Origin of the sequence: Mycobacterium sp. E735 (assembly GCF_001666955.1) — a bacterium.
Classification (GTDB): Bacteria; Actinomycetota; Actinomycetes; order Mycobacteriales; family Mycobacteriaceae; genus Mycobacterium.
In genome coordinates, this window is the sequence record NZ_LZIX01000101.1 from 1 (window position 1) to 57415 (window position 57415).

56 protein-coding genes and 1 pseudogene are annotated in these 57415 nt (G+C 67.2%); 46 read left to right on the forward strand and 11 right to left on the reverse strand.

Features of this window, described 5'->3' with window-relative positions:
- Positions 1–220 precede the first annotated feature (220 nt).
- Positions 221–1588 carry a type VII secretion protein EccB gene (eccB, locus tag A5704_RS08375; RefSeq protein ID WP_067888431.1) on the forward strand — a complete coding sequence of 456 codons (1368 nt, stop codon included), beginning with the start codon at positions 221–223 and terminating at the stop codon, positions 1586–1588.
- Here eccB and mycP read toward each other — a convergent pair.
- Positions 1556–2833, reverse strand: coding sequence for a type VII secretion-associated serine protease mycosin (gene mycP, locus A5704_RS08380; RefSeq protein ID WP_156737061.1), 1278 nt, complete (start codon positions 2831–2833; stop codon positions 1556–1558). The two genes, eccB and mycP, sit on opposite strands and share 33 nt — an antisense overlap.
- A gap of 11 nt (positions 2834–2844) precedes the next feature.
- Positions 2845–4269, reverse strand: a complete 1425-nt coding sequence (gene eccD / locus A5704_RS08385) for a type VII secretion integral membrane protein EccD (protein WP_067888487.1) — start codon at positions 4267–4269, stop codon at positions 2845–2847.
- A gap of 92 nt (positions 4270–4361) precedes the next feature.
- Between eccD and eccCa the strand changes: the two genes are divergently transcribed.
- The 9 genes from eccCa (at position 4362) to A5704_RS08430 (ending at position 14285) form a co-directional block, all read left to right on the forward strand.
- Positions 4362–8063 carry a type VII secretion protein EccCa gene (gene eccCa, locus A5704_RS08390; protein WP_067888434.1) on the forward strand — a complete coding sequence of 1234 codons (3702 nt, stop codon included), beginning with the start codon at positions 4362–4364 and terminating at the stop codon, positions 8061–8063.
- Positions 8060–9283, forward strand: coding sequence for a type VII secretion-associated protein (locus A5704_RS08395; RefSeq protein ID WP_067888437.1), 1224 nt, complete (start codon positions 8060–8062; stop codon positions 9281–9283). Before eccCa ends, A5704_RS08395 begins: the two co-directional genes overlap by 4 nt.
- 51 nt (positions 9284–9334) lie before the next feature.
- Positions 9335–9652 carry a WXG100 family type VII secretion target gene (locus tag A5704_RS08400; protein ID WP_067888440.1) on the forward strand — a complete coding sequence of 106 codons (318 nt, stop codon included), beginning with the start codon at positions 9335–9337 and terminating at the stop codon, positions 9650–9652.
- Between the two features lie 14 nt (positions 9653–9666).
- Positions 9667–9963 carry a WXG100 family type VII secretion target gene (locus A5704_RS08405; RefSeq protein WP_067754454.1) on the forward strand — a complete coding sequence of 99 codons (297 nt, stop codon included), beginning with the start codon at positions 9667–9669 and terminating at the stop codon, positions 9961–9963.
- Between the two features lie 220 nt (positions 9964–10183).
- Positions 10184–10627, forward strand: coding sequence for a 50S ribosomal protein L13 (rplM, locus tag A5704_RS08410; protein WP_007172542.1), 444 nt, complete (start codon positions 10184–10186; stop codon positions 10625–10627).
- Between the two features lie 17 nt (positions 10628–10644).
- Positions 10645–11115 carry a 30S ribosomal protein S9 gene (gene rpsI, locus A5704_RS08415; RefSeq protein WP_082954810.1) on the forward strand — a complete coding sequence of 157 codons (471 nt, stop codon included), beginning with the start codon at positions 10645–10647 and terminating at the stop codon, positions 11113–11115.
- Positions 11116–11264: 149 nt separating this feature from the next.
- Positions 11265–12602 (forward strand): phosphoglucosamine mutase, encoded by a 1338-nt coding sequence (gene glmM / locus A5704_RS08420; RefSeq protein WP_067888443.1) that lies wholly within the window; start codon positions 11265–11267, stop codon positions 12600–12602.
- Between the two features lie 43 nt (positions 12603–12645).
- Complete coding sequence (locus tag A5704_RS08425) at positions 12646–12975, forward strand: type VII secretion target (protein WP_067888446.1); 330 nt, start codon at positions 12646–12648, stop codon at positions 12973–12975.
- A gap of 2 nt (positions 12976–12977) precedes the next feature.
- Positions 12978–14285, forward strand: a complete 1308-nt coding sequence (locus tag A5704_RS08430) for a hypothetical protein (RefSeq protein ID WP_067888449.1) — start codon at positions 12978–12980, stop codon at positions 14283–14285.
- A gap of 4 nt (positions 14286–14289) precedes the next feature.
- On the opposite strand, the gene A5704_RS08435 is transcribed toward A5704_RS08430, so the two are convergent.
- From A5704_RS08435 to A5704_RS08455, 5 genes are all read right to left on the reverse strand, one after another.
- Entirely contained in the window at positions 14290–15333 is a 1044-nt protein-coding gene (locus A5704_RS08435) for an LLM class F420-dependent oxidoreductase (RefSeq protein ID WP_067888490.1), read from the reverse strand.
- Between the two features lie 48 nt (positions 15334–15381).
- The gene (locus A5704_RS08440; RefSeq protein WP_082954806.1) at positions 15382–15648 is read right to left on the reverse strand and encodes a polyketide cyclase; all 267 of its coding nucleotides are present in this window, start codon (positions 15646–15648) and stop codon (positions 15382–15384) included.
- Between the two features lie 25 nt (positions 15649–15673).
- Positions 15674–16513 (reverse strand): dienelactone hydrolase family protein, encoded by an 840-nt coding sequence (locus A5704_RS08445; RefSeq protein ID WP_067888451.1) that lies wholly within the window; start codon positions 16511–16513, stop codon positions 15674–15676.
- A gap of 23 nt (positions 16514–16536) precedes the next feature.
- Positions 16537–16758, reverse strand: a complete 222-nt coding sequence (locus A5704_RS08450; RefSeq protein WP_067754469.1) for an Rv1535 family protein — start codon at positions 16756–16758, stop codon at positions 16537–16539.
- 421 nt (positions 16759–17179) lie between these two features.
- On the reverse strand, positions 17180–17617 hold the full coding sequence (locus A5704_RS08455; protein ID WP_067754472.1) for a DUF2510 domain-containing protein: 438 nt from the start codon (positions 17615–17617) through the stop codon (positions 17180–17182).
- A gap of 48 nt (positions 17618–17665) precedes the next feature.
- Between A5704_RS08455 and glmS the strand changes: the two genes are divergently transcribed.
- The 24 genes and pseudogenes from glmS to A5704_RS08560 all read left to right on the forward strand — a co-directional run bounded on the left by glmS (position 17666) and on the right by A5704_RS08560 (position 40320).
- Positions 17666–19531 carry a glutamine--fructose-6-phosphate transaminase (isomerizing) gene (gene glmS, locus A5704_RS08460; protein ID WP_067754475.1) on the forward strand — a complete coding sequence of 622 codons (1866 nt, stop codon included), beginning with the start codon at positions 17666–17668 and terminating at the stop codon, positions 19529–19531.
- 7 nt (positions 19532–19538) lie between these two features.
- Entirely contained in the window at positions 19539–20375 is an 837-nt protein-coding gene (locus A5704_RS08465) for a DUF4436 domain-containing protein (protein WP_067754614.1), read from the forward strand.
- Between the two features lie 132 nt (positions 20376–20507).
- The gene (locus A5704_RS08470) at positions 20508–21404 is read left to right on the forward strand and encodes a DUF4436 domain-containing protein (RefSeq protein ID WP_067778560.1); all 897 of its coding nucleotides are present in this window, start codon (positions 20508–20510) and stop codon (positions 21402–21404) included.
- 45 nt (positions 21405–21449) lie between these two features.
- Positions 21450–22289 carry a DUF4436 domain-containing protein gene (locus A5704_RS08475; protein ID WP_067754481.1) on the forward strand — a complete coding sequence of 280 codons (840 nt, stop codon included), beginning with the start codon at positions 21450–21452 and terminating at the stop codon, positions 22287–22289.
- Positions 22286–23134 carry a DUF4436 domain-containing protein gene (locus A5704_RS08480; protein WP_067778563.1) on the forward strand — a complete coding sequence of 283 codons (849 nt, stop codon included), beginning with the start codon at positions 22286–22288 and terminating at the stop codon, positions 23132–23134. The genes A5704_RS08475 and A5704_RS08480 overlap by 4 nt, the downstream gene beginning before the upstream one ends.
- A 74-nt stretch (positions 23135–23208) precedes the next feature.
- On the forward strand, positions 23209–23886 hold the full coding sequence (locus A5704_RS08485; protein WP_067778591.1) for a rhomboid-like protein: 678 nt from the start codon (positions 23209–23211) through the stop codon (positions 23884–23886).
- A gap of 33 nt (positions 23887–23919) precedes the next feature.
- Positions 23920–25341, forward strand: a complete 1422-nt coding sequence (locus A5704_RS08490) for an NAD(P)H-hydrate dehydratase (RefSeq protein WP_067778592.1) — start codon at positions 23920–23922, stop codon at positions 25339–25341.
- A gap of 15 nt (positions 25342–25356) precedes the next feature.
- On the forward strand, positions 25357–26739 hold the full coding sequence (locus A5704_RS08495; RefSeq protein ID WP_067754490.1) for a glutamate decarboxylase: 1383 nt from the start codon (positions 25357–25359) through the stop codon (positions 26737–26739).
- 260 nt (positions 26740–26999) lie between these two features.
- Positions 27000–28175: an alanine racemase gene (gene alr, locus A5704_RS08500; protein ID WP_369807420.1), complete on the forward strand. Its 1176-nt coding sequence runs from the start codon at positions 27000–27002 to the stop codon at positions 28173–28175.
- A gap of 52 nt (positions 28176–28227) precedes the next feature.
- Positions 28228–29280 carry an alpha/beta fold hydrolase gene (locus tag A5704_RS08505; RefSeq protein ID WP_197498860.1) on the forward strand — a complete coding sequence of 351 codons (1053 nt, stop codon included), beginning with the start codon at positions 28228–28230 and terminating at the stop codon, positions 29278–29280.
- A complete protein-coding gene (tsaE, locus tag A5704_RS08510) occupies positions 29240–29746 on the forward strand; it encodes a tRNA (adenosine(37)-N6)-threonylcarbamoyltransferase complex ATPase subunit type 1 TsaE (protein WP_156736180.1) in 507 nt (168 codons plus the stop codon). Before A5704_RS08505 ends, tsaE begins: the two co-directional genes overlap by 41 nt.
- Positions 29743–30366 carry a tRNA (adenosine(37)-N6)-threonylcarbamoyltransferase complex dimerization subunit type 1 TsaB gene (tsaB, locus tag A5704_RS08515; RefSeq protein ID WP_067778595.1) on the forward strand — a complete coding sequence of 208 codons (624 nt, stop codon included), beginning with the start codon at positions 29743–29745 and terminating at the stop codon, positions 30364–30366. Before tsaE ends, tsaB begins: the two co-directional genes overlap by 4 nt.
- The gene (gene rimI / locus A5704_RS08520) at positions 30363–30830 is read left to right on the forward strand and encodes a ribosomal protein S18-alanine N-acetyltransferase (protein WP_067778576.1); all 468 of its coding nucleotides are present in this window, start codon (positions 30363–30365) and stop codon (positions 30828–30830) included. The genes tsaB and rimI overlap by 4 nt, the downstream gene beginning before the upstream one ends.
- Entirely contained in the window at positions 30830–31855 is a 1026-nt protein-coding gene (tsaD, locus tag A5704_RS08525; protein ID WP_067778580.1) for a tRNA (adenosine(37)-N6)-threonylcarbamoyltransferase complex transferase subunit TsaD, read from the forward strand. The genes rimI and tsaD overlap by 1 nt, the downstream gene beginning before the upstream one ends.
- A gap of 201 nt (positions 31856–32056) precedes the next feature.
- On the forward strand, positions 32057–32359 hold the full coding sequence (groES, locus tag A5704_RS08530; RefSeq protein ID WP_007167930.1) for a co-chaperone GroES: 303 nt from the start codon (positions 32057–32059) through the stop codon (positions 32357–32359).
- 72 nt (positions 32360–32431) lie between these two features.
- Positions 32432–32542 (forward strand): annotated as a pseudogene (locus A5704_RS29125) (2-isopropylmalate synthase); the annotation flags it as partial.
- Between the two features lie 10 nt (positions 32543–32552).
- The gene (groL, locus tag A5704_RS08535; RefSeq protein WP_067888454.1) at positions 32553–34175 is read left to right on the forward strand and encodes a chaperonin GroEL; all 1623 of its coding nucleotides are present in this window, start codon (positions 32553–32555) and stop codon (positions 34173–34175) included.
- A gap of 279 nt (positions 34176–34454) precedes the next feature.
- Complete coding sequence (locus A5704_RS08540) at positions 34455–34997, forward strand: sigma-70 family RNA polymerase sigma factor (protein ID WP_067888457.1); 543 nt, start codon at positions 34455–34457, stop codon at positions 34995–34997.
- Entirely contained in the window at positions 34990–35655 is a 666-nt protein-coding gene (locus A5704_RS28270; RefSeq protein WP_067888460.1) for a hypothetical protein, read from the forward strand. The genes A5704_RS08540 and A5704_RS28270 overlap by 8 nt, the downstream gene beginning before the upstream one ends.
- A gap of 8 nt (positions 35656–35663) precedes the next feature.
- Positions 35664–36680, forward strand: coding sequence for an ImmA/IrrE family metallo-endopeptidase (locus A5704_RS27530; RefSeq protein WP_197508467.1), 1017 nt, complete (start codon positions 35664–35666; stop codon positions 36678–36680).
- A gap of 87 nt (positions 36681–36767) precedes the next feature.
- On the forward strand, positions 36768–36923 hold the full coding sequence (locus tag A5704_RS28790; protein ID WP_197508468.1) for a hypothetical protein: 156 nt from the start codon (positions 36768–36770) through the stop codon (positions 36921–36923).
- Positions 36924–37020: 97 nt separating this feature from the next.
- Positions 37021–37290, forward strand: a complete 270-nt coding sequence (locus A5704_RS08550; protein ID WP_067888463.1) for a hypothetical protein — start codon at positions 37021–37023, stop codon at positions 37288–37290.
- A gap of 411 nt (positions 37291–37701) precedes the next feature.
- Positions 37702–38763, forward strand: coding sequence for a hypothetical protein (locus tag A5704_RS08555; RefSeq protein WP_231968939.1), 1062 nt, complete (start codon positions 37702–37704; stop codon positions 38761–38763).
- A gap of 180 nt (positions 38764–38943) precedes the next feature.
- Positions 38944–40320, forward strand: coding sequence for a hypothetical protein (locus tag A5704_RS08560; RefSeq protein ID WP_067888469.1), 1377 nt, complete (start codon positions 38944–38946; stop codon positions 40318–40320).
- Positions 40321–40635: 315 nt separating this feature from the next.
- On the opposite strand, the gene A5704_RS08565 is transcribed toward A5704_RS08560, so the two are convergent.
- Entirely contained in the window at positions 40636–41838 is a 1203-nt protein-coding gene (locus A5704_RS08565; protein ID WP_067888472.1) for a hypothetical protein, read from the reverse strand.
- Between the two features lie 397 nt (positions 41839–42235).
- Here A5704_RS08565 and A5704_RS08570 point away from each other — a divergent pair, with 397 nt between their 5' ends.
- The 4 genes from A5704_RS08570 (at position 42236) to A5704_RS08585 (ending at position 49044) form a co-directional block, all read left to right on the forward strand.
- Positions 42236–42784 carry a recombinase family protein gene (locus A5704_RS08570; protein WP_067888475.1) on the forward strand — a complete coding sequence of 183 codons (549 nt, stop codon included), beginning with the start codon at positions 42236–42238 and terminating at the stop codon, positions 42782–42784.
- A 220-nt stretch (positions 42785–43004) separates the two neighbouring features.
- The gene (locus A5704_RS08575; protein ID WP_067888478.1) at positions 43005–44462 is read left to right on the forward strand and encodes a class I SAM-dependent DNA methyltransferase; all 1458 of its coding nucleotides are present in this window, start codon (positions 43005–43007) and stop codon (positions 44460–44462) included.
- Complete coding sequence (locus A5704_RS08580) at positions 44459–45619, forward strand: restriction endonuclease subunit S (protein ID WP_067888481.1); 1161 nt, start codon at positions 44459–44461, stop codon at positions 45617–45619. The genes A5704_RS08575 and A5704_RS08580 overlap by 4 nt, the downstream gene beginning before the upstream one ends.
- 14 nt (positions 45620–45633) lie before the next feature.
- On the forward strand, positions 45634–49044 hold the full coding sequence (locus A5704_RS08585; protein WP_067888484.1) for a DEAD/DEAH box helicase family protein: 3411 nt from the start codon (positions 45634–45636) through the stop codon (positions 49042–49044).
- A gap of 143 nt (positions 49045–49187) precedes the next feature.
- Here the strand turns inward: A5704_RS08585 and A5704_RS08590 are convergent, their stop codons facing one another.
- On the reverse strand, positions 49188–50873 hold the full coding sequence (locus A5704_RS08590) for a recombinase family protein (RefSeq protein ID WP_082954808.1): 1686 nt from the start codon (positions 50871–50873) through the stop codon (positions 49188–49190).
- Between the two features lie 248 nt (positions 50874–51121).
- On the opposite strand from A5704_RS08590, the gene A5704_RS08595 reads away from it, so the two are divergent.
- The 5 genes from A5704_RS08595 (at position 51122) to A5704_RS08615 (ending at position 54817) form a co-directional block, all read left to right on the forward strand.
- On the forward strand, positions 51122–51850 hold the full coding sequence (locus A5704_RS08595) for a nitroreductase (RefSeq protein WP_082954809.1): 729 nt from the start codon (positions 51122–51124) through the stop codon (positions 51848–51850).
- Positions 51851–51864: 14 nt separating this feature from the next.
- Entirely contained in the window at positions 51865–52344 is a 480-nt protein-coding gene (locus A5704_RS08600; RefSeq protein WP_067778597.1) for a MarR family winged helix-turn-helix transcriptional regulator, read from the forward strand.
- Positions 52345–52364: 20 nt separating this feature from the next.
- Complete coding sequence (locus A5704_RS08605; protein ID WP_067754625.1) at positions 52365–52787, forward strand: Rid family hydrolase; 423 nt, start codon at positions 52365–52367, stop codon at positions 52785–52787.
- A gap of 117 nt (positions 52788–52904) precedes the next feature.
- On the forward strand, positions 52905–53219 hold the full coding sequence (locus tag A5704_RS08610; protein ID WP_067754511.1) for a hypothetical protein: 315 nt from the start codon (positions 52905–52907) through the stop codon (positions 53217–53219).
- Between the two features lie 71 nt (positions 53220–53290).
- Complete coding sequence (locus A5704_RS08615; protein WP_067778584.1) at positions 53291–54817, forward strand: adenylate/guanylate cyclase domain-containing protein; 1527 nt, start codon at positions 53291–53293, stop codon at positions 54815–54817.
- Positions 54818–54874: 57 nt separating this feature from the next.
- On the opposite strand, the gene A5704_RS28275 is transcribed toward A5704_RS08615, so the two are convergent.
- On the reverse strand, positions 54875–55453 hold the full coding sequence (locus A5704_RS28275; RefSeq protein ID WP_156675713.1) for a hypothetical protein: 579 nt from the start codon (positions 55451–55453) through the stop codon (positions 54875–54877).
- Positions 55454–55561: 108 nt separating this feature from the next.
- Here A5704_RS28275 and A5704_RS28280 point away from each other — a divergent pair, with 108 nt between their 5' ends.
- The 3 genes from A5704_RS28280 to A5704_RS08625 all read left to right on the forward strand — a co-directional run bounded on the left by A5704_RS28280 (position 55562) and on the right by A5704_RS08625 (position 56952).
- Complete coding sequence (locus tag A5704_RS28280; protein ID WP_156675714.1) at positions 55562–55765, forward strand: hypothetical protein; 204 nt, start codon at positions 55562–55564, stop codon at positions 55763–55765.
- 118 nt (positions 55766–55883) lie between these two features.
- Positions 55884–56504: a hypothetical protein gene (locus A5704_RS08620; RefSeq protein ID WP_231968940.1), complete on the forward strand. Its 621-nt coding sequence runs from the start codon at positions 55884–55886 to the stop codon at positions 56502–56504.
- A 55-nt stretch (positions 56505–56559) separates the two neighbouring features.
- Positions 56560–56952, forward strand: coding sequence for an ester cyclase (locus A5704_RS08625; protein ID WP_197498861.1), 393 nt, complete (start codon positions 56560–56562; stop codon positions 56950–56952).
- 36 nt (positions 56953–56988) lie between these two features.
- On the opposite strand, the gene A5704_RS08630 is transcribed toward A5704_RS08625, so the two are convergent.
- The gene (locus A5704_RS08630; RefSeq protein ID WP_067778589.1) at positions 56989–57396 is read right to left on the reverse strand and encodes a hydrogenase; all 408 of its coding nucleotides are present in this window, start codon (positions 57394–57396) and stop codon (positions 56989–56991) included.
- Between the last annotated feature and the right edge of the window lie 19 nt (positions 57397–57415).

The window sequence follows — 57415 nt, forward strand, 5'->3', positions numbered from 1 at the left end:
CGCAGCAGGAATAGGTAGCCGCTGACCTGCAGCCCGGTGGTCGGCTGACGCGGCACTGGTCCCCCTACCCTGCGCAGTTGTTGCACACACGCTAAAGCGGGCATAGGTCGGGCCGCTTAATTGATCCACAGGCCAGCGAACTTTCGAACCGTGCTTAGGGTAGGTAAAGTTACGGCGTGTTTTCTCACCGGATAGGTCGCTGCGCAGGGTAGGGGGACCAGTGCCGCGTCAGCCGACCACCGGGCTGCAGGTCAGCGGCTACCTATTCCTGCTGCGTCGCCTCGAATGCGCGTTGCTGGGCGGGGATGTCCACACCCTCAGCGATCGCACGCGGGCGCGAACGCCGGCGCTGACGATCGGGTGCATCCTGGCCGCGATCGCCGTCGCGGCGGCCGCGGCCCTTGCTTTGCTGCGGCCCCGGGTGGCGCTGGATGGCGCGCAACTGGTGATGGGACAAGAGTCCGGGGCTCTCTATGTGCGGGTGGGCGACACCTGGCATCCGGTGCTGAACCTAGCGTCGGCGCGGTTGATCGCGGCGACGGCGGCCAAACCCCAGCCTGTGCCGGAAGCGGACCTGGCCCGCGCCAAACGCGGACCGCCGCTGGGTATCCCGGGCGCGCCGCAGCTGATCGGGGAGCCGTTGAAGGCGGACGAGTCGGCCTGGGCGATCTGCGATACGGACCACGCCGGCACCACGACCGTCCTCGTGGGCCGCACGGACGACGCGGCGGCCCGCCGCTTGAGCGCCGGCGAGGCCGTCCTGGTCGCGTCCGGCCCGGGTTCGCCCGCCTACCTGCTCTATAACGGGCAGCGGGCCGTGCTGGACCTCGCCGACTCCGCGGTGACGCGCGCTTTCCGGCTTGAGCGCCGCGCGCCGCGACCCGTTTCGCCGGCGTTGCTGGGCGCCATCCCCGAGGCGCCACCGATGAGCGCGCCGCGGATCCGGGGCGCGGGCGAGAAGGCGGCGGGATTGCCGGGGTTCACGATCGGCACCGTGGTGCGCATCACGCGGGCCGGCGGTGACGAGTATTACGCAGTGCTCGCCGCCGGGATTCAGCGCATCGGACAACTGGCTGCCGATCTCCTGCGCTTCAGCAACCCGCAGCGCACCAGCAACGCCGTGACGGTCGCACCCGACGCGATCCGCGCCGCTCCGATCGTCGACGCGCTGCCGGTGGGTAGCTTCCCCGACCGGGCGCCGACACTGCCGGACGGCAACGGCACGTTGTGCGTCTCATGGCAGGCGGCGCCATCCGGTCAGGCCGGTGCCGCGCTTCTCACCGGCAACCGAGTGCCGTTGCCGCCCGGTCAGGCGCCGGTGACCTTGTCACGGGCCGACGGGCCCGGCCCCGCGCTGGACGCCGTGTACGTGCCGCCAGGCCGGAGCGCCTACGTGCGAGTCGGCACGCGGTACCTGGTCACCGACACCGGAGCGCGGTTCCCGATCCACGACGACGACGCCGCGCGGGACCTTGGGCTGCCGGCGGCGATCCCGGCGCCGTGGCCGATCCTGCAGACCCTTCCCGCCGGCCCCGAGCTCAGCAGACAACAGGCGTCAACCGCCCGCGACTTCGTCCCGGCCCCTTAGTCGGCCCCTCGCCACACCGACGGCCAGCGCGATGCCCAATCCCGCGAGGCAGGCGACGACGCCGCGCAGTGCGGTGTGCCGGGCGCGCGCGTTCGGCGGCGCGGCCGCCGGGGGCGCGGCCATAGGCGCCGGGTCCGGCGTCGGCGTGGACTCCGGCGCAACGACATCGGTGCTCACCGCCGCCAGGGCGTCGATCGTGCCGTGACCGACGAGCGGATCCCACCCGGCCGGCGGGTGATGCGCCGTCGACTCGATGCGCTGCATCACCTGCCGGGCGGTCAGCACCGGAAACCGGGCCCGGATCAGGGCGGCCAGCCCACTGACGACCGGCGCGGAATAACTGGTGCCGGACACCGGCGCCGAGCCCAGCGGCGTGACCGCCTCGCCGGGGGCGGCGACGTCGACCCAGGGCCCGGCGAGGGTGAATGCCGACGGCGCCCCCTCGTCGTTCACCGAACCGACGGTGAGCACGTAGTCGTCGTACCACGCCGGACTGACCGCGACCGTGACGGTTTCCCAAGTGGCGTCCAAGCGCTGCGGAGGGCACTGCGCGGCGCTGCCCGTGTTGCCGGCCGCGGCGACGACGACCACGTTCTTGATGTCCACTGCGTAGGCCAGCGCGGCGCCGAGCGCGCGGTCATCGAGCGTCGCGGCAGCCGGAACGCAGGCGACCGAGGAGATGTTGATCACCGAGGCACCCAGATCCGCGGCGGTGCGGACGGCCTTGGCCATGGTCTCGACGTCGCCGACGCCGGTGCGGGACCGATCGCTGGCGGGGGAGAACTTCGCGCTGGACTGGCGAATGCTGATCAGGGTGGCTTCGGGCGCAACGCCGCTGAATCCGGACACGCTCGAATCCCGTTCCGCTGCAACGATTCCGGCGACCAGGGTGCCGTGCGCGTCGCAATCCTGGGTGCCGTCGCCGTTGGAGACGTAGTCACCGCCCGGCACCACGTTCGGCAGCGCTCGCTGCGGCGAAACGCCGGTGTCGATGACCGCGACCCGTTGCCCGGCGCCGCGGGTCAGCGGCCAGACCCGCGACAGGTCGAGGATGTCGGGCGGCCGGTTGGGTGCCGGTCCCGTCGTCACGGCCGCGCACACCTCGCGTTGCACCGTCGGAAACGCGGCCGCGGGTCGCGCCGGCTTCGGTAACCATTTGTCGTCGATCTGCGGCGGCGAAACCGCCTGCGCGGTCGGTGCTGCAAGCGGCGACACCAGCGCCCAGACCAACGGGAGGCACGCGATGGGAGACGCCCTCACCGGAAATGCAATCCCCGGACGGCCCCGTACAGTCCGCAGATCCAGCAGGTCAGCGGGGCGGTGGCAACCAGCGCGAGCCACTCCAGGGCGTCGGCGGCTCGGCGCAACACGCGTGGAGTCGAGATAGCGGGCGCGACGAAGCCGAAATAGACGGCCCCGGCTGCCAGCGTTGCCGTCGCCGCGGCCACCCCAGGCCCGCGCCCCGGCGCACTCGAGACGGCTACACCGAACGTCGTTCCTACGACGGCGATTCCGGCGATCACCAGCGTCAGCATTCTGGCGTTATCACTAGTACGCGCACGCAGCAGTAGCAACGCGCCGGTGATGCTGCCAAACGCGATGCAAGACAAGCGCGGTGCGCCGGCCAGGACTGTGACGACGGCGCCGACGGCCGCCGACGACGCGAACGCGGCAAGCAGGCTCGACGCCCAGGCGTCGGCGCGGAGTGCGCGCGCCACCAGGTGCGTCCCGATTGTTTCGGTCTCGTCGGATCCAGCCATCGGCCGCACCCGGGGCGATAGCCCCGCCAGCACGATCGACAGCCGCGCCGCTACTCCAAGCAGGCCAAGCGATGTCAGCGCCGATGCCGCGCCGACCGCGTACGGCGGTGCGCCGGTGATCGCCCCCACCAAAGCGGCGATCGCGACGATCGTCGCGGCGCACGACACGGCGGTCAGCACGACGACGGCGCAACGCGAGGCCCGGATCGCCAGCACGCAGGTGGCCGCCGCCGCCGTCGCGGCCAGCAACACGTTGCATACCCCCGGCCCGCCGGGCACCGCCAAAAAGCCGCCAACCGCCGCGAATGTCGTTGCCATCGCGTTGAGCGCCAGCCCGGCGACCGCATCGCGGCGGAACCGGTGCGTCAAGGCGGCCGACACGAGGGCGATCGCGGCCAAGATCACCAACACGCCCACCGTCGCATGGCGATCACGGTCGGCGCCGCCGCTGAGCGTGTTTCGGGTCAGGGCGAACATGCCGACGACGGTCAGGGCGTTCGCCGCCACCGCGCCGGCGAGCCGTACCGCGAACCGGTGCCCGGTATTCGTCGAAGCGCCGGAACCCGCCAGCGCCTCGGACACGGCCTCCGCCGGATCGTGGTGCAGGAAGGGCGGCGGTGGTGGAGAACCCTGGCTCAGCAACAGAACCGCGCCGTCTCCGATGCCGTTCTGCGCCAGCGTTTTCGACGGGTCCAGAGCGGACGAGCCGGGGGGTGAAAGGTGGTAGCGCTTCGCGGTCAGACCGTTTTCGCCGTCCCGGGCCTGCAGGATGTCGATGATCGACGGCGTCAGGACGCCGACCGGGACCTCGGCCGGGAGGGCCAGGTCCGTGACGGCGGAGCCGGCATGGATTGACACCCGGCACAGCCCCAAATCGGTTGCAGGCAAACGTGACCCCTTCAGTCGTAATGCTGAGAACATAGCGACCATCCGGCAGCCGGGTGTGCCGCTGTCCACAGGTGACTTGTCGTCGAATGGGGTGCTGCCTACGGTCGTCGAACGGGAGGGACGAGATGGCCCAGGACTTCGTGCCCGAAGGGCGCCGGCGGCCGCCGGCGGTGCCGACCGCCGACCTCGTCGTCGATGCACCGCCTGAACCGCCGTCACCGGCGGCGCCTGGCCTGCTGTCCCGGTTGCTGCCCGCCGTGTTGGCGGTCGCCGGAATGGGCGTCATGGCTACGGCGTTCGCGTCGGGGTCGGGCGGCGCCCGCACACCCATGTTCGTGACCTTCCCCGTCATGCTGCTGGCCTCGACGCTGGTGACAGCACTTTCCGGACGTGGCCGCCGCCGTGGCGGCGGGGTCGACGCCGATCGTCTCGGCTACCTCGCATACCTCAGCCGGCTGCGCAATACCGTCCTCGAAACGGCTGCCGCACAGGGTTACTCACTGACGTGGGACCACCCCGACCCGGACACGTTGTGGACACTGATCGGGGGTCGGCGGATGTGGGAGCGGCGGGCGACCGACCCCGACTTCTGCCTTGTCCGCGTCGGTGCCGGGCCCCGGCCGCTCGCCACTAGGTTGGTCGCGCCCCAGCCCGCGGACGTCACCGACCCCGTCACCGCCACCGCATTGGATCGCTTCCTGCGTACGCATGCGACGATCGTCGGGCCGATCGCCGTCCCCCTGCGCGAAAGTCCGTGCGTCACCATCGACGGCGACCCGACCGGCGCCCGCGGAACGTTGCGCGCGATCATCTGCCAACTCGCCGTCTTGCACCCTCCGGATCAGTTGCTGATCGTCGGCGTGATCGGCGACCGAGACCGTTGGCAATGGGAATGGCTGAAATGGCTTCCGCACAACCAGCATCCGACGGCGGCCGACGGGGCGGGGCCGGCGCGGATGGTGTACCGCGACATGGACGGGGCGCGGGCCGCGCTGACCTGCGTGCGTCCGGCGCACACGGTGGTGGTCGCTGACTTGGACCGCGACGTCGAAGGGCTCGCGGGCGCGACCGTCCTTCAACTCGGCCGGGGCCGCGATGACGCGCCGGTGACGATCACCGGTGCCGGCGAAACCCAGAGCCCGGCGCGCCCCGACCGGTTGGGCCCCCTGGAGGCGCTGGTATGCGCCCGCCGGCTGGCGATACACCGGGTGGGCACGGGCCGCCGCGGCGGCGACGGGGCGGGGTGGCCGGTCCTGGCGGGAATCGACGATGTGGACGGTTTCGACCCGATCACGGTGTGGCACGCCCGAGATCACCGCGATCGGCTCCGCACCCCGATCGGAAGCCGAGCCGACGGCGCACGGGTGGAGCTGGACATCAAGGAGGCCGCGGACGCCGGCGTGGGCCCACACGGGCTGTGCGTCGGGGCCACCGGCTCCGGCAAGTCGGAGCTGTTGCGCACGATCGCACTGGGCATGATGGTGCGCAACTCTCCCGAAGTGCTGAATCTGCTGCTCATCGACTTCAAAGGCGGCGCAACATTTCTTGACTATGCGCGGGCCCCACACGTGGCCGCGGTCATCACGAACCTCGCCGACGAGGCGCCGTTGGTCGCCAGGATGCGCGACGCCCTGGCCGCTGAGATGAATCGTCGGCAACGGCTGCTGCGGGCGTCCGGCCATATCAGCGCAGCGGCGTACGAGCAAGCGCGCCGAGCGGGCGCCAGGTCGGCCGCCCTGCCCAGCCTGTTCATCATCGTCGACGAGTTCTCCGAGTTGCTCACTCAGCATCCGGATTTCACCGACATGTTCGTGGCGATCGGGCGGCTCGGCCGATCGTTGGGCATGCACCTGCTACTGGCGAGCCAACGGCTCGACGAGGGCCGACTGCGCGGGCTCGACGCCCACCTGTCCTATCGGATCTGCTTGAAGACCCTGTCGGCCGCCGAATCACGTGCCGTGCTGGGGACCTCGGACGCGTACGAATTGCCCAACAAGCCCGGCTTGGGTTACCTGCGTACGAGCGGGGGAGAGCTCATCCGCTTCTGCGCCGCTTACGTTTCGGGGCCGGCGGCGTCCGGCGTGCCGACCACGGCATCCGTGGCGAATCCGTCCGTGCGCACGTTCGGGACCCGAAGCGTCGGCGCCATCACCCGAAGGGTCGAGGCCGGTGCGTCGTCGCCGCGGACGACGCTGCACGCCGTCCTGGACCGGCTGTGCGGGCATGGCCCGGCCGCGCACCAGGTCTGGCTGCCACCGCTGGGCCCGGCGCCCGCACTGCAAACCCTGCTCGATGCCGGTGCGCCCGAACGAGGCGTCCTGACGATTCCGCTCGGCGTCGTCGACCGGCCCTTCGAACAGCGGCGGACGCCGTTGCTGGCCGACTTGCGCGGCGCCGCAGGCAATGTCGCGGTCGTCGGGGCGCCACAGTCGGGCAAGTCGACGGCGATCCGCACGGTGATCACCGCGCTTGCGGCCACCCACTCCCCGCGGCAGGTGCAGATCTACTGCCTCGACTTCGGCGGCGGAGCGCTGACGTCGACACGGACAATCCCCCATGTCGGCGCGGTCGCCGGGAGGGCCGAACCGCGCCTCGTCGCCCGTATCGTCGCCGAATGCGAGTCGGTCATTCGTTCACGCGAGACCCTTTTCGGCGACCGTGGTGTCGGATCGATCACCGAGTACCGCCGGTTGCGCGCGCAGGGCGCGGCGCCGGACGCCGATCCGTTCGGGGATGTCTTCCTCGTCGTCGACGGCTGGGCGAGCCTGTGCCAGGAATTCGGTGCGCTGGAGCCTTCGGTGACCGCAGTTGCCTCCCAGGGGCTTTCCTTCGGCGTACACGTGGTGTTGTCCGCATCGCGGTGGGCCGAGATCAGGCCGGCGCTACGCGACCAGATCGGCACACGCATCGAGCTGAGGTTGGGTGATCCCGCCGATTCCGAGCTGGACCGGAAAGCGGCCGAACACGTTCCTCGCGGCAAACCGGGTCGCGGTCTTTCCGGCGACGGCTCGCACATGATGATCGCCCTGCCGACGGCCGAGATCGGCAGCGCTGAATCGGTCGCGCCGCCGATACCGTTGCTGCCCGCGCTGATCGAGCGTCACACGGTCGTGGAGGCGGAGGGTCCCGGCCTCGGCCAACTTATCCTGCTCGGCCTCGAGGAGCGCCGACTGCAGCCCGTGCCGTGCGAGTTCGACCGGTGGGCCCATCTTCTCGTGCTCGGCGACAAGGGATGCGGCAAGACGTCGACCCTGCGAACGCTATGCCGCGAGATCGTCCGAACGAAGACGCCGGCGCAAGCGCGTCTCGTCATCGTCGACTTTCGGCGCTCCCTGCTCGGCGTGGTCGAGTCGGAGCACCTCGGCGGGTATGCCGTGTCACCAGGCTCGCTGGCCGGCACGCTGCCGGATCTGCTCGACCTGCTGGAGCGGCGAATGCCCCCGGCCGACGCGAGCCAGGCGCAGCTGCGAGCCGAGTCCTGGTGGTGCGGGCCTGAGATCTACGTCGTCGTCGACGATTACGACCTGGTCGCCGGCCCGTCCGCCAACCCGCTGGCGCCGCTCACCGAATACCTGCCCTTTGCAACGGATCTGGGCTTGCACATGGCCATCGCGCGCCGAAGCGGCGGCGCCGAGCGCGCATTTTTCGAGCCCCTGCTGGCGGGCGTGCGTGACCTCGGCTGCATGACCCTGATGATGAACGGATTCGCCGCCGACGGTGCGCCCTTCGGCTCGGGTCGGCCCGCGCCGTTGCCGCCCGGCCGCGGCGTCCTGCTCACCCGCCCGGGCGACGAACAACTTGTCCAGGTGGCCTGGAGCGCTCCGTGAACACACACCGCGCCATCATCGAAGTGGGTCCCGGCGCGATCCGCCGATTATGTTGCCGGACAAGCGCCGTCGCCGACGAGCAGACCTCCGAGATCATCGCGGCCGCGCTGAGTGCGATCGACGATCGGGTCGCGTTGGTGGGCGGGCGACCGATAGCCGTTGCGTCGCTGTGGGCGGACGCGCTGCGCTCCGTCGCCTGTACGGACGGCAAGGGCATGGTCGTGCTACACCCGTCCTGGTGGTCGTCCTTGCGCGTCGGGGTCGTGAGCCGCGCGGCCGCCAGCGTGTCCGACGACGTGCTGGCGCGGCCCCGGTCGTGGTTGCTGAAGCGGGCCGGCGGCCCCGATGCGGACGCGGCGACCGTGGTGGAGATCGCCGAGCGGATGGTGGTGGTGGGTGACGCCGCCGTCGCCATCCGGCGCGGGGCGCAACCGTGCGCCGTCGCCGACGAGGTGATCGCCGCGGTAGCGGGCCGCCCCGCGGGCGTCCTGCTGATCGACGAGCCGAGCACCATCGCCGGGTCGTCGACGCTGGCTGCGGCGATCGCCGCCGTGGCGGGCGGCAACGGGCGGACGGTGGTGCGAATCGGTGCCGCCCGGCTGGCCCGGCTCGCCCGGCTGGCGGTGTCCGATCTCAATCGGCCAGCCAAGCCGGGCGACGATCGCGGCCGACCCCGTGCGCGGACGCTCGCCGGCATCGGCGCGGCCGGCATCGTGCTGGCCGCCGCGGCCCCGGCCGGGATCAGCGCCGACCGGCACCGTCCGGTGACCGCGCCGACGGTCCAGGCCGTGCCGACCACGTTTCTGGTGGAAGGCCGGGTGGCGGTGGCGGTGCCGGCGGATTGGCCCACCCAACGGGTGGTCGCCGGGCCCGGGTCGGCGCGGATCCAGGTCACCTCCCCGTCCGACCCCGAAGTGGCGTTGCACGTCACGCAGTCACCGGTGGTGGGCGAGACGCTGAGTGGCACCGCCGAGCGGTTGCAGCAGGCGATCGACGCCGAGCCAGCGGGGGTGTTCGTCGACTTCAACCCCTCCGGCATCAGCGCAGGCAGGCCAGCGGTGACCTATCGCGAAGTGCGCGCCGCCCATCACGTGCGGTGGACGGTGCTGCTGGACGGCCCGGTGCGGATCAGCCTCGGATGCCAGAGCCGGCCCGGCGGCGAAGAGGCCGTACGCGGCGCCTGCGAGCAGGCCGTGCGGTCGGCCCACGCGGTCGGATGAACCCCGAAAATTCGGTGGAACCAAATGAGCGTTATCCGGGTCGAACTTGGTATGAGTGCACCCAACACCCTGAGCACCGACTTCGACTTGATGCGGTCGGTCGCGGGCAGCACGGACGCCCGCAATGAGGAGATCCGGGCCATGCTGCAGGCGTTCATCGGCCGCATGGGTGCGGTGCCCGCGTCGGTGTGGGGCGGGGTGGCGGCCGCGCGGTTCAGGGATGTGGTGGATCGCTGGAATGCCGAGTCGTTGCGGCTCTATCACGTCCTGCACGCGATCGGCGAGACCATTCGGCAGAACGCGGCCACCCTGCAGGAGGCCGGCCATGACCACGCGGCCGACATCGCCGCCGCCGGCGGAAACCTGTGATAGGCGGATGATCAGTGGAATCAGCGTTGTCCTACAACTTCGGCGAGATCGAGTATTCGGTGCGGCAGGAAATCCACACCACGTCGGCCCGCCTGAACGCCGCGCTGGATGAACTCCGGGCGCAGATCGCCCCGCTGCAGCAGCTCTGGACGCGCGAGGCCGCCGCCGCATACCAGGTTGAGCAGCAGAAGTGGCACCAGGCGGCGAGCGCACTCAACGAGATTCTGGTCGATCTCGGCAACGCGGTGCGCGACGGCGCGGACGAGGTGGCGAACGCCGACCGGCGGGCGGCGAGCGCCTGGGGACGCTAGCCGCACCCACAGTCGTCTGTGTGGTCCCGGCGGAGGAGAGCCGCTGGGACCACGCAGTCGTTTTGACCTGCGGGGACGCTCATCGGTAAGCTGCTCGGTTGGCGTGCGGTACGCCGGGGTCTCGGGTCAACGTCGGTCGCCGAGAAACACCTCACCGCAAACGCCTGACCGGCACCCGGCTCGACCCGGGATCCACCTCGAGAAAGAAAAGGTAAGCGCTGTGCCCACCTACGCGCCAAAGGCGGGTGACACCACGCGGTCGTGGTACGTCATCGACGCCACGGACGTGGTGCTTGGCCGCCTTGCCGTCGCGGCAGCCACCCTGCTGCGCGGCAAGCACAAGCCGACGTTCGCCCCCAACGTCGACGGCGGTGACTTCGTCATCGTCATCAACGCCGACAAGGTCGCCCTCTCCGGCGACAAACTGCAGAGCAAGCTGGCTTACCGCCACTCGGGGTATCCCGGCGGCCTGCACTCGCGCACCACCGGCGAGCTGATGGAAAAGCACCCCGACCGCGTCGTCGAGAAGGCGATCGTCGGCATGCTGCCCAAGAACAAGCTCAGCCGTCAGATCCAGCGCAAACTCCACGTCTACGCCGGTCCGGAGCACCCGCACGCCGCTCAGAAGCCGGTTCCGTACGAGATCAAGCAGGTGGCCCAGTGACCGAAACGACCGAGGCCCTGGACGACACCACGGCCACCCCGGAAACCCCGGACGTCCCGGCAGAGGCGCCCGCCCCCGCGGCCGCCGAGTCCTTCGTCTTCGACCGGCCCATCCAGACCGTCGGCCGCCGCAAGGAGGCCGTGGTGCGGGTGCGTCTGGTGCCCGGCACCGGCAAGTTCGACCTGAACGGCCGCAGCCTGGAGGACTACTTCCCCAACAAGGTGCACCAGCAGCTGATCAAGGCCCCGCTGGTCACGGTCGACCGGGTGGAGAACTTCGACATCTTCGCCCTGCTGCACGGCGGCGGCCCGTCGGGCCAGGCCGGGGCGCTGCGGCTGGGCATCGCCCGGGCGCTGATCCTGGCGCAACCCGAGGACCGGCCCGCCCTGAAGAAGGCCGGCTTCCTCACCCGTGACCCGCGCGCCACCGAGCGCAAGAAGTACGGGCTGAAGAAGGCCCGCAAGGCGCCTCAGTACAGCAAGCGCTGATCGACCATCACTTTCTGGCCGCAACGGGGCCTCAAACCGGGGCGTTCCGCGCTTGTATCGGCGTGTCTGCGCCCAAACGCGCCCCGTTTCGGTCAGAAAAGAACGGGCACGTTAGGTGAACGACCGCCAACTGTGAGAGGTTTTTCCGCATGGGTCGACTATTCGGCACCGACGGTGTCCGCGGGGTCGCCAATCGCGAGTTGACCGCGGAGCTGGCGCTGGAACTGGGCGCCGCGGCCGCGCGGCACCTGGCCAGCGCGGGCGGACCCGGGCGGCGCGTCGCCGTGATCGGGCGCGATCCCCGGGCCAGCGGCGAGATGCTGGAAGCCGCGGTGATCGCCGGGCTGACCAGCCAGGGCGTCGACGCGCTGCGGGTCGGGGTCCTGCCCACGCCCGCGGTGGCCTACCTGACCGGCGCGTACGACGCCGACTTCGGCGTGATGATCTCGGCGTCGCACAACCCGATGCCCGACAACGGCATCAAGATCTTCGGCCCCGGCGGCCGCAAGCTCGACGACGAAACCGAAGATCGGATCGAGGCGCTGGTCACCGCGGAAATCGGGATGCGCCCCGTCGGCGCCGGGATCGGCCGCGTCATCGACGCCGAGGACGCCGACGACCGCTACCTGCGCCACCTGAGCAAGGCCAGCACGCTGCGGCTCGACGGCCTGACCGTGGTGGTCGACTGCGCGCACGGCGCGGCCTCGTCGGTGGCGCCGCGCGCCTACCGCGCGGCCGGGGCCCGGGTCATCGCGATCAACGCCGACCCCAACGGCCTGAACATCAACGACAACTGCGGCTCCACCCACCTGGACTCGCTGCGCGCCGCGGTCATCGACCACCGCGCGGACCTGGGGCTGGCCCACGACGGCGACGCCGACCGCTGCCTGGCCATCGACGCCAACGGCGAGCTCGTCGACGGCGACGCGATCATGGTCGTGCTCGCGCTGGCCATGCGCGAGGCCGGCGAGCTGGCCTCCGACACGCTGGTGGCCACCGTGATGAGCAACCTCGGCCTGCACCTGGCCATGCGCGCCGCCGGGATCACCGTGCGCACCACCGGGGTCGGCGACCGCTACGTCCTCGAGGAGCTGCGGGCCGGCGACTACAGCCTCGGCGGCGAGCAGTCCGGCCACATCGTGATGCCCGCCCTGGGCTCCACCGGGGACGGCATCGTCACCGGGCTGCGGCTGATGACGCGCATGGTGCAGACCGGCTCGTCGCTGACCGAGCTCGCCGCGCCGATGCAGACGCTGCCGCAGGTGCTGATCAACGTCCGGGTGGCCGACAAGGACACCGCCGCCGCCGCGCCCGCCGTGCGCACCGCGGTCGGCGACGCCGAGGCCGAGCTCGGTGACACCGGCCGAATCCTGTTGCGGCCCTCCGGAACCGAGCCCGTCATCCGCGTCATGGTGGAAGCGCCCGAGGCGGACGTCGCCCAGCGCGTGGCGAATCGGGTCGCCGAGGCGGTCAGCTCCGCGTACTGAATCTCCCCGGAACCGGGGCGCGTGCCCGGGCGTCGGATTAGGCATGAGATTCGACAGGGGAACACGACCCGTCACCGTGGCCCGCACCGAGATCGACGTCGCGGCGACGCACCGCGTGGCCGACCAGTTCCGCGCCGCCGCCGACCTTCTCGACCGCGCCCTCAGCGATCAGCTGGGCAGGCTGGCTTTCGGCGGGGCCGCCGCCGGCCGGGCGCACACCGCGCGCGGCGACGCGCTGCGCGTCGAGTTGGAGCGGCTGACCGCCGAGGTGGCACAGTGGTCGCGCGCGTCCGGCGAGATCGCCAGCGCCCTGCGCGTCAGCGCCGACCGCTACGCCGACGCCGAGGCGTACGCCGCGGAACGGATCGCCTGAGCGTGGCCGAGCGGTTGGATGTCGCCGGGCGCCTCGCCGAGGGCCTGCCCGCTGTCGAGCACACCGAGCTGTACGTGCGGGCCTGCCATGCCCTTGGCTACCAACATCCCGACCTGACGGCGCATCCCGCGCAGATCCGCGACTGGTATGCCACCGAAGACGGCCTCGATCTGCGCGCCCTCGACCGCGACTGCGCGGAGCTGCGGGCGGCGGGCGAGACGGTCGCCGAGGCGTTGCGGGTGCAGCGCGCCCAGATGGCCGAGTTGGCCGCGGCGTGGGTCGGGCCCGCCGGCGACGCCGCGGTGCGGTTTGTCGAACGCCACTGCGACGCCGCCGGGGCGGTCGCCACCGAACTGCGCGCGGCCGCCCAGCGGTGCGAGTCGCTGCGCGACAACCTGTGGTACCTGGTCGATTCGAAGGTCACGACGGCCATTTCGGTCGACGACGGCACCCGGTCGCAGCGGCCGGCGTGGCTGGCCGCCGCCGCCACGGTCACGGCCGGGGCGGGGGACCGGCACGCCGCCGAGGAGATGGTGCGCGGGCAGGTGATGCCCTACGTGGACAACGAGATTCGCGACGACTGGCTGACGACGATGCGGTCGACGCGCGACGGTATCGACACCGCCTACGACATGGTCACCGAACGGATGGCCGCCGCGCCGATGGTGCGCTTCGAGACCCCCGGGGATCTGGGACCCGGCTACCAGCCGGTGCGGGCGGCGCCGCCCGCCGTCGCGCCCGTCGCGGTGGTGCCCGCGGCCGCGATCCCGAGCCCGCCGCCGGATCCGGCGCCGACGGCGGCCACGCTCGCGCCGGCTCCGGTTCCCGCCGCGCCGCAACCTGATTGGGGATCCGCGCTCGGCGACGCGGGCGTCATACCGGCGGGCGATCTGGGCGGTGGGCTCGGCGGTGGTGGTGGTGCGGGTCTGCTGGGGTTGGCCGGCAGGATCGTCGACGCGGTCGGTGGGCTGATCGGCTCGGCCGGCGACGAGGCGGGCGCTGGCGATCCCTTCGACGAGGGCGACGCCCTCGACGAGGACCCCTTCAAGCCCGACGACGAGGACGACGAGCCCATCAGGACCGAGGACAGCGAAAACGCCGCGGACACCGGAGGATCCGAGCCCGACGTGGCGGCTCAGCCGCGGGCGGCGCCGCAGCCGGCGGATACGCCGGCGCCACCCGTCGAAGCGCCGGTCAACCCACCGCCACCGGTTGCCCCTCCCGCGGCGGGCGGGCCCGTGCCGCCGGCGACCGATGGGAAGACGCCCTGCGAGATCGCCGCGGACCAGCTGCCGCAGGCGGGGCAGTGATGGCTCAGGCCGGGCGGATTTGCAGCACGTCCTCGACGAAGCGCACGGATTCGGCGCGGTCGGTGGCCAGCGGGCTGAGCAGCAGCGTCGTCACACCGGCCTCGGCGAAGGCGGCCAGGCGCTCGGCGACGTAACCGCGCGGGCCGACCAGCGACATGCCGCGCACCAGCTCGTCCGGCACCGCGTCGATGGCCTCCTTTTTGCGGCCGGACAGGTACAGCTCCTGGATGTGGTCGGCGACCTCGCCGAACCCGTAGCGCGTCGCCAGGGCGTGATAGAAATTGCGGCCCTTGGCGCCCATCCCGCCGAGGTAGAGGCCCAGCTGCGGCTTGACCCACGCCAGCCGCTCGTCCACGTCCTCGCCTATCGCCACCGACGCGTGCACCATGACGTCCAGCGGCCCCAGCGCGGGATCGCGCTTGGCGGCCCCGGCCGCCAGCGCGTCCCCCCACACCGACGCGGCCTTGTCCGGCAGGTAGAAGACCGGCTGCCAGCCTTCGGCGATCTCGGCGGTCAGCTCGACGTTCTTCGGGCCCAGCGCGGCGATCGTGATCGGAATGCGTTCGCGCACGGGATGATTGATGAGCTGCAGCGATTTGCCCAGCCCCGTCCCGCGGTCGGGCGGCAGCGGGATCTGGTAGTGCTTGCCGTTGTGCTGCAGGCGTTCCCGCCGCCACACCTTGCGGCAGATCTCCACGATCTCGCGGGTGCGGCCCAGCGGCGCGTCGAACTCGACGCCGTGAAAGCCCTCGATCACCTGCGGCCCCGACGTGCCGATCCCCAGCCGGAAGCGCCCGTCGGACACGAAATCCAGCCCCGCGGCCGTCATCGCCAGCAGCGAGGGGGTGCGGATGTAGATGGGGAACACCCCCGAGGCCAACTCGACGGTGTTCGTCTTGGCCGCCAGGTACCCGAGCTGGCTGACGGCGTCGAAGGCGTACGCCTCGGCCACCACGGCGATGTCGATGCCGGCCTTCTCGAGCTCCACCACGCGGTCCACGGCCTGGTGAAAGCCGCCCGAATAATCCAGGGCGATCCCGATTCGCATCAACGACAGATACCACGACGGCACCCCGGCGCCGCGGCCGCTCGGAGTTCAGCCGGCCGAGGTGCCCGTCCAGTACTCCGCGAACCGTCGACCGTCTGCCGACCGCCGCAGGATGTCGTTGCCGGTGAAGGACACCGGTCCGTCGGGCCCGCGGCCCGTGCCGACCCAGCGACCCGCCACGAGGTCGCCCTCGGCGAAGGGTCCCAGTTGGATGGCAAAGGTCAAGTCGGCCATCATGTTTCGGGTCTCGTCGACGACCCGGCCCGCCCAGAGCTCGGTGATCCAGCGTTCGTAGAGCGCGCGCACGGTCGACACAGTGGGCAATTACCCCGTTGCCGCGTCACTTCAACAGCGCGACGATCTTCTCCTCGAGCGCGACGGGGGCGGCCTCGGGATCCAGCGGTTCCGTCTTGGGCAGCGCCACGTCGGGATCGGCGAAATCGCGGTAGGTCTTGTCGCCGCCCAGCGTGTAGAGCAGGTAGCCGGTGAGCAGCGCGCGCACCGTCCGCTGCGTGCGCCGGTGCGGGCTGGCCAGGCCGAACACCTTCGTCAGCCGCCGGCCCTCCACCAGGCCGCCGGGCTGAGCCTTGCTGACGACGCGCAGCGTGGCGGCGTCCCACGCGCGGGACAGCGACAGCGCGTTCGATGTCAACGACTTCGGATCGCCCGGCGCGGTCAGGATCAGCCCCGGAAGCCTCAAGCTCGCGGCCGGGGCCTCGGCCGGGGGGCTGGTGACCGCGGGAAACAGCGCGGCCGCCGCGGCCAGCTTGTTCGGCATCCCGGCCGCGGCGAACACTGCGGCCGAGCCGCCGAAACCGTGTCCGACCACGCCGAGCTTGGCCGGATTCACGCTGATCTTGCCCGGCCCGAGCCGCACCCCAGAGACGATGTCCAGCGCGGTGCCGAGGTCGAAGGCGAAGTTCAGGACGGAAGGGGCCAGGCCGCGCTCGGTGTCGGGAGCGCCGGCCACGATGCCCCAGGACGCCAGGTGTTCGAGCAGACCCGCATAGCGGCCGGCCTTGGTCAGCCAGTCGTGCCCGAACGCGACGCCGGGCAGACCCAGCCCCGCCTCCGGGGTGTAGACCACCCCGGGGAGCCCGGCGAACGCCAGGTCACCCCGCAAAACCCGATGCGGACCACGGCGGTTGAGCGCTGCGAACAGCTTGCGGGTGCGGGCCACGCGTCGACGTTAGCGCATCCCGGTCAGGCCATGACCTCGATGACGCCCACCCGCCACAGCGCCGCATACATGTGGCGCAGCGGGAAGCTCAGTAACTTCGCGGCCGTGTCGACCATCGGGTCGCCACTGGCGATCGGCTCGCGATGACGCCGCCGGGGCGCGGGCTTGGGGGCGGGCGCCGGCGCGAGCGTCAGGCTGGGCACGGGCAGCTCGGTCATCACATCGTCGAACAGAACAGCGGTCATGATTCTCTCCTAAAAGAAGCGGTGCGGAATTTCGGATTAACATTTACTAACGGTTAGCTATCCGGCGGCTTACGCATTATCTGGGCAGTTATTTTTAAGCCAAATAATTAGTCGGCCGTCTAACGCAGTTTCCGGGTAGCTGGACTATCATCATTGATGTCTGCATAAAGGTTCTATTGCTACGAAGATATGGTCGCGCTCTGCGCATTTACACTGTTGAGCCGCATGGCTCGCCAGGCGGTAGTGATCAGGCGGGCGTCAACGAGCTGTCCTTTCTGGTGGCTCCGACGGTTGCCGGTTGTAGCCGATTCCAGAATTCTAAGTAGGCAGATTGGTTCAGCGATGACGCAAACGAAAACGCCACAAATACATCAGGTGAAAAGCGTTTCTATCGTTTATGAAGACGATGTAAAGGGGATGGTCAGCGGCCCTGGGCCGGAAACCCGGGTGGATTGGTCCACGGTGTCCACCTGACTCCGTCCCAATACCGGTGCCCGGGCCCCGACGGGTCGCCGTACCAGCCCGGCGGCGGACCGGCGGCCGGGGGCGGGGCGGGGACGTGGGCGGCGCCGGGTGGCAGCGCGGCCAACTTGCGAACCTGCCGCATCGCGTTCCAGTTGGAGACCAGCGCGACCCAGTTCAACACCAGCAGCGAGAGCAGGCTCCACCAGCCGGCCAGCAGGTTTTGCGTCTGCGCGGACCGGTATGCCCGCTCGCACTGCTCGAGGGTGCCCGTGACGGCGTAGCTGCGCTGCTGCCAGAAGATGACTGCGCCGATGTGCTCGATGAGCCGGACGGAGAACTGACGGTACGGGTCGGTCACAACAAACCTTCCTGCGCAGGTGGGCGGCCTAACCATAGCCTCGGCGTGCGGGGTTGGGGGTGCGCCTGCACTACCCTGGTTCGAATGTGCGGAATCGTCGGCTACGTCGGGCAGCAGCCTGCCTGCCAGGTCGTCATGGATGCGCTGCGCCGGATGGAGTACCGCGGCTACGACTCGTCGGGCATCGCACTGGTCAACGGCGCGGGAACGCTCACCGTGTGCCGCCGCGCCGGCCGGCTCGCCAACCTGGAGGACGCGGTCGCGCAGATGCCGCCGGAGTCGATGGGCGGCACCACCGGCCTGGGTCACACCCGCTGGGCCACCCACGGGCGCCCGACCGACCGCAACGCGCACCCCCACCGCGACGCCGCCGGCAAGATCGCCGTCGTCCACAACGGCATCATCGAGAACTACCCTGGCCTGCGCCACGAGCTCGAGGCCTACGGCGTGGAGTTCACCAGCGACACCGACACCGAGGTGGCGGTGCACCTGGTGGCGCAGGCCTACCGGCACGGGCCGACCGCCGGCGACTTCGCGGCCTCGGTGCTGGCCGTGCTGCGCCGGCTGGAGGGCCACTTCACGCTGGTGTTCACCAACGCCGACGAGCCCGGCACCATCGTGGCCGCCCGTCGCTCCACCCCCCTGGTCATCGGGATCGGCGACGGCGAGATGTTCGTCGGCTCCGACGTCGCGGCGTTCATCCCGCACACCCGCAACGCCATCGAGCTCGGGCAGGACCAGGCCGTGGTGATCACCGCGGACGGCTACCGCATCACCGACTTCGACGGCAACGCCGACGTCGAGTACCGCGAATTCCACATCGACTGGGACCTGGCCGCCGCGGAAAAGGGCGGCTACGAGTACTTCATGCTCAAGGAGATCGCCGAGCAGCCCGCCGCGGTGGCCGACACCCTGCTCGGGCACTTCATCGACGGGCGGGTGGTGCTCGACGAGCAGCGGCTCTCCGACCAGGAACTGCGGGAGATCGACAAGGTGTTCGTCGTGGCGTGTGGCACCGCGTATCACTCCGGGCTGCTCGCGAAGTACGCCATCGAGCACTGGACCCGGCTGCCCGTGGAAGTGGAGCTGGCCAGCGAATTCCGCTACCGCGACCCGGTGCTGGACCGCAGCACCCTGGTGGTCGCGATCTCGCAGTCCGGGGAGACCGCCGACACCCTGGAGGCCGTCCGGCACGCGAAGGAGCAGAAGGCCAAGGTGCTGGCCATCTGCAACACCAACGGCTCGCAGATCCCCCGCGAATGCGACGCCGTGCTTTACACCCGCGCCGGGCCCGAGATCGGCGTCGCCTCCACCAAGACATTCCTGGCGCAGATCGCCGCCAATTACCTGGTGGGCCTGGCGCTGGCGCAGGCCCGCGGCACCAAGTACCCCGACGAGGTCGAGCGGGAGTACCGGGAGCTGGAGGCCATGCCGGACCTGGTCGCGCGGGTGCTTGCGATGATCGAGCCGGTGGCCGCGCTTGCGCATCGGTTCGCCCAGTCCTCGACCGTGCTGTTCCTGGGCCGCCACGTGGGCTACCCGGTGGCGTTGGAAGGCGCGCTCAAGCTCAAGGAACTGGCCTACATGCACGCCGAGGGGTTCGCCGCCGGCGAGCTCAAACACGGCCCGATCGCGCTGATCGAGGACGACCTTCCCGTCATCGTCGTCATGCCCTCGCCAAAGGGCCAGGCCACGCTGCACGCCAAGCTGCTGTCCAACATCCGGGAGATCCAGGCGCGCGGGGCGATCACCATCGTGATCGCCGAGGAGGGTGACGACACCGTGCGGCCCTACGCGGACCACCTGATCGAAATCCCATCGGTCTCAACCCTTTTGCAGCCGCTGCTGTCGACCATCCCGCTTCAGGTGTTCGCCGCGTCAGTTGCCCAGGCCCGAGGTTACGACGTTGACAAACCCCGCAACCTCGCCAAGTCCGTCACCGTGGAGTAGCCGCCGCCTGAGGCTGGCCGCCTTGGGTGTCGTGCTCCTGATCGGCGCATACATCGGTTCGATCGCGCTGTACGTCGACAGCGGCATGGGTCATCCCCATGTCGTGGTGCAGGGTACGCAGGCGGGCGACGGGACGATGTTGACGAACGACGTCGAAGAGATCCAGTCGCACAACAGCGTTCTGATCGCCAACATCACCGTGCAGCCTGGCCCCGGGCTGCTGGACCCCCGCACCCACACCCTCAAGGACGACCTCCACATCTTCGCCGCCTCGACCGCGACGAGCAGCAGGCAAACGTGGCCGAAAGGCACGCTGCCCACCGTGTTTCGGGTGTCGCTCGTCCTCACCGGCGAGGTCGCGGACTGGCCGCTCGACGAATACCACTCGGGGCCCGTCGTCGCCCAACTGTCGTCCGGTCCGGAGAACACACCGGTGCCCGCGACGGTGACCCTGGTCGACCGGCTGCTCGGTTGGAAAGTCGACGTGACCCGCGTCAACGACGCCGACCCGACCGGCCCGTTCCGGGTGGACCTGTCCAGGACTTCGAGCACGGTGGTTTTCGGGGTCGCCATCCTGTGCGTCCTGATCGGGCTCGCCGGCCTGGGCGCGTTCGTCGCCGTCCAGACGTCGCGCGACCGGCGTAAATTCCAGCCGCCGATGACGACCTGGTATGCGGCGATGTTGTTCGCGGTGATGCCGCTGCGCAATGCTCTGCCCGACGCGCCGCCATTCGGAAGCTGGATCGACATCACGATCGTGGTGTGGGTGATCGTCGTGTTGGGGATATCGATGGGGCTCTACATCTCGTGCTGGTGGCGGCATCTGCGACCCGAAGCCGCCTAGCCGACGCCCCTGCGCCGGCCACGTCCGTCACCGCGGAGTAGTTCCGCCGCTTCGGCCGTAACGCCGCGTGATCCGCGGCGGTTCCGTTAGATTGCTCTCGGGTAACAAGCCACTCCACGGGGTAGGAGCAGCATGCGATCGGCGGTCACAAGACTCGCCACGGTGGGCGTCATCGTGCTCATTCTCGGGACATACATAGCGTTGGTGGGCCTCTACAAGGACACCGTCGAAGGGTCCGCCCCCGGCACCCTGAGCGACAATCCGGAGACGGCCGCCCAGAGCATGGCCACCTTGACCGTGGAGGAGATGCAGTCCAACTACAGCGCCGTCGTCGCCAACGTGGCCGTCGCGCCGGGGCCCGCGCTGCTGGACCCGGTCACCCACCGCCTCAAGGAAGATCTCGTGCTGCGCGTTCGATCTTCGGCCCAGCCCAGTCGCAAGGACTATTCGCCGGGCATGCTTCCCGGCGTCTTCCCGCTCCCGCTGACCATCGCGGGTCACGTGGAGCGCTGGCCGTTCGACAGCTACACGTCGGGTCCGATCGAGGTGCAGCTCTTCCCCGGGGGCGATACGACGAAGCCGCCCACACTCATCCCGGTGCGACTCATCGACCATTTGTCGGGCTTCAAGGTCTCCATGAGCAAGATCCCGGGCCAGGAGGCGTACCGCATGCACGTGCGGCGCGCGCTGAGCACCGCGGTGTTCGGGATGGTCATTTGCGGCGTGCTCATCGCGATCGCCGGCCTCGCCGTTGTCGTCGCGGTCCAGACGCTGCGCAACCGGCGCAAGTTCCAGCCCCCGATGACGACGTGGTACGCCGCGATGCTCTTCGCGGTGGTGCCCCTGCGCAACGCGCTTCCCGGCCTACCCCCGTTCGGGGCGTGGATCGACGTGACCATCGTGCTGTGGGTGATCGTCGCGTTGGTGACGGCGATGCTGCTGTACATCGTCTGCTGGTGGCGCCACCTGAGGCCGGAGCCTCAGGTCGTCGCGCCGACGGCGGATCCGGTCCCGGCGTCATCGGGCTGATACCCCTTTCGCTTCAACACATTTCGTTATCGAGTAGGGGGGGTCGTGAGGTACGGCGTCATAGCGTTGATCGTGGGCGTCGTCGGGGCCTACGTCGCCTCGGTGGCGCTGTACGCCAACAGTGGGGGTCACCATCACCACCAGCAGGCGGTGGCCGGGGGTGACCGCAGCACGGCGACGTTGGTCGTCGAGGACATCCAGTCGAACTACAGCGTGCTGATGGCGAACCTGTCCATCTCGCCGGGGTCCGGCCTGCTGGATCCGCAAACCGGGCATCTCAACCAAGACCTCGGCCTCCGCGTGCGATCCGTGGCGACGCCGACCCGCCGCACCTGGACCAAGGGCATGCTCCCCGGCGTCTTCCCCGTCCCGCTGACCATCGCGGGGGAGATCGAGAATTGGCCCTTCGACCGTTACGGTTCGGGGCCGATAGAGATCGAGCTCATGCGCGGCGGCAGCGACACGGTCGCCGAGCGGCTGCCGGTGACCTTCGTCAATCACCTTTCCGGTTGGCAGGTGTCCGCCGACGGACCGGGTCCGTACCGGGTGAGCGTGCACCGCTCCCTGAGCGCGGCGGCGTTCGGCATCGTCATCTGCGCCGTGCTGGTCGCCATCGCCGGGCTGGGCCTGTTCGTCGCCGTTCAGACGTTGCGCAACCGCCGGAAGTTTCAGCCGCCGATGACGACGTGGTACGCGGCGATGCTGTTCGCGGTGGTGCCGTTGCGCAATGCGCTGCCCGGCTCCCCGCCCTTCGGCGGCTGGATCGACATCACCCTCGTGTTGTGGGTGCTCGTCGTCCTGGTGGTGTCGATGCTGCTCTACATCGCCTGCTGGTGGCGGCATCTGAGGCCCGACGTCCCTGCGGCGCCGGCGAATCCGTTATGAGGTTCGCCGTCGTAGGACTCATCGTGTCCGTCCTTGCGGCATACGTCGCGTCGGTCGCGCTGTACGCGCACAGCCGCACCGCGAATCACCGGGCGGAAGTCCCGGCCGCGGGCGGCAGCAGCATCGCGACGTTCACGGTCGAAGACGTTCAGTCCAACTACAGCGTCGTCGTCATCAACCTCGCCATTTCGCCCGGATCGGCCCTACTGGATCCCCAGACGCAGCACCTCAACGAAGACCTCAGCCTGTGGGTCCGATCCGCGGCGACACCCACCCGCCGGAGCTGGACCAAGGGCATGCTGCCCGGTGTGTTTCCCGTCCCGGTGACGATTGCCGGGGAGATCGAACGGTGGCCCTTCGATCGATACGAGTCCGGGCCGATCGAGGTCGAACTCCTGCACGGCGGTGAGGGAGGCGTGCCCGAGCGCCTGCCCGCCACGTTCGTCAACCACCTTCCGGGCTGGCAGGTCACCGCCAACAACGGCGGAGGGCTCGGTCCCTACCGAGTCACTCTGCAGCGCTCCCTGAGCGCGGCTGCGTTCGGCATCGTCATCTGCGGCGTACTCATCGCCATCGCCGGGGTCGGCCTGTTCGTCGCGGTCCAGACGCTGCGTGACCGGCGGAAGTTTCAGCCGCCGATGACCACGTGGTACGCCGCAATGCTTTTCGCGGTTGTGCCGTTGCGCAACGCGCTTCCCGGCTCGCCGCCCTTCGGCGGCTGGATCGACATCACCATTGTTCTCTGGGTGCTCGTCGTGTTGGTGATATCGATGCTGCTCTACGTCGCCTGCTGGTGGAGGCATCTGCGGCCCGACCCTCCGCAGCCCGGCGCGCCCCCCGCTTAGGTGCGGCAACCCAACGGTCCGCGTGCGAAGGTAAGGACGTGACGAACGCACCGGTGCGGTCCCGACTGCGCAGCATGGGACTGGCGGTCTGGCACTACGTCAGCAGCGCGCCGCTGACGTACGGCTGGTTGCTCGTCCTGTTCATCACCACGCTCATCCAGCACTGGCTGCCCCAGCGGCAGCTGCACTCGATGCTGATGCACCATTCCACCAACATCCACGGACTGGCGCGCGACCCGCTCGACGTCCTGTTCTCCAGCCTGCTGTGGATCGACGGCGACAACCTGACCCCGTACCTGATCCTCTTCTCGTTGTTCCTGGCGCCGGCCGAACACTGGCTGGGCCAGTTGCGCTGGCTCACAGTCGGATTGAGTGCCCACATCCTGTCGACCTATTTCAGCGAGGGGCTGCTGTATTTCGCCATCGAGCAACACGACGCCTCGGAACGGCTGGTGCACGCCCGCGACATCGGCGTCAGCTACTTTTTGGTCGGGGTGATGGCCGTGCTCGCCTATCACATCGCGCGACCATGGCGCTGGGGCTATCTGGGCGTGCTCTTCATCATCTTCGGTTTCCCGTTGATCACGATGGACCGGATTGAGCTGAACTTCACCGCAATCGGGCATTTCACCTCGATCCTGGTCGGCCTCTGCTTCTACCCGATGACGCGCCACCAGGACCCGCGGCAGCTGAGCCCGGCGCGCCTGCGGGCCATGGCGCGGCGCCGCCGGTCGCCCGAGGCATCGGCCTGAGCGGCGCGGCCGCTGACCCGTAATGTGGCTAAGGTGCGGCACTACTACTCCGTAGACGCGATCCGCCAGGCCGAGGCTCCGCTGCTGGCCAGCCTGCCCGACGGGGCCCTGATGAGGCGGGCCGCGTTCGGCCTCGCCGCCGAGATCGTCGCCGAGTTGCGCGCTCGCACCGGCGGGGTGGCCGGCCGCCGGGTGTGCGCGGTCGTCGGCTCCGGCGACAACGGTGGTGACGCGCTGTGGGCCGCGACCTTTGTGCGCCGTCGCGGCGCGGCCGCCGACGCGGTGCTGCTCAACCCGGAACGCACGCACCGCAAGGGGCTGGCGGCGTTCCGGAAGGCCGGCGGCCGGATCGTCGAAAGCGTCTCGCCGGCAACCGATCTCGTCATCGACGGGGTGGTGGGCATCTCCGGCTCCGGGCCGTTGCGCCCGGCCGCGGCCGAGGTGTTCGCCGCGGTCGACGATGCCGGCATCCCGGTGGTCGCGGTCGACATCCCCAGCGGGGTCGACGTGGCGACCGGGGCGGTGACAGGGCCCGCGGTGCGCGCCGCGGCGACCGTGACCTTCGGCGGCCTCAAGCCCGTGCACGCGCTCGGCGACTGCGGGCGCGTCACGCTGATCGACATCGGGCTGGATCTGCCGGAAACGGACGTGCTGGGCTTCGAGGCGGCCGACGTGGCCGCGCGCTGGCCGGTGCCCGGACCCCACGACGACAAGTACACCCAGGGTGTGACCGGTGTGATGGCCGGCTCCTCGACGTATCCCGGGGCGGCGGTGCTGTGCACCGGGGCGGCCGTCGCGGCGACCTCCGGCATGGTCCGCTACGCCGGCAGCGCGCACCGTGAGGTGCTGGCGCACTGGCCGGAGGTGATCGCGTCACCCACGCCCGCGTCGGCCGGGCGGGTCCAATCCTGGGTCGTCGGGCCGGGATTGGGCACCGACGACGCCGGGGCCGCCGCATTGTGGTTCGCGCTGGAGACCGACCTGCCGGTGATCGTGGACGCCGACGGGCTGACCATCCTGGCGGCGCACCCGGAGTTGGCCGCCAACCGCACCGCGCCGACGGTGCTGACGCCCCACGCCGGTGAATTCGCCCGCCTGGCGGGCAGTCCCCCCGGGGACGACCGCGTGGGCGCATGCCGGAAATTGGCCGACACCTTCGGCGCCACCGTGCTGCTGAAGGGGAACGTCACCGTCGTCGCCGATCCGGGCGGTCCGGTGTACCTCAACCCGGCCGGGCAATCCTGGGCGGCCACCGCCGGCTCCGGTGACGTGCTGTCCGGCATGATCGGCGCGCTGCTCGCGGCGGGCCTGCCGGCGGTCGAGGCGGCCGCGGCGGCCGCGTTCGTCCACGCGCGGGCGGCGGCGTTGTCGGCCGCCGACCCGGGCCCCGGTGACGCGCCGACGTCATCGTCCCGCATGGTTCCGCACATCAGGGCGGCGCTGGCCGCCCTCTAGGAAGGATTCTCACCCGTGCCTCAACACCCGTCGCTGCCCGCGCACTCGATCGCCCCGGCCTACACCGGCCGCCTGTTCACCGCGCCCGTCCCGGCGCTGCGGATGCCCGACGAATCGATGGACCCCGAGGCCGCCTACCGCTTCATCCACGACGAGCTGATGCTCGACGGCAGTTCCCGGCTGAACCTGGCGACCTTCGTGACCACCTGGATGGACCCCGAGGCCGGCCGGCTGATGGCCGAGACGTTCGACAAGAACATGATCGACAAGGACGAATACCCGGCGACCGCCGCGATCGAGCAGCGCTGCGTGTGCATGGTGGCCGACCTGTTCCACGCGGACGGCCTCGACGACGCCGACCCCTACAGCGCGTGCGGGGTGTCCACGATCGGCTCCAGCGAGGCCGTCATGCTCGGCGGCCTGGCCATGAAATGGCGCTGGCGGCAGAAGGTCGGCAAGGACTGGAAGGGCCGCACCCCCAACCTGGTGATGGGCTCCAACGTGCAGGTGGTCTGGGAGAAGTTCTGCCGCTACTTCGACGTCGAACCCCGCTACCTGCCCATGGAGGAGGGGCGCTACGTCATCACCCCCGAACAGGTCATCGACGCCGTCGACGAGGACACCATCGGCGTGGTGGCGATCCTGGGCACCACCTACACCGGTGAGCTGGAACCCGTCGCCGACATCTGCGGCGCGCTGGACAAGCTGGCGGCCGGCGGGGGCGTGGACGTGCCGGTGCACGTCGACGCCGCCAGCGGCGGGTTCGTGGTGCCCTTCCTGCACCCCGAGCTGAAGTGGGATTTCCGGCTGCCCCGGGTGGTGTCGATCAACGTCAGCGGGCACAAGTACGGGCTGACCTATCCCGGTGTGGGGTTCGTGGTGTGGCGCAGCAAGGAGTACCTGCCCGAGGAACTGGTGTTCCGGGTCAATTACCTCGGCGGCGACATGCCCACCTTCACGCTGAACTTCTCCCGGCCCGGCAACCAGGTGGTCGGCCAGTACTACAACTTCCTGCGGCTGGGCCGCGACGGCTACACCAAGGTGATGCAGGCGCTGTCCGGGACGGCGCGGTGGCTGGGCGAGCAGTTGCGGGTGAGCGAGCGTTGCGAGCTGATCTCCGACGGGTCGGCGATCCCGGTGGTCGCCTTCCGGCTCGCCGGGGATCGCGGCTACACCGAGTTCGACGTCTCGCACGAGCTGCGCACCTACGGCTGGCAGGTGCCCGCCTACACCATGCCCGACAACGCCACCGACGTGTCGGTGCTGCGCATCGTGGTGCGCGAGGGGCTTTCGGCCGACCTGGCCCGCGCGCTGCACGACGACGCCGTCTCGGCGCTGACTTCGCTGGACAAGCTCAAGCCTGGCGGCCATTACGAGGCGCAGCACTTCGCGCACTGAGCGATGGGCCGGCTGCCGCCGCGGACCGAATGCGCGTGTTGCCCGCCTCACAGCGACAGCGCGCCGCCCGCGGGGGAGACGCGGCGCCTTGCGGCGCCGAGACGGGGCGCCTTCCGGCGCTGACGTCGTCGCTTGTCGCTCGGAGGCGGGCACATCGGGCGCGGTCAGAACGGGGGAGTTATGTGGCCACTGTGACGAATGGGGCAAGGCTGGGCCTGCGGCGGGCCGCGCCTGCGGCCGATTCTGGGACAATGGCGGCCATGAATGGGCGGGCCGTTGCGCCGATCTCCCTGACGCCGGGCCTCGTCGCCGAGGCCCTGGTGGACCTGGGCGCCATCGAACACAACGTGCGGTTGCTGTGCGAGCACGCCGGCCGCGCGCAGGTGATGGCCGTCGTCAAGGCCGACGGTTACGGCCACGGCGCCACCCGGGCCGCCCGCGCGGCGCTGGCCGGCGGTGCCGCCGAGCTGGGCGTCGCCACCGTCGCCGAGGCGCTGGCGCTGCGCGCCGACGGCATCGGCGCACCGGTGCTGGCGTGGCTGCACCCGCCCGGCATCGACTTCGGGCCCGCGCTGCTGGCCGACGTCGAGATCGCCGTGTCCTCGGAGCGCCAGCTCGACGAGCTGCTGGACGCGGCGCGCCGCACCGGCCGGGCCGCGACGGTCTCGGTGAAGGTGGATACGGGGCTGAACCGCAACGGCGTCCACCCGTCGCGCTACCCGTCGATGCTGGCCGCGCTGCGCCGCGCCGTCGCCGAGGAGGCCATCCGCCTGCGCGGGCTGATGTCACACATGGTGTTCGCCGATCAACCGGCCAACCCCGTCAATGACCTTCAGGCCCAACGGTTCAGCGACATGCTGGCGCAGGCGGGCGCACAGGGGGTGGGGTTCGAGGTCGCGCACCTGGCGAACTCATCGGCCACCATGTCGCGTCCCGACCTTGCCTTCGACCTGGTGCGGCCCGGTGTCGCGGTGTACGGCCTGAGCCCGGTGCCCGAGCTAGGCGACATGGGGCTGATCCCGGCGATGACGGTGAAATGCCCTGTCGCGCTGGTGAAGTCGATCCGCGCCGGGGAGAGCGTGTCGTACGGGCACACCTGGACCGCGGAGCGCGACACCACTCTGGCCCTGCTGCCGGTCGGTTACGCGGACGGCGTGTTCCGTTCGCTGGGGGGACGATTGGAGGTGTTGATCAACGGCAAGCGCCGCCCGGGCGTCGGCCGGATCTGCATGGACCAGTTCGTCGTCGACCTCGGCCCCGGCCGCACCGACGTGACCGAGGGTGACGAGGCGATCTTGTTCGGGCCCGGCACCGGCGGGGAACCCACCGCGCAGGACTGGGCCGACCTGCTCGGCACCATCCACTACGAAGTGGTGACCAGCCCGCGCGGGCGGATCACCCGGACCTACCGCGAGGCGCAAACCATTGAGCCGTGAGAGAACTCGCAGGCGCCAACGGGGGAGGGCTTGGTTCGCGGGAGGGGCGGGGGTGACGGCCCTCGCCACCATCGTGGGAGCCTCGGCCCGCCGCTCGATGGTCCAGCGCACCCGTGGCGTCGAAGACCCTTACGCCGACGAGGATTTCGACAGGATCGACGACGACCGCCGCTCCGTGGTGACCACCCCGGACGGGGTGTCGTTGGCGATTCGCGAGGCCGGCCCCGCGGACGCCCCGCTGACCATGGTCTTCGTCCACGGGTTCTGCCTGCGGATGGGCGCCTTTCATTTCCAGCGGACGCGGCTGCCCCAGCATCTGGGCCCAGGCGTCCGGATGGTCTTCTACGACCAGCGCGGGCACGGGCAATCCGACGAGGCGCCGCCCCAGAGCTACACGCTGACCCAACTCGGTAGGGACCTGGAAAGCGTGCTTCAGGTGGTGGCGCCGCGCGGAATGGTCGTGCTGGTCGGGCACTCCATGGGCGGCATGACGGTGTTGTCGCACGCCCGCCAATTCCCCGACCAGTACGGGCGCCGGATCGTCGGCGCCGCGTTGATCTCCTCAGCGGCCGAGGGCGTCGCCAGGTCCCCGCTCGGCGAGATCCTGAAAAACCCTGCGTTGGAAGCATTTCGGTTCACCGCACGCTCCGCGCCCAAGCTGATGCACCGCGGCCGCAACGTGTCTCGCTCGCTGATCGGGCCGGTCCTGCGGGCCGCCTCCTACAGCGACCTGCACGTCAGCCGCAGCCTGGACGCCTTCTCGCAGCGGATGATGAACGGCACACCGATCCCGACCATGGTCGAGTTCCTGGATGCCCTGGAAGCCCACGACGAGACCGCCGGCCTGTGGACCCTGCTGCGCGTCCCCACGCTGATCGCCTGCGGTGACCACGACCTGCTGACACCGGACGAATACTCCCGCAAGATGGCGGCCTCGCTGCCGCAATCCGAGCTGGTCATCGTTCGCGGGGCCAGCCACCTCGCGCTGCTGGACAAGCCCGAGGCGATCAACGACGGGTTGGTCCGGCTGGTCAAGCGGGCCACCCCGGGCCGCGTCGCCCTGGCTGCCCGGTGGATGCGGGAAAGGCTGCGGCGCCGTGGCTAGCCAGGCGGATGACTCGGGCACGGCCACCCTCGAACGGGTCGAGGACACCGTCGCCCTGGGGTCTCGGCTGGGCGAGCAGCTGAAGGCGGGTGACGTCGTGGTGCTCACCGGCCCGCTCGGCGCGGGAAAGACCGTCCTGGCCAAGGGGATTGCCGCGGCGATGGACGTCGACGGCCCGGTCACCTCGCCGTCGTACGTGCTGGCGCGGGTGCACCCGCCGCGGCGGCCGGGGACACCGACGATGATTCATGTCGACATGTACCGGCTTTTGGACCACGACGGCGCCGACCTGCTCGGCGAGCTCGACTCGCTCGACCTCGACACCGACCTCGACGGCGCGGTGGTGGTCGTGGAGTGGGGCGAAGGCATCGTCGAGCGCCTCGCCGAGCGGCACCTCGACGTTCGTCTGGAACGCCTCAGCGGTTCGGACGTGCGGATCGCCTCGTGGCAGTGGGTCCGGTCGTGAGTATCGTTCTGGCGCTCGACACCGCGACCCCGGCCGTGACGGCCGGGATCGTGCGGCGCGACGACCTGAGCGTGCTGGCCGAGCGGGTCACCGTCGACGCCCGGGCGCACGCCGAACGGCTGACCCCGAACGTGGTGGCCGCCCTCGCCGACGCGGGGCTGACGATGAGCGATCTGGAGGCCGTCGTGGTCGGCTGCGGCCCCGGCCCGTTCACCGGCCTGCGGGCCGGAATGGCGACCGCATCCGCCTACGGACACGCGCTGGACATCCCGGTGCGCGGCGTGTGCAGCCTGGACGCGATCGGGGTGCGGACCACCGGCGAGACGCTGGTGGTCACCGACGCCCGGCGGCGCGAGATCTACTGGGCCCGTTACCGCGACGGGTTCCGGATGGAAGGACCCGGGGTCAACGCCCCGGCCGACGTCGACCCCGGCCCGGCCCAGGCGGTGGCCGGCTCGAAGGAGCACGCCGCCCTGTTTGGATTGCCGCACCGCGGGCCCGTCTACCCCACGCCGGCCGGGCTCGTCGCCGCGGTGCCCGACTGGTCGCAGCGCCCGCTGCCGTTGGTGGCGCTGTATCTTCGCCGCCCGGACGCCAAGCCGATGGCGGCGCGGCAGTGACCGCCACCCGTGAGCCCGTGACGCTCGGCGCGCTTACCGCCGCCGACGCGACTCGCTGCGCCGAGCTGGAACGCCAACTGTTCGACGGCGACGACCCGTGGCCCGCCGCGGCGTTCAACCGGGAACTGGCCAGCCCCCACAACCATTACGTCGGCGCGCGCGCCGGCGGCACCCTGGTCGGGTACGCCGGAATCTCGCGGCTGGGCCGCACCCCGCCGTTCGAGTACGAGGTCCACACCATCGGCGTCGACCCCGAGTATCAGGGACAGGGCATCGGGCGCCGGTTGCTCGACGAGCTGCTGGTCTTCGCCGACGGGGGCGTCGTCTTCCTGGAGGTGCGCACCGACAACGAGGCGGCCATCGGGCTGTACCGCAGCGTGGGCTTCGAACAGATCGGCCTGCGCAGGCGCTACTACCGCGCCAGCGGCGCCGACGCCTACACGATGCGCCGGGGGGCCCGCTGATGAGGACGATTCTGGCCATCGAAACCTCTTGCGACGAAACGGGAGTCGGCATCGCCCGGCTGGACGCCGACGGCACCGTGACGCTGCTGGCCGACGAGGTGGCCTCCAGCGTCGACGAGCACGTCCGCTTCGGCGGCGTGGTCCCGGAGATCGCCTCCCGGGCGCACCTGGAGGCCCTCGGCCCCGCCATGCGCCGCGCGCTAGAGGCGGCCGGCGTGCGCAAGCCCGACATCGTCGCCGCCACGATCGGGCCCGGCCTGGCCGGCGCGCTGCTGGTGGGCGTGGCTGCCGCCAAGGCCTATTCGGCCGCGTGGGGGGTGCCGTTCTACGCCGTCAACCACCTGGGCGGGCATCTGGCCGCCGACGTCTACGAACACGGGCCGCTGCCCGAATGCGTGGCGCTGCTGGTGTCCGGTGGACACACCCACCTGCTGCACGTGCGTTCGCTCGGCGAACCGATCGTCGAGCTCGGCAGCACCGTGGACGACGCAGCCGGCGAGGCCTACGACAAGGTGGCCCGTCTGCTGGGGCTGGGCTACCCGGGCGGCAAGGTGCTCGACGACCTGGCCCGCAGCGGCGACCGCGACGCGGTCACGTTCCCGCGCGGCATGACGGGACCGGGCGACGACCCGTACTCCTTCAGCTTCTCGGGGCTCAAGACGGCCGTCGCCCGCTACCTGGAGAGCCACCCGGACGCGGTGAACGCCGACGTGGCCGCGGGGTTCCAGGAGGCCGTCGCCGACGTGCTGACCATGAAGGCCGTGCGCGCCGCGACGGGGCTCGGCGTCTCGACCCTGCTGATCGCCGGCGGCGTGGCCGCCAACTCGCGGCTGCGGGAGCTGGCGGAGCAGCGGTGTGCGGCGGCCGGGCTGACGCTGCGGATCCCCCGCCCCCGGCTCTGCACCGACAATGGGGCAATGATCGCGTCCTTCGCCGCGCACCTGGTGGCCGCCGGGGCGCGGCAGTCACCGCTGGACGCGCGCAGCGACCCCGGCCTGCCGGTGGTAAAAGCCCAGGTGACGTGATCGCTTATAGCGAATACCCGGTACGCAGCGGGCCGCCCTTGAGTGCTAGCACTCTCGTGTATAGAGTGCTAGGTGGCAATCGGCCAAACCCTGTGCCGGCACCCGCGACGACGGCGCTCGGGCACGGACGACTGCCGAATCCCTTGATAATTCTGGGGCACCCCGCCCCGGACCCGATCTAACTAGTGGAGGGCTCCAATCGTGGCGAAGGTGAACATCAAGCCACTCGAGGACAAGATTCTCGTGCAGGCCAACGAGGCCGAGACCACGACCGCGTCCGGTCTGGTCATTCCTGACACCGCCAAGGAGAAGCCGCAGGAAGGCACCGTCGTCGCAGTCGGTCCCGGCCGCTGGGACGAGGACGGCGAGAAGCGGATTCCGCTCGACGTCTCGGAAGGCGACACCGTCATCTACAGCAAGTACGGCGGCACCGAGATCAAGTACAACGGCGAGGAGTACCTGATCCTGTCGGCGCGCGACGTGCTGGCCGTCGTATCGAAGTAAGCACCGTGGCCCGCCCCGGCGATCCCCGCGCATGGCCGCGGGTGATTTCCGGGGCGGCGCCATTTGAACGTCGTGGTGATCGCAAGCGCGGCGGAGCCGGGCGAAGCGGGTCGCCACCATTTGAACGTCGTGGTGATCGCAAGCGCGGCGGAGCCGGGCGAAGCGGGTCGCCACCATTCAAACGAGGAGCCTGATGAGCAAGGTTATTGAGTACGACGAGACTGCGCGCCGCGCGATCGAGGCCGGCGTCAACGCGCTCGCCGACGCGGTGCGGGTGACCCTGGGGCCGCGCGGCCGGCATGTGGTGCTGGCCAAGGCCTTTGGCGGGCCCGCGGTCACCAACGACGGCGTGACCGTCGCGCGCGAGATCGAGCTGGAAGACCCGTTCGAGAACCTGGGCGCCCAGCTGGTCAAGTCGGTGGCCACCAAGACCAACGACGTGGCGGGCGACGGCACCACCACCGCGACCGTGCTGGCGCAGGCCCTGGTCAAGGGCGGCCTGCGCCTGGTTGCGGCCGGCGCCAACCCGATCGAGCTCGGCATCGGAATTTCGAAGGCGGCCGACGCGGCGTCCGAGGCGCTGCTGGCCGCGGCCACCCCGGTGTCCGGCAAGGACGGCATCGCTCAGGTGGCGACGGTGTCGTCGCGTGACGAGAGGCTCGGCGAGCTGGTCGGCGAGGCGATGACCAAGGTCGGTGCCGACGGCGTGGTCAGCGTCGAAGAGTCCTCGACCCTGAGCACCGAGCTGGAGTTCACCGAGGGCGTCGGCTTCGACAAGGGTTTCCTGTCGGCGTATTTCGTCACCGACTTCGACGCGCAGGAAGCCGTGCTGGACGAGCCGCTGATCCTGCTGCACCAGGAGAAGATCAGCTCGCTGCCCGACCTGCTGCCCATGCTGGAGAAGGTCGCCGAGTCGGGCAAGCCGCTGCTGATCATCGCCGAGGACATCGAGGGTGAGGCCCTGGCCACGCTCGTGGTCAACTCGATCCGCAAGACGCTCAAGGCGGTTGCGGTCAAGGCGCCGTTCTTCGGCGACCGGCGCAAGGCCTTCCTCGAGGACCTGGCGGTGGTGACCGGCGGGCAGGTGATCAACCCCGACGCCGGCCTGCTGCTGCGCGAGGTCGGCACCGATGTGCTGGGCTCGGCCCGGCGTGTGGTGGTCAGCAAGGACGACACCATCATCGTCGACGGCGGCGGCTCCAAGGACGCGGTCGACGCGCGCATCAAGCAGCTGCGCGCCGAGATCGAGGCGAGCGACTCCGACTGGGACCGCGAGAAGCTGCAGGAGCGGCTGGCCAAGCTGGCCGGCGGCGTGGCCGTGATCAAGGTGGGGGCCGCGACCGAAACGGCGCTCAAGGAACGCAAGGAAAGCGTCGAGGACGCGGTCGCGGCGGCCAAGGCCGCCGTCGAGGAGGGCATCGTCGCGGGCGGCGGCTCGGCCCTCATCGGGGCACGCAACGCGCTGAAGGAGCTGCGCGGATCGCTGTCCGGCGATCAGGCCGCCGGCGTCGACGTGTTCGCCGAGGCGCTGGCCGCGCCGCTGTACTGGATCGCCACCAACGCCGGCCTGGACGGCGCGGTTGCGGTGAGCAAGGTCAGCGAGTTGCCGGCCGGGCACGGGCTCAACGCGGACAAGCTCACCTACGGCGACCTGATCGGCGACGGCGTGATCGACCCCGTCAAGGTGACCCGGTCCGCGGTGGTCAACGCGGCGTCGGTGGCGCGCATGGTGCTGACCACCGAGACCGCAATTGTCGAGCATGTACCACAGGATGCTGACCACGGCCACGGTCACCACCACGGCCACGCTCACTAACAAAGCTCTGATGGAACGCCCCCGGGTTGAGCGCCCGGGGGCGTTTCGTTTGTCGTGCCGTGTCGGCGCGGATAGCCATCCGGTGGGTCGTCAAGCGTAATGCTGGAAAGGGGATCGAGACGGACGGTCCGTGTTCCCGATCCGGCGCGTGTCGGCCGTGTCGGGACGCCTAACTGCCCACTAGGCTGCTTCGACTACTAGGTGAGGGACGGTGACCTTCGGAGACAATCCCCTCCCCGTGCCGGAAAGGGTGTTAAGGAAATTGGAAGGGCATTGGCCATGAATGCGGACATGCCTGACCTCGGGGCGCTCTACCTTCGTCATCGCGACGCGATGCACAAGGTGGCGGCATCGGTCTTGCGGGAAGTCGGGCTCGCATCCCAGGCAGGAGATGCAGTGCACGACGCGATTGTGTCGATCATGGCCTCACCGCCGAATCATGTGCAGAACTGGGAAGCGTTGCTGGTCACCGCAGCTAAGAGGAAGGCGCTGGACAGAATTAGGTCTGCCGATGTCCGACGCGCTGGCCCTGAGTTCACGGAGTCAGTTCATGACCAAATCGACGACGATGTCGACATAGCTGAAGATGTCGCTACCGAAGTCGACCGTAAGGATCGCGCCGCCGTCGCGTGGGATTCGCTATCGGTTCTGGACGATCGTCATCGGAAGGTGGTCTGGGACATTGCGGCGCTGGAACGACCCAGGAACGAGGTTGCGTCCGAACTCGGCGTCACCCCTGGGCGTGTTAGTCAGATGATGAGTGAGGCACTGGCACGTCTTCGACAAGAGATAAACCGAAGGGAGGAGGGAAACGATGAATGACGACGAACGCGATCGGCTGATTGCGGAGCTGATTGCGAAGCCGCACGAACGTAAGCGGATTTTGCACGACACTGTGCTGAACGCTCAGGAGCGTGAATACCTTACAGCTCTTGTCGACACCGCTGACTTGCTGTGGCTCTCCGCCCATGGTGCTCCACCTCTGGCAGACGATCCCATAGCGGCGATGCTCGGACTGATCCCTGATCGAGAGTGCACCCTCGACTCCAAGGCACTGACTAAAGCTAGGAAGCGTGTTGGGCTGACGGTCAGTGACCTCGCCAAGAGTCTGCGTGAACGAGGTTGGGAGTTCCAAAAGGGCGACGTATTCCGCTGGGAAACACGATCGGCGGCAGATGTAGCCCCTGCGGTTGTCCAAGCGATCGCCGACATCCTCGGATGGCCGGTTGAGGGCTTGATCGTCGCATCGGCTTCAACTTCTGCTGCAGTCCAACTTGCTAAAGTCCGGCAGCACCCGCTATTCGAACAGCTCGTCGACCGTTGGGCGCGTATCCAACACGTCTCGCCTGCGGTTGCAGCCGCGGCACTCGAGACCCGCATGGCAGCGACAGTGCATCGAGGCGAACGGCCAGATACAGACCAGTTGCTAAATGCCTTGGCGGCGTTGGTCACTTCCGTCGAGCAAGCCAATGAGAAATGAAGCCGGGTGTGACCCTCGAAGATTGTGTAGAACAGGCGTTTTCGTTAGTACCCACCGATGTCCGTGCGCGATTCGCTGCCGAGCCAATTAAGGCGCTGCAGTCGGATTTTGGACTAACGGTTCAAGCGGTCGAGCATCTGGTCAATACCCGCGAGGATGGCGGAGCGTGCGATGGCATCTCATTTCTTGAGGACGGTGTCATCCTCTATGCTCCAACACCCGCGAGTCGGCGGGAGAACTTCACGCTGGCCCACGAACTCGGGCACTGGCTCGCGGAAAACGCGCCAGACGTCTACGACTGGCTCGCGAATCAGGACGATCCCGGTCGACTACTCGAGACTGTGTGCGACCGGATCGCCCAGCGTCTGTTGCTTCCGGATAGCGCTGCAGAGACAGTGATTGGCTCCGGACCTGTCAGAGCACAGCACCTGATCGATCTGTATTCCGTGACCAATGCGAGCAGACCGGTGTGTGCGATCGCTTTGGCCAAACACCTGCCGGGTCTAGGAGCGATCGCCATCATCGATCGCTATGGAGGCGCCGTCACTCATTCGAGCGTCAATCCCGACCCGGAGCATGGCTGGCCTACCGTCTTTCCGTGGCGCAACCAGCGACTAGACGGTACCCACCCGCTCCTCCGCTTATCAGCCGGGTCGTCGATGTCGCGACGTCTTACTTGGAGCACGCCCTGGAGCACACAGGCCGAGTTCTACGTAAACGTGCTCGCTGATGAAAAGCGGATTATTGCGGTGTTTTCGGATGCCGATCTCTGGGGAATCGAGCAGTTCCATCCCGGCCTCGACCGCGACTTCGTCACCCGGCCATTGCTCACCGGGTACTGCTGCGGAGCGTCATTCGAGCGTAGGGGCTTTCCGTGCTCGGAGTGTCAGCAGCCGTACTGTCCGCAATGCGGCGACTGTCGTTGCGATCGAGATGCCAAGCGAGAAGTGATGTGCGACCGTTGCTTCCTTCGGTTCCAACCCCACCTCGTCGTCGGAGGGCTGTGTGTGGATTGTCGTTCCTGAGTCCTAACTCTGGATGCCGCTACCTCGACTACCTATTGAGAGCCCCCGGCTAAGCGGACCAGGGCTGTCGGGACGGAGGTGAGATACGTGGCCAAGAACACCGGCAAGGGACATCGCGTGGGAGCAGTCAAGTCTCGAAGCGAGTTCAAACGCGGGAGCACGTGGTTCAAGCGCGACACGAAAACAGGCCGCATTCTCGACGGCAGCCCCGATCAGCACAAGGGCGTCCGTAACGAGAAGTAACCGGGGTCGAGACGGGCGGCGCGCTGCGCCGCCTGTCTGCCTCGAAACTTTCATCTGGATTGATTCTTTAGCTCGATTACCCCAAGGAGACAACATCGTGAGCGCATTGCTCATTGGCTACGACCTGAACAAGCCTGGACAGGACTACGACAAGCTGTTCGAGAAAATCAAGGGACTTGGTGCGTGGTGGCATTACCTCGATTCGACGTGGATCGTCGACACCACGCTGACGCCCCGCGAGGCCTTCGATGACATCAAACCGACACTCGATGACTCCGACCGCTTATTGATCGTGAACATTACGAGCGACACGTACACAGGGTTTTTGCCGCAGAACGCGTGGGACTGGCTTAACGCACACGTTTGACAAGAACACGCAACGACGTGCGATCTCGCATCGCCCCTCGCGGCTGATTCCTGGACATGATCGAATTAGGCTGTGGCACACGATGCTCCGCTTAATGCCCGTCAGGTTGAGGTTCTTCGCTGGGTCAGCGAGGGATGCCCGGGCGGGCGCTGGACGAACTCCATTTTCAAGACGACCGCCACAGCCTTGGAATGGCGAGGGCTCGTGTTGGTGGCGAAGCGGGGAGGCGTGTGGACGGCTACTGTCACTCCCGCCGGAACACACTATTTGGCGAACGGCCACTACCCCGTGGGTCACCGACTCCACCGAGTACGTCCTCCGCGTGCAGCGAGCCCGGATTCGCGCGGCACCGCGCCAGCGGAGCGGCCGAAAACGGCGGCGCCCGCTCGCCCGAAGCCAACACACCGCCTCGTGAACGACATCGTCAATGCGGGCGGACTACTTGAGCGAAACTTGCCGGACGACCAAACAAATTACCGGCACCTAGTGTCAATCATCAACCGTCGGCTGATGGCGCCTGATGGCCAGCAGGTCATCCTGCACGAATGGCTAAAGCCCGGCACCGTTGTTCTGCGGCTGTCGGGCGCGGCCGGCGATTGGCGCAGCGGTCCTCTGCCCGAACGGATCTCCAAATGGCACCCGGCGGTTGCCGATATCAGAGCCGAGAGACGTCTGGACCACATCAGCGCATCAATGCGGCCGCGAGCACTGAGGATTTTGCAGTCGCTCGCCCTGGAAGCCAGAGCCCGCGGGCACAGCGTGCGGGCATCGAAGCGGCCACACCAATATGGCTATGGCGAGCAGACCGGCGGCATTGTCGGTTGCCTGGTGTTCGAAGTCGGCGGCATACGGTGCGCGTTATCGATCACGGAACCGCAGGACCGAGTGGCACACGTCGCCACTGCTAAAGAAGTCGAAAAGACCAAGCGGGACACGTGGTATCGCATTCCGTCACACGATTACGTGAAGTCCGGCAGGCTGCATCTCACGATGGCGACGGACAGCGGCTACAGCGACAAGGTTAGATGGGCAGATAAGGGTGTGCTCAAGTTGGAGTCGCGGCTCTGTGACGTTATGCCGCTGTATGAACGGTGGGCGGCCGTTGACGCCGAGCGCAAAGAAGCCGAGCGACAACGCCAACTTGCGGCGCAGGAGCGCAGGGCGCAAGAGGATGAGCTTGCCCGCGCCGCCTACACGCAACAGGCTCTGGCCGATCAGCTAATCGCCGATCTGAATGCGTGGGAGCTTGTCGACAGGTTGCGCCAGTATCTCGGAGCAATGACCCATCGCGTTGCGAGCATCACGGAGGTGGAAGAGCGGTCCGCGGCGGTCGAGTGGCTGCGATGGTGCGAGCGGTACACAGCCAAGCAAGATCCATTTGCGAAGCCGATTAGGACTCCGACGATCAAGCCGCCGGGGTACAGCGACGTCCTTGAGTTTCGAAAACGCCTTGGATACGGCTCGGCCTTCTGATCGGTGCGTCAAACAGGCTTTCACCGGGAATGCAAGGTAGGCGAAGCACCGTGCGCCGTCGGCTCACCTCACCATGCGATCTACGCCACCTGATCCCACATGAAGTTCGAATATCCGGCGAAGCGCTGTTGTGACCTCTCGGCGGGGTAAGTTGGGCTCGATTCGGGAGGGTGTCCGTCGTTGACAGAGATCGAAAGCCTGCTCACGCAGGTGTGGAACCCTGGCACCCGTCCCCTCGCGGACGAAGCGTGGCGCTGTTATAACGCAGGTGCAATGCGGGCGAGTATTGCCGCGACGTGGACAGCGGTCACCGCCGACCTCATCGCGAAAGTCGGGTATCTGGCCGATGACGGGGAGCCTCGCGCCCGAGATGTTCGTGAGCAGTTGGACCGCACCCAACAGCGGGGGCTAACGGCCGACGGCGTGCGTTCTATGCAGGGCATCGAAGCCTCCCTGGTAGGGACGGCGTTAGAACTGGAGATCATCGATTCAATTGACCAGCGTGCGCTAGAACGGATTCGAGAAGACCGCAACCTGTGTGTGCATCCTTCACTACGTCCCTACAACGAGACCTACACGCCCTCACCCGAAGTTGCACGCGCGCATCTGTGGGTGGCGTTGGATACGGTGCTGATTCATCGGCCGACGCAGGGCCGCAAAATCATCGACCTCTACCGCAACTTCACATGTGCACAGTCCTTCGTTCCGACGGTCAATCACATTCAAAGCACGTATTTTGATCGTGTCCGCGCGGCGACTCGTCGGAATATCATCATTATCGCGGCGAAACACGCAGTCTTCGAACTCGATCCGGACGGCCGGCTGGATGCCAAGTTGTATGCGGACCGTTCGGCGGTTGTGTTGTCAGCCTTCGCGCTACGCGACCGCGGCCTGGTCCGCGACGCCATGGTCAGCCTGCGCGACCAGTTCCGCCAGCGTGGTCCAAACTTGCAAAGGCGGGTGCTGGGACGGCTTGGCGATCAAGACTACTTTTGGGACTTAACCGATGTGCCTCTAACCGACCACCTGAACGCGCTTGTGGGAGAGCCAATTCCGAGCATACGTACCGAGCCTTCTCTCGGAGAGACCGTGTCGTCGGTCCTTTCGCTAGTCGCAGTGGAGTCAGCACGTCAACGCCTGCCTGCTTTGGTGGATCAATTCGCCGGCCTACCACCACACCATCAGGCGAGTGTGATCGAAGCGCGGCCCGAACGTTACTTCGTCCCCGCGGTCATCGGGTTGTTGCGGGATGGTCGCGGCTATCGATTCGGCGAGCGGCTCGGGCAACTTCTGGTGAGGATGGCGCCATTTCTTACGCTAGGAGAGCTAGATGAAGCGTTGCAGGCCTGGTCGAGCAACGACCAGTGTTGGAACGCCGGGTCGATGCCGGATACCGCGGTGGATCTGTGCGAGGCTACCGCGCATCTGGGTCCGACGCGAGTGACCGCGTTTCGGGCGTTCCTTGAGCGTGTACGCGACCAGACCGACGAAGACGAGGATTTCTATACCTATCCCGGGCTTGAGGCAGCGGTCGACAGAGTCGAGTCCTTGAGGTGATCCGGCGTCTCCGCTGGGTGGTCGAAAATGGGCTTCGCGACCCTGAAACCCGTACACGATCGGGCTGCCGCATTACCGACCGGTCGGGGTGCCCGGGGGCAGGGTATGCCCCCTGGGGTACCCGCGCCGTGTGACCCGCCCCGCCAACATGCGTACCTGCCCTGTGGCGAGCCCCTACGCGAACCACCCGTAGGGCCCGCTGCCTCCGAGGGAGCCCGACGCCCAGCGAGGCGAGCAGGCAGCCTGCCTGCCCCGCTGCCCCTGTGCGCCCTGCACGCCCTGAGATGAATTGACCCGGCCCTGATGCGAGAGGCCCTACGCGGGGCCTTTGTCGTCCAGCGGAGCCCCCTCAAACGGATCGGCGAATCCGTTGTCCGGGTACACGAATCGGGGGTACCGCCCTGGGGGCGGCGGCTTCATCGAGCGCAGCTCACGCCAGATCGCGTCCTTATTCTCCCGATAGTGGTCCATCGCCTCTTGATGCTCCGGGCAGTACCAATTCCCCGGCGGCGCGGCCTCGCCGCACGGTCGCTCGTGTCTGCCGAGGCCCGTAGGGAAAGGGCACTCGGACTCGCCGGCCTCCCTGGCCTTCGCAGCTGCCATGCGATCTTCGAGAGTGCCGATGCGCTGCGCCTTTGCCTCTTCTTCGGCCGCTGTGGGATACCGACCCCAGCGGTAGGACTTGGTGCCCGTGCTGGTGAACCCGTTGATCCTGTCCACTTCGCCGTGCTCGTGGAGCAGTTTCAGCGCGTCGCGGGCTTTGTTGTCGTACGGGACGCCCGCGAGACGGGCTATCTCGCGGGTAGTCAGGAACTCCCCGAGAGGTAAGTTACCAATACACAATTTAAAGTAACTTAGCCTATCTTCCCTGGTCAGCTTAGTCACCCGATGCGATACAGGTATATCCCCCCTATCCCCCTGGGCACGGGTCGCACGCCACCCGAAGTTGAGCGTCCATAGCCGTGTCTTGCTACCTTTGTTCGCCCCGCTCCGTAGCCGGTGCTCGGCTACGTCGCGGACAGGGAAGTCGGGAGAGGCAGCGGCAGCGAGCCGCTGCATCGCCCGGTTGACCCGCATGTGACCGATGTCGATCAGATCGGCCACCGCGCGGCAAGGGCCGATCACCGGGTTGTGCCCGTCTCGCTCGGCCTTCGCGATGAGACCGAGCAACACGGCTTTGTCGTCTCCGTCCACCAGACCAGACTTGATGACCTCCCTACGGAGGTTAGCCGGGGCGGTCTGGTGCTTGATCTCGAACGTGGGTGAGAACGTCTTCTCGGCCCACTGCCACGCGCTGGAGAGCTTTGCGCCGGCCCGCTGGGGCCGGTAGCGGTTGCCGTCCGTGCAAAGGGACTCGATGATCCGGCTGCCCTCAGCGGCAGCCTCGAACTCGGGCATGCCCCAGCCTTTGTGCATACACCGCAGCGCGAACGCGCCCAACGCACCGAGCGGCTCCTTGCCGGACTCTCCGCTGAGCAGGCTGATGTCCTGCTCATCGAGCTCAGGTTGCTCGGTCATGCTATGTGTCCTGCGTGGTTTGGTCGATCATGGTGCGGGGTGCTGCGAGGTGACCAGCGCGGAGCAGCAGGAACGCGGATGCCCCTTGCTTGCCCATGCGGTAGGTGAACTCCCGGCGCTTCGGGTTCTAGCGTGCGTCGAAATGTCACGAATCCGTTTTACCCGCTGCGACACCAACTTGGGCATCCTCTGTTTGCCGCCGACGCGGCATCTTGCCCTGCTGGCCTCTAGCGACCACGCTGACCGCCGAATGCCTATCTGGGGTGCACTCATACTGGACACTGACGGAACTGCCGCAGAGTGTCCAACTAAAGCCCATTACACAATGTTTGACAGGCCGTCCACCCATATCTTAGAGTCCAGATTGACAATCATCGAGAGCAGAGGAGCGCAGCACGTGGGTCAGCGTGTCGGATACCGGCGAGTCAGCACCGTCGATCAGAACACAGATCGTCAGCTTGATGGTGCCGAGCTGGACAAGGTGTTCACCGATAAGGCCAGCGGGAAGGACGCCAATCGTCCTGAACTCGCACGGGCGCTGGAGTACGTGCGGGACGGTGACACTCTCGTGGTCCACTCGATGGACCGTCTAGCCCGCAACCTGGAAGACCTGCTACGGCTGGTCCGTGAACTTACCGGCCAGGGCGTCAAGGTCGAGTTCGTCAAGGAGAACCTGACGTTCGCCGGTGATGATTCGGCGATGAGCACGCTCCTGCTGTCGATGCTCGGAGCGGTCGCAGCGTTCGAACGGTCGATGATCTTGGAGCGCCAGCGGGAAGGAATCGCCCTCGCCAAGGCTGCGGGCAAATACAAGGGCCGGAAAGCGGCCCTCACCGATGAGCAGGCCGACGCTCTTCGTGTTCGTCTGGCAGCGGGGGAGTCCGTTACCGCACTGGCCAAAGAGCTCGGTGTGAGCCGCCAGACGGTCTACAACTACGCTGCATGACCTCGTCACATCGGAAAGGCAACGGCGCCTTCGATGGTCGGCTTAGCCGCCAGTTGCGGATGATGACAGCGACTAACTCTGATCAGGTCGCCGCTTGGCGTTCCACGACTACCAGGACCGCCCGCTCTTCCTCCTGGCGTCTGCGCCGGAAAGTCAGCAGATGTCAGTCGTGGGCTGTATAAAGTTCGGTTCGGTCCGTACGTGCAAAGGGGGTACTTCCGTGATCACCGGCGAGTTGAGAAGCAAGGTTGACCGCGTCTGGGACGCCTTCTGGTCGGGAGGCATCTCCAACCCTCTGGAAGTCATCGAGCAGATCACTTACCTGCTCTTCATCCGCCGGCTCGACGATCTCAACATCCTCGCCGAAAAGAAGGCCAATCGCATCGGGAAAGCAGAGGGCATCATTTTTGGCCCAGACCAACAGAATCTGCGTTGGTCAGTGTTCAAGCACGACGAACCGGCCTTGATGTTCAAGACAGTGGGCGAGAAGGTGTTCCCCTTCCTTCGGACCCTCGGCGGCGATGGGTCGAACTACGGCGAGCACATGGAAGGTGCACGGTTCACGATCCCAACCCCACAGCTGTTGTCGCGAGTGGTGGACATGCTCGACGACATCCCGATGGCCGACCGGGACACCACCGGCGACCTGTATGAGTACTTGCTGGCCAAGATCGCCACCGCCGGTGTCAACGGCCAGTTCCGTACGCCGCGCCACATCATCAAGCTGATGGTCGAAATGGTTGCCCCGCAACCGGCTGACGAGATCTGCGACCCCGCCTGCGGCACCGCAGGCTTTCTGGTGGCCGCCGCCCAGTACATGCGCGAGCAGCATCCCGAGGTTCTGACCGGCGCCGCCGAGCGCCGCCACTTCCACCACAGCATGTTCCACGGCTACGACTTCGACGGCACGATGCTCCGCATCGGCAGCATGAACATGCTGCTGCACGGCGTTGAGGCTCCCGACATCCGCTACCGGGACTCCCTATCCGAAGGAGCCAGCGGCGACACAGACAAGTACACCCTGATCCTGGCCAACCCTCCCTTCGCCGGAAGCCTCGACTACGAGGCGACCTCCAAAGACTTGCAGCGGGTGGTAAAGACTAAGAAGACTGAGCTGCTCTTCCTCGCACTGTTTCTCAAGCTGCTGAAGCCTGGTGGTCGCGCAGCTGTAATCGTTCCGGATGGTGTCCTGTTCGGGTCCTCGACGGCTCACAAGGCGATCCGGCGCATCCTGGTCGAGGATCAGAAGCTCGATGCTGTTGTGAAACTGCCCTCAGGGGTCTTCCGGCCCTACGCCGGGGTCTCCACCGCCATCCTGTTATTCACCAAGACCAACTCCGGTGGCACCGATGACGTCTGGTTCTACGATGTGCAGGCCGATGGATTCTCCCTCGACGACAAACGCACTCCCATCGAGACCAACGACCTGCCTGACGTTCTGGCCCGCTGGAATCAGCACACCACCACGGAGCGGGATCGGGCGCGCACCGACCAGTCCTTCTGCGTGCCCAAGGCCGACATCGTCGCCCAGGGTTACGAGCTGTCGCTCAACCGCTACAGAGAACTCGTCCACGACGACGTAGAACACCCAGCACCGCTTGAGATCATCGCTGACATCGAAAAGCTGGAGGGCGAGATTCAGCAGGGCCTCACCGACCTGAAGGCAATGCTCTCGTGACCCTGCTCGGGGAACTACTTGTCGACGCCCAGCCTGGATTCGCCTGCGGTCGCGAGGAGACCGATGGCGTCTTCCAGTTCCGGATGAACAACATCACCAAGGCGTCTTCCCTGGACCTTTCGGTGCGGCGACGTGTCCCACTGGACGCCCACAAGAAGATTTCGACTTTCTTTGTGGCGCAGGACGATGTCCTCTTTAACGCCACGAACAGCCCCGATAACGTTGGAAAGTCCGTGCTGATCCCTGAACTCGATGAAAAGGCAGTGTTTAGTAACCACTTCATTCGCCTCCGAGTGGACAGGGAAGCGCTCATCCCGGCATACCTTTGGCGTTGGCTTCAATGGAAGTACCAAGCAGGACTCTTTCGCTCAATGTGTCGTCAGTGGGTCAACCAGGCGACAGTGAGTCGCGAATCGCTCCTGCAGCTAGAGATCTCGCTGCCGCCGCTGGATGAGCAGCGGCGGATCGCCGTGACCCTCGACCTTGCCGACGGCATTAGGGTCAGACGTCGGCAAGTGCTTAACCACCTCGAACACCTCGCACAGTCCACCTTCTTTCAAATGTTCGGTGACCCGATGAAGACAGGTGACGATTCACGACCCCTCGGTGCGGTCTGCGATGTGATCACAGGCAACACACCGAGTCGTTCAGACCCCGCGAACTACGGTGATGGAATCGAGTGGATAAAATCCGACAACCTTGGCGGCACTATCGCGACTCGCTCCGAAGAGCACCTCACAGCCATCGGGAGGAACAAGGCAAGAATCGTGCCAGCGGGATCTGTACTTGTGACATGTATCGCGGGTAGCCCGAACAGCATTGGAAAAGCGTCGCTGGTCGACCGTGAGGTGGCATTTAATCAGCAGATCAATGCTGCAGTTCCCGGACCGACTGTCAATGGCCGGTTCCTGCTGGAGCAGTTGAAGGTAGCCCCTCGACTTGTTAGGCAGCAGTCGACAGGTGGCATGAAAGGCCTAGTGAGCAAATCAAACTTCGCCTCGATTCGGATTCACGTTCCCCCTCTGAGTTCTCAGGGGCGGTTCGTTGAGATTGCGAAGGAAATCGACACGTTGCGGGAGCGGCAGACGGAAGCATTAGCCCACGGGGACGATCTTGTCCGGTCGCTTCAAGGCCGTGCATTTTCAGGGCAGCTGTGAGGATCGAGTCCACAATGTCCAACTTCGTATTCCTTGGGATGGTCGATTGGGCCGAGATGCAAAGCGATTGCGTCCGTGCCGAGAACTACTGCATCAGTGATCCACGCTCGGCGTGTTTCTACAGCCGTCGGGCGGCCGAGCACCTCGTCGATTACCTGTATGACGTTCTACGACTGCCGATTCCGTATCAGGATGATCTCTCGGCTCGGATCAACGATCCGAAGTTCAAGGCCAAGACGGGGATGGGCATTGCGGCGAAGCTGAACCTAATCCGCAAGCTGGGTAACCATGCAGTGCACGACCAGAAGCCGATCCCGCCTCGGGCGGCTTTGGATGCGCTGCGGGAGTTACACCATGTGATGGTGTGGGCTGCCTTCCACTATTCGGCCAATCCGCAGGCAGTGCCGCTGAAGGCGGTCTTTGATCCTGCGCCGTCGAAGAAGGCTGCCCCCCTGACCCGCGAGGAAGTTGCTCAGCTCGCCAAGAAGTTTCAGGAGCAAGACGAAGCCCACGCCAATGCGCTCGCGGAGAAGGACGAGCTGGCGGCAGCCAAGGATGCCGAGATCGCCGAGCTGCGTGAGCAGATCACGAAGGCGCAGGCCGCTAACCAGGCCGTGGATGATCGTGATTACTCCGAAGCCGAGACCCGGGACCGGTTCATTGATGTGCTGCTGGCTGAGGCAGGCTGGCCCCTGGCCGACGAGAAGGACCGGGAGTTCCCGGTCAGTGGCATGCCAACCCCTGACGGCATCGGATTCGTCGATTACGTCCTGTGGGGCGGTGACGGTCTACCGCTAGCACTCGTGGAGGCCAAGCGGACGACCAAAAGTCCACAGTTGGGGCAGCAGCAGGCCAAGCTGTACGCCGACTGCCTGGAGTCCATGTACGGCCGTCGTCCGGTGATCTTCTACACCAACGGCTACGAACACTGGTTGTGGGACGACGCTGGCGGGTATCCGCCGCGTGAGGTCCAGGGCTTCTACACCAGCAATGAGCTGGAACTACTGATCCATCGCCGTCACAGCCGAAAGCCGTTGGCGGAAACTGTGATCGACTCGGCGATTGTTGAGCGCCACTACCAGCACCATGCGATTCGGGCGATTGATGAGGCGTTTACGTCAAAGCAGCGTCAGGCCCTGCTGGTGATGGCCACCGGGGCAGGTAAGACCCGTACCGTGATCGCGTTGGTAAAGCAGTTGATGCAGGCCGGGTGGGTCAAGCGGGTGCTGTTCCTGGCTGACCGCACCGCTTTGGTGGTGCAAGCCACCAACGCCTTCAAGGCTCATCTCCCTGATGCCACAACGGTGAACCTGCTCACCGAAAAGGTTGCTGATGGCCGTGTATACGTATGCACCTACCCGACGATGATGAACTTGATAAACGACAGTGATTCTGGCACGCGGGTTTTCGGTCCGGGCTACTTCGACCTGGTGGTCATCGACGAGGCTCACCGGTCGGTGTATCAGAAGTACCGGGCGATCTTCTCGTGGTTCGACTCGCTGCTGGTTGGGCTGACGGCGACCCCGAAAGACGAGGTCGACCACAACACTTACCGGCTGTTCCATCTTGAGGACGGGGTGCCCACCGATGCCTACAGCCTTCAGGACGCGGTCAACGAAGGCTTCCTTGTCCCCGCAGTCGGGGTCTCGGTCGGGACGAAGTTCCTACGCCAGGGCATCAAGTACGCCGATCTGTCCGAGGAGGAGAAGGACGAGTGGGACACCCTGGAATGGGGTGAGAACGGCCCGCCCGATGAAGTGTTCTCCGATGAGATCAACCGGTTCCTGTTCAACGAGGACACCGTCGACCAGGTGCTGGCAACCCTGATGGACAAGGGGCACAAGGTCTGCGACGGCGATCGGCTGGGCAAAACCATCATCTTCGCCAAGAACCAGCGCCACGCCGAGTTCGTAGCGCAGCGGTTCGACATCCAATACCCGGAATACGCGGGGTCTTTCGCCCGCGTCATCACCCACGGGGTGTCGTATGCCCAGAACCTCATCGACGACTTCTCCACCCCGGAGAAAGCACCGCACATAGCGATCTCGGTGGACATGCTCGACACCGGCATTGACGTGCCCGAAGTGGTCAACCTGGTCTTCTTCAAGCCCGTGCGGTCCAAAACCAAGTTCTGGCAGATGATCGGGCGCGGTACCCGGCTACGGCCTGACCTGTTCGGCCCCGGCAAGGACAAAACCAACTTCTACGTGTTCGACTTTTGCGGCAACCTCGAGTATTTCAGCCAGAACCTCCCCGGCTCGGAAGGCTCGCTGCAGAAGTCGCTGAACCAGCGGCTATTCGAGACCCGGCTCGGGTTGATAACCGCGCTAGACCATACTTGTCCACCCAAAGAACCCGATCCGACTGCGGGACAAGGCACCGAGACCGAACGCGGCCTGCGTGTCGACATCGCCTGGAGCCTGCACCAAACCGTCGTCGGAATGAACTTGGACAACTTCCTGGTCCGGCCGCACCGCAAGCTGATCGAGACGTATGCGGCATGGCCGTCCTGGTCCGCCTTGACCATCGAGGCCGCTGGTGACGTTTCCGAGCATCTCGCCGGGCTTCCCTCCAGCTTCAAGGATGACGACGAGGACGCCAAGCGGTTCGACCTGTTGATCCTGCGCCGCCAACTGGCCCAGCTCCAAGGCGATGCGGTGGCCGCCGAACGTCTCCGAGAGCAGGTCCAAGAGATTGCGACCGGCCTGCTTGGGCAGACCGGGATCCCGTCCGTGGTCACCCAGCTGGAGCTGCTGGACGAGGTCGCCAGCGACGAGTGGTGGGTAGACGTCACCCTGCCCATGCTTGAAGTCGCCCGCCGCCGGCTGCGCGGGCTACTGCAGTTCCTACCAAGGACCGAGAAGAACTATGTCTACACGTCGTTTCAGGACGAACTCACCGAGTCGGCCGAAGTGGACCTTCCCGGCGTCACACCGGGAACGAACTGGCAACGCTTCCGCGCCAAAGCTGCCGCCTACCTCAAGCAGCACCCAGACCACGTCGCCTTGCAGCGGTTACGCCGTAACAAGGCGCTGACGCCTGAAGACCTTCAGGCGCTTGAACAGATGCTGCTAGACAGCGGGGCAGGCGATACGGACACCATCAACCAGGCCAAAGACGAATCCCACGGTCTGGGACTATTTATCCGCTCGCTTGTTGGCCTAGACCACCAAGCCGCGCTGGAAGCGTTCACCGACTACCTCGACGGAACCACCTTCAGCGCCAACCAGATTCACTTCATCAACCTCATCGTCGATGAACTCACCAACAACGGGGTCGTGGAACCAGCCCGTCTGTACGAATCGCCGTACACGGATCTCGCTGCCACGGGGCCGGAGTCGATGTTCCCTGAGCCCGACGTCGACAACATCGTCAACATACTTAACACCGTGAAAGCCAATGCGTTACCTGTGGGCGCCGCGTAGGAACATCACTGCCATTCGCCCCTTCGGATCGCGCGACGACGAACGAAAAGCGATCCGAGCCGACGGTGCCGAGTGGCGCTCCATATTGTGCGCTGCGAGCTGGAACTCTTGGTCTCCGATGGTTTGGGGTTCGATCTCAGGTGTCAAACTTTCCAACCGTAGAACTCTGCCGCCGCAGCTTCTTGCTCGTCGGTGAGGACGGTGGTGGCAACCGTCTCCCCGTTCTTGAAGTGGATCACATAGTCCTGGCCGTTGACCTCGACACCGGCAATGCCGGTCTCATGCATGGTGGCAAAGGTCTTTTGCCACTCGGCCACCGGACCTTTGGCAATCATCTGCTCAGTGAGTTGTTCCAGGTTTCCGAGGTCCAGATAGAACCGCTCACGGTCGAAGGTCAGTCGTACGTTCATCGAGCGGAGCCAGACATTACGAGCGGTAACGTCCTGAGCCTCCCACCAGTCCGCGAACCTCTGGCCGGTGCCGTTCCAGGTCCACCCCGCAGGCTTCACAGCCTCAGCGGACAGCTCAGCCTGTCTAGCGGCCAGAGCCGCGATGCGGGCATCCAATCGAGCACGCTGTGGCGTGCCCCTGGTGAAAACACCAAGCCCGAGCTGGTCGGTGAGATCCGCTAGGGTGGCATCTAACTCGGCCAGCTCAGCGGAGTGGTCCGAGCCCGAATCCCACACTCGCTCAAGCCGTTCGGACTCCCCGAGCAGGCGCAGGATGATCCCTTCGACCAGTTGATCAGCCTCAGCCACCGCGAACGTCCGATTGCCGCAGTTGACGATGCGCGGGTCCGTGTTGCTCCTGGGAAGCGTGCTGCACCGGTACCGGGCAGCCTTGCCGCTGGAGCCTCCGCTGTAGCGGTAGGCGGGCTCGCCGCATTTGGGGAGACCGCAGTAGACGACCCGCAGCAGCAACGAGGTGCTGCGCTCCGTCGGCTGCCCGGTCCTGGCGCGAGCCGTCAGCTCGACCTGGACCCTGTCGAACACTTCTCGCTCAAGAATCGGGGTTGCCCGGATCAGCGGAGACCCGTCGTCGCCACGCACCGACTTGCCCTCGGCTGTCGTGACATGCCCGAGCATCGCCTCAGATTTCAAAGACCGCTTGAGCGTGGTCATGTTCCAAGCCAGGCCCTTGGAGGGCCGACCCTGCGACATCGCAAATGCATCCTTCGGCGTCGGGATACCTCTATTGGTCAGGTCGTTGGCGATCCGCTGGATCGGCTCGCCGTCGAGTACGCGGGCCACCACGTCGTGGATCACCTGGACCTGATCGGGGTCCTGGACGAGCCGCCAGACCCCCTCATCGTCCCGCTGGGGAACGTAGCCCCACGGTGGCTTGCTGCCTCGGTACTTGCCGGCCTTGATGTTGTGCTGTGCAGCGGAGCGGTTACGCTCCGAGATCGCTTCCAGCTCCATCTGGGCCACGGTGCCGAGCAGGGCGATGAGCACGGCTGCGAAGGGGGTGGACATGTCGAAGTGGGGCTCGGTGGCTGACACGACGAGCTTGTCATGGTCCTCTGCCCATGCCACGAGCTGCTGAAGGTGGCGTACCGACCGGGTGAGCCGGTCGACACGGTAGACCACGATCACGTCGAACTCGTCCCGGCGGTCGTGTAGCCACTGGGCCAGGTTGGGCCGCTTCTTGCGGTCGAACGGGTCGACCGACCCGGATACGTCCAAGTCCTCGGCTGTCCCGGCTACCGTGTAGCCACGCTGGGCACAGAGCTGCTGGCAATCCGCGAGCTGGCGTTCAGGGGAAGTCGTTTCGAGCGTCACCCGGCTCAAGCGGATCACCAGGAGCGCACGTTTGGCCATGTGGTACATCTTGCACCACCGAGACGGCGATCGTCGACAAGCCCGCCGACGAGCACGACGACCACGGCCACGGCCACGGCCATCACCACCACTAGTCGGTAGATCAGCGAGGCCCCCGTATCCCCTTCGGAACGGGGGCCTTCGCTTTGGCCTCGCCGCGGCCTCCCGAAGGCTAGTCCGATCGCCCCGGAGCAGATAGTATCAATCGATACAGTATGATCTGAAACGGAAATTGGAACCAGTGTAGGTAGGCGACCATGGACGTATACGAGGCAGTCACAAGCCGACGGGCGGTGCGCGGATTCACCGACCAGCCCGTTCCGAGAGATGTGCTGGAGCGTGTGCTGTCCGTTGCGGCATGGTCGCCTTCGGGGTCGAACATCCAGCCGTGGAACTCGTACGTGGTGACCGGAACGCTGCTGGACGAGCTCAAGACGCGCGCCGTCGAGCGCGTCGCCCACGGCGATCCCTGGGACGAGCGGGAGTACCAGATGTACCCGCCCGCAATGAAGTCGCCGTACAGCGACCGCCGGTCCGCCTTCGGCAAGGAGCGGTACAGCGCGCTCGGCATCGCGCGCGAGGATTGGGAGGCACGCCAGAGGGCGGCCATCGCGAACTGGAACTGTTTCGGTGCCCCTGCCGCGCTGTTCTGCTACATCGACCGCGACCTTGGCGTGGCCCAGTGGGCCGATGTCGGCATGTATTTGCAGACGATCATGCTGCTACTACGCGCGGAGGGGTTGCACAGCTGCCCACAGATGGCGTGGTCGCAGGTCCGCGAAACAGTCGCGGAGGTCCTGTCCCCGCCGGATGGACTGATCCTGTTCTGCGGCATGTCGATCGGGTTCGAGGACCCGGCGGTGAAGTATGCGCGCACGGGCCGGGCACCGCTGGATGAGACGGTCACATTCGTCGACGACGAGTCGGCCGGTCCCCGCAAGGTTGAACATTCCATCCGGGCCGAGTCCGGTGTTCGCATTGGATGAAGGATGCGCGCACGATGACCGGTGACGCTTCTGGGCATGCCACCCCCGCGCGTGCGACCGACCGCCCCGGCGATCCGTCGCCATTCGCTCTCGGCTTGCTTCTGCGCCGGGCGCACTGGCGCGCAGCCGCGGTGATGTCGGAGGCGCTTCGGCCCCTGGACATCGATTTGCGACATTTCGCCGTGCTGCTCGTCCTCGTCAACCGCGGGCCCACGGAGCAACGGGACCTGGTCGAGGCGACGGGTTCGGACAAGGCGGGCATCATGCGCGTCGTGGACGATCTCGAACGCAAGGGGCTCGCCGTCCGCAAATCCGTCCCGAACGACCGCCGGGTGCGAGCGGTCGAGATCACCCCGAAGGGGTTGAAGGTTTTCGACGCCGCGCACGGCGCGGCCGAGCCACTGGCTGCGCGCCTGGTATCGGTGTTGGGCCCGGGCGAGGCGGAACGACTGACGGATCTTCTCACTCGGTTCACCGCTTCCGCCGAACAGTAGACGCCGTGAAGATGGCACTCATGGACAAGCCCATCTTTTCGGTCACTCCCGGCTACGGGGAGCGCCAGCTACGGGACTTTCACTACTCACAGGTCGTCCGGTATGGCGACCGGGTAGAGACCGCCGGGCAGGGCGGGTGGGACGACGACCGGCGTTATCCGGAGTCAGTGCGTGACGAAATCATTCAGGCCTTCGACAACGTCGAGCGGACGCTGGCGACAGCGGGAGCCTCGTGGCGGCAAGTGGTAACCGTGCACTCGTATCACCTGCCGGATCCGAACGGCCGGATCGGTCGTGAGCACCTCGACACCATGGTCGAACAGCTCCGCCTCCGCACGGGTGACCGCGCCCCGCTGTGGACGTGCCTCGGCGTCGCCGCGCTGGCGGGTCCACAGATGCGCGTCGAGATACAAGTCGCCGCGATCGTCGAGGACGACGACTGAGCGCAGGGGCTTGATTCCCCGCACTCGGCTTGTTGGGATCGGTAGCAAGGCGGGGCTAGTGCACTGGTTGCCAGAGAACGGCACCAGGAGAGGACGGTCATCATGCCACTTGCCCACATGACGAAGAGTCTCATCGCGGCCGCACTGCTCGCGGGGGGTACCGCGCTCACCGGGTGGGGTGTGGGCACCGCGCACGCGGATACGATGGAACCGCACCGCTGGTGCCCGGGCAACCCGAAACAGATGCCCTACGTCGTGAACCAGTACATCGACTGGGACTGGAACGTGTGCCACACCTGGTACCCGACCCAATACGGGATGGGCAACGTCACCATGCAGGGCCGGCCGACCTCGATCTGGGACGGCGACAACCCGCCGATCGAGGCGATCACCATCAGGCATTGCCCGCCGATCAGCTTCATGTGCCCCTAGAGCCGACGCGCCCCGGTCACCGGCCGGGGCGTTTTCGTCGCGGGGCCGCCATCGGCGTCTAATCTCGCGCCATGGACCGCTTCGTGCAGTGGGCGTGGGACCGGTTCGGCACGCGGTATTCGTGGGTGGTCTTCGGGGTCTCCATCCTGGTGCCGTCGCCGATATATCTCTTCTTGTCTTGTGCCCAGGTGGCTTTCGAGAGATCGGATCGCTACCCCGGAGCGGTGGCCGCCACTGCGGTCACCATGTTGGTGTTGGCGTACGGAATCGTGTTGCCCGGCCGGGGCGCATGGCGGCTCGCCGAGCGATGGGCGGCCGGTGAGGCGGTGGATCCGGCGGGCGCACTGCGGGCCACCTACACCTGGTCGCGCCGTGCCGTCCTCCGGGGGTTGGCGGTCGTCACCGCGTGCGGCGCCGTGCTGTCGGTCGCCGTCGGGGTGATTGTCGGCGCGGCCGGACCGCGGCTGGCCGAGTATGCGGTCCTGGGTGGCCTCGTCGGCGCCGTTTCACACCTGGTCGGCGTGCACAGCGTGCCGGAAGGGCCGATGCGGCCGGTTCGGGCCGCCATCGCCGGCGACTCGGCGATCGGTGACTCCCTGCCCCGGTCTCGCCCCAGCTTCGCCGCGTGGTCGAACCTGGCCATCCTCGCGGTCGCGTTCGGTTTCTCCATGGGGGGCGCGATGGTCGCCGGTGAGTTCGACCGGGCCCGGCAATCTCCCATGTTGTGGGTGGGCATCGCTTGCGTGCTGACTCTGGGGCTCGCCGTGCCGATCACCGTCATCAGCGTCTTCGCGCCCTCCCTGCAGCCGATCCGGGAGCTTGCCGAAGGCACCAAACGCGTTGCAGCCGGGGACTACTCGCGACGCCTGCCAGTGGTCCAAGACGACGACCTCGGCGCGTTGGCGGGGTCGTTCAACCGCATGCAGGCCGGTCTGGCCGAGCGGCAACGGCTTCACGCCGCGTTCGGGAGCTACGTCGACCCGGCCTTGGCGGCACGGCTGCTCGAGCAGGGCGACGACGTGTTCACGGGTGAGCGTCGCGAAGTGAGCGTGATGTTCGTCGACATTCGCGATTTCACGCCGTTCGCCGAGGCGCACACCGCCGAGGAGACCGTCGCCCATCTCAACGCATTGTTCGAGATCGTCGTGCCCGTCGTCGTCGAGGCCGGCGGCCACGTGAACAAGTTTCTCGGCGACGGCGCACTGGCCGTCTTCGGCGCTCCCAACGAGCTTGCCATGCATGCCGACGCCGCGCTGAGCGCCGCGGCGTCGATCAGCAGCCTCGCCGCCGAGCGATTCGGCGGGGAGCTCCGCATCGGCATCGGCATCAACACCGGTGTGGTGATCGCCGGAACCATCGGCGGCGGAGGCAAACTCGAGTTCACCCTCATCGGTGACGCCGTCAACGTGGCGGCCCGCGTCGAGCAGCTCACCAAAAGCACGGGTGACGTGATCCTGCTGACTCAGCAAACCGCCGACGCCTTGGTTTCCCGACCGCCGGGGCTAGCCGATCGTGGATCACATGCCCTGAAGGGCAAGTCAGCCACTACCCGGGTCTTCGGGTTCGCCGCTGGCATTGGTTCTCATCGCCCCGGCTGAATTGCCTGACGCCTGCCGTCCCGGTGATCCGCGGCGCCGGTAGGGCCGCGACACGCGTCAACTCGGCGGGTTCTGCGTCCTGCCGGGATTCGGAAATGCCGGGTTGGTGTAGGCCGGCGTCTCGGGCTCCTGGCCGAGACTCGGAGTCTCGACTGGCGCTGGTCCGGACTCCGGCTCACCCGGGGGAGTCGGCTGTGCCCGATGTTCGGGCGGTGGCGGCTTGGGCACCAGGTAGTTTCTCCACGCGCCCGGTGGGTTCGGGGCAGGGCCGACCGTGTTATCCGGCCAGCGCCATGAACAGCCACCGGAAGCACCCCCGAAATCGCCTGCCGGAATGGTCAATCCGAAACCCATGAAACTTCCACCGATGATGGAGTTGCCACCCGGGCCACCCATGTTCCAGCCGCCATACTCGCAGTGCCAGTGGGTGCTGTTCTCCTCGACGGGGAAATCGCAGTAGTACGTCGTTGCCCCAGCCTCGAAAGTACTTCCGCCGACACCGGGATAGTCGCAGACCCCGGGGCCGGGGATGTTGCCGCCCGGCCCGGCCCAGGCCGTGGGGGCGTTGAGGATTGCCCACAACGTAACCCCCGGTGCCACAAGGAGTTTGATTGTCTTGCCGATGGACTCTTTCATTGTGAGCGTCTTCTCACTTCGACGCCGGCGCGTCCTTCGCGATACTCATCAGCCGTGTGAAATGCGACCGTATTCCGTTCATCGCGCTGAGTAGGCATTGTCGATGACATGTCTTCACCACCAGAATCAAAGCTGCGGCTGGCTTCAGGCCCCGACCTGAACCGTAGTACTGCTTCACGTTTTGATATCTCGTTTCCGGCGAATTCGAAGCCACTCTTCGCTACGGCCGCCCCGCGCGGCGTGCCTTCGGTCGCGGCGGTCGTGGGCAAGCTGTGCCCGATCGTGCCGATTGCTAAGCTGACCGCACCATGACGTGGGGGGCGTGAGCGTGAGTTATCCGCAGCAGTGGCCACCGCAACCACCGCAGTACCCCAGGCAATGGCCTCCGCCGTACCCGCCGCCGGCGCCCCCGCCGCGCAAGACCAATGTCGTGCTGATCGTTGTGCTTACGGTCGCCGCGCTCGTCGTTCTCATACCGGCGGCGTTGGTCGGTTTTTTCGTGATCCGCGACGTGGCCCGCGACGGTCTCGACGGGCGCGGCGGAATCAAGAAAGCCACGACCCTCTCGGCCTTCGATGTGGTGTGCGATCGCGGGTCAATCAGCAACGCCGCCACGTACGGGAAGCCGTACAAGATCGTGGCGTTCGGTCCGGACGAGCGGCCGAACCCGATGAGCCAAGTGACATCCGATCATTGGAGCCAACTCGCGCTCGATCCCCGTGCCGATTACCACGTCAGCCCCGATGACTTCCAGTCGGCGAATGTTGTTGCCTGCCTTACCCGTAAACCCGGAACCGAGGTGAAGGCACTCACCTGCAATTTCCAGACCGACGCCGGCGAACACGTGACCGTCGATTACTACGCCGTGCAGTACGACATCGAGCTTCGCGAAGCCAGGACCGGCAAGCACATCGAACAACTGGGACCGGTGGACGGTCCCGCGGCCAGCTGCCCGTTCCTGCTGTGGGTCAAAAAGCGCGATCCGAAGATGTACGCGGAACCGGATGCCGCGGCGGTCGATGCGAAGCTCGCCGAGTTCGCCCACCGGTAATCGGTGAGCGCGTTCTGGCTGTACACCGAACCGGCCGGCAGTGGATCATGGTGCGGTGACGCAGCCTGACGACTACCGATCCCTGTACAAGTCCTATCTCGAACACTGCAACGAGCACGATTTCGATTCGATGGCCTCGTTCTACACGCCCACCATCAAGGTCAACGGTGTCCCCATGGATCCGGCCTCGGTTACCGACCAATTCGCGCCCGTGATCGCCGCGTTCCCCGACTGGCACTGGGAGATGAGACACATCGTCGTCGACGAGGAGAACATCGTGGTGCACTTCGAGGTCACCGGCACCCACCGGGGAACGTTCCAGGGAATCGAGGCGACCGGTCGGCGGGTGAGCATTTCCGAATTCACCCTCTACCGCGTAGAGGAGGGCAAATTCGCGGAGGTGTGGGACCTCGTCGACATGGCCGCGCTGATCACACAGATCAGTTGAGGCGTCGCACCGACAAGCGCTCGCGCGCTTCGTCGTTCACGTTTGAAGCCCGACGATGACGATGATCACGCCCGCGATGACGGCCACGGCCAGTGAGAGCAACAGGAAACTGACCACCCACTCCTTGGCCGCCGAGGCCTCGTGGTCGGCCGCCGCGATCGGCGCGAGCCTGCGGCCCGCGCCCCACGCCGCCGCGAGCAGGGTCGCGAGCCAGTTCGAGTAGGCGGCGTACACGATCAGCGCGACGGCCGTAACCCCCCAGGCGTGGGGCAGGTGCAGGTGCGGCCAGAGCAGACCGATCAGCACGAGGAACATGCCGTTGAGGACGGCCTCGAGGTGGCTCGACAGCGCCATGCGTGGATTCTTCAGCGCCGCGACCGCGAACCCGGTCAGCAGGCCGATCAAGAACAGGACCAGCCCGAGCGTGAACAGCACCGTCTGCATGTCAGCACACTAGGGGCCC

Coding starts and splice junctions, on each gene's coding strand:
- eccD (WP_067888487.1), bottom strand. CDS start 4,269: ATGTTCTCAGCATTACGACTGAAGGGGTCACGTTTGCCTGCAACCGAT.
- eccCa (WP_067888434.1), top strand. CDS start 4,362: ATGGCCCAGGACTTCGTGCCCGAAGGGCGCCGGCGGCCGCCGGCGGTG.
- A5704_RS08400 (WP_067888440.1), top strand. CDS start 9,335: ATGAGTGCACCCAACACCCTGAGCACCGACTTCGACTTGATGCGGTCG.
- glmM (WP_067888443.1), top strand. CDS start 11,265: ATGGGTCGACTATTCGGCACCGACGGTGTCCGCGGGGTCGCCAATCGC.
- A5704_RS08425 (WP_067888446.1), top strand. CDS start 12,646: ATGAGATTCGACAGGGGAACACGACCCGTCACCGTGGCCCGCACCGAG.
- A5704_RS08435 (WP_067888490.1), bottom strand. CDS start 15,333: ATGCGAATCGGGATCGCCCTGGATTATTCGGGCGGCTTTCACCAGGCC.
- A5704_RS08450 (WP_067754469.1), bottom strand. CDS start 16,758: ATGACCGCTGTTCTGTTCGACGATGTGATGACCGAGCTGCCCGTGCCC.
- A5704_RS08455 (WP_067754472.1), bottom strand. CDS start 17,617: ATGGTTAGGCCGCCCACCTGCGCAGGAAGGTTTGTTGTGACCGACCCG.
- glmS (WP_067754475.1), top strand. CDS start 17,666: ATGTGCGGAATCGTCGGCTACGTCGGGCAGCAGCCTGCCTGCCAGGTC.
- A5704_RS08470 (WP_067778560.1), top strand. CDS start 20,508: ATGCGATCGGCGGTCACAAGACTCGCCACGGTGGGCGTCATCGTGCTC.
- A5704_RS08480 (WP_067778563.1), top strand. CDS start 22,286: ATGAGGTTCGCCGTCGTAGGACTCATCGTGTCCGTCCTTGCGGCATAC.
- A5704_RS08485 (WP_067778591.1), top strand. CDS start 23,209: ATGGGACTGGCGGTCTGGCACTACGTCAGCAGCGCGCCGCTGACGTAC.
- alr (WP_369807420.1), top strand. CDS start 27,000: ATGAATGGGCGGGCCGTTGCGCCGATCTCCCTGACGCCGGGCCTCGTC.
- tsaD (WP_067778580.1), top strand. CDS start 30,830: ATGAGGACGATTCTGGCCATCGAAACCTCTTGCGACGAAACGGGAGTC.
- groL (WP_067888454.1), top strand. CDS start 32,553: ATGAGCAAGGTTATTGAGTACGACGAGACTGCGCGCCGCGCGATCGAG.
- A5704_RS08540 (WP_067888457.1), top strand. CDS start 34,455: ATGAATGCGGACATGCCTGACCTCGGGGCGCTCTACCTTCGTCATCGC.
- A5704_RS28270 (WP_067888460.1), top strand. CDS start 34,990: ATGAATGACGACGAACGCGATCGGCTGATTGCGGAGCTGATTGCGAAG.
- A5704_RS08565 (WP_067888472.1), bottom strand. CDS start 41,838: ATGACCGAGCAACCTGAGCTCGATGAGCAGGACATCAGCCTGCTCAGC.
- A5704_RS08585 (WP_067888484.1), top strand. CDS start 45,634: ATGTCCAACTTCGTATTCCTTGGGATGGTCGATTGGGCCGAGATGCAA.
- A5704_RS08590 (WP_082954808.1), bottom strand. CDS start 50,873: ATGTACCACATGGCCAAACGTGCGCTCCTGGTGATCCGCTTGAGCCGG.
- A5704_RS08595 (WP_082954809.1), top strand. CDS start 51,122: ATGGACGTATACGAGGCAGTCACAAGCCGACGGGCGGTGCGCGGATTC.
- A5704_RS08600 (WP_067778597.1), top strand. CDS start 51,865: ATGACCGGTGACGCTTCTGGGCATGCCACCCCCGCGCGTGCGACCGAC.
- A5704_RS08605 (WP_067754625.1), top strand. CDS start 52,365: ATGGACAAGCCCATCTTTTCGGTCACTCCCGGCTACGGGGAGCGCCAG.
- A5704_RS08610 (WP_067754511.1), top strand. CDS start 52,905: ATGACGAAGAGTCTCATCGCGGCCGCACTGCTCGCGGGGGGTACCGCG.
- A5704_RS08615 (WP_067778584.1), top strand. CDS start 53,291: ATGGACCGCTTCGTGCAGTGGGCGTGGGACCGGTTCGGCACGCGGTAT.
- A5704_RS28275 (WP_156675713.1), bottom strand. CDS start 55,453: ATGAAAGAGTCCATCGGCAAGACAATCAAACTCCTTGTGGCACCGGGG.
- A5704_RS28280 (WP_156675714.1), top strand. CDS start 55,562: ATGTCTTCACCACCAGAATCAAAGCTGCGGCTGGCTTCAGGCCCCGAC.
- A5704_RS08630 (WP_067778589.1), bottom strand. CDS start 57,396: ATGCAGACGGTGCTGTTCACGCTCGGGCTGGTCCTGTTCTTGATCGGC.